This is a genomic window from Pseudomonas sp. m6p (assembly GCF_055760375.1).
Map to the genome: position 1 here is coordinate 4,601,566 of NZ_CM147084.1, position 55,895 is coordinate 4,657,460.

At 59.7% G+C, this 55,895-nt stretch carries 52 protein-coding genes, 1 other RNA gene, 1 pseudogene and 1 riboswitch (1 of these 55 running past the window's edge); of the genes and pseudogenes, 19 read left to right on the top strand and 35 right to left on the bottom strand.

Translation table 11 applies throughout. The features are described from left to right. From ACYZUM_RS20865 to rsmI, 6 genes are all read right to left on the bottom strand, one after another. A protein-coding gene (locus tag ACYZUM_RS20865) for a peptidoglycan D,D-transpeptidase FtsI family protein (RefSeq protein ID WP_174376919.1) crosses the window boundary here: on the bottom strand, positions 1-1,679 show its 5' portion. 61 nt of this gene lie to the left of the window's left edge; only the first 1,679 of its 1,740 coding nucleotides appear in the window; its start codon is at positions 1,677-1,679; the stop codon falls past the left edge of the window. Continuing rightward, complete coding sequence (ftsL, locus tag ACYZUM_RS20870; RefSeq protein WP_041073157.1) at positions 1,679-1,972, bottom strand: cell division protein FtsL; 294 nt, start codon at positions 1,970-1,972, stop codon at positions 1,679-1,681. The genes ACYZUM_RS20865 and ftsL overlap by 1 nt, the downstream gene beginning before the upstream one ends. Further along, positions 1,969-2,916, bottom strand: a complete 948-nt coding sequence (rsmH, locus tag ACYZUM_RS20875) for a 16S rRNA (cytosine(1402)-N(4))-methyltransferase RsmH (RefSeq protein ID WP_430292253.1) — start codon at positions 2,914-2,916, stop codon at positions 1,969-1,971. Before rsmH ends, ftsL begins: the two co-directional genes overlap by 4 nt. Continuing rightward, a complete protein-coding gene (gene mraZ / locus ACYZUM_RS20880) occupies positions 2,913-3,368 on the bottom strand; it encodes a division/cell wall cluster transcriptional repressor MraZ (RefSeq protein ID WP_003228026.1) in 456 nt (151 codons plus the stop codon). The genes rsmH and mraZ overlap by 4 nt, the downstream gene beginning before the upstream one ends. 401 nt (positions 3,369-3,769) lie before the next feature. Beyond that, positions 3,770-4,123, bottom strand: an RNA gene (gene rnpB / locus ACYZUM_RS20885) — RNase P RNA component class A. Between the two features lie 73 nt (positions 4,124-4,196). After that, positions 4,197-5,102, bottom strand: coding sequence for a 16S rRNA (cytidine(1402)-2'-O)-methyltransferase (gene rsmI, locus ACYZUM_RS20890; RefSeq protein WP_086791633.1), 906 nt, complete (start codon positions 5,100-5,102; stop codon positions 4,197-4,199). Between the two features lie 177 nt (positions 5,103-5,279). Between rsmI and ACYZUM_RS20895 the strand changes: the two genes are divergently transcribed. From ACYZUM_RS20895 to ACYZUM_RS20910, 4 genes are all read left to right on the top strand, one after another. After that, the gene (locus tag ACYZUM_RS20895) at positions 5,280-7,091 is read left to right on the top strand and encodes a penicillin-binding protein activator (protein WP_041073162.1); all 1,812 of its coding nucleotides are present in this window, start codon (positions 5,280-5,282) and stop codon (positions 7,089-7,091) included. Next, positions 7,091-7,453 (top strand): YraN family protein, encoded by a 363-nt coding sequence (locus ACYZUM_RS20900; protein ID WP_041073170.1) that lies wholly within the window; start codon positions 7,091-7,093, stop codon positions 7,451-7,453. Before ACYZUM_RS20895 ends, ACYZUM_RS20900 begins: the two co-directional genes overlap by 1 nt. Positions 7,454-7,557: 104 nt before the next feature. Then, positions 7,558-8,151, top strand: coding sequence for a phosphoheptose isomerase (locus tag ACYZUM_RS20905; protein WP_025109297.1), 594 nt, complete (start codon positions 7,558-7,560; stop codon positions 8,149-8,151). Beyond that, positions 8,148-8,726 (top strand): BON domain-containing protein, encoded by a 579-nt coding sequence (locus ACYZUM_RS20910; protein WP_041073173.1) that lies wholly within the window; start codon positions 8,148-8,150, stop codon positions 8,724-8,726. The genes ACYZUM_RS20905 and ACYZUM_RS20910 overlap by 4 nt, the downstream gene beginning before the upstream one ends. A gap of 148 nt (positions 8,727-8,874) precedes the next feature. On the opposite strand, the gene ACYZUM_RS20915 is transcribed toward ACYZUM_RS20910, so the two are convergent. The 7 genes from ACYZUM_RS20915 to rplM form a co-directional block, all read right to left on the bottom strand. Next, positions 8,875-9,288, bottom strand: a complete 414-nt coding sequence (locus ACYZUM_RS20915; RefSeq protein ID WP_473061168.1) for a ClpXP protease specificity-enhancing factor — start codon at positions 9,286-9,288, stop codon at positions 8,875-8,877. Between the two features lie 16 nt (positions 9,289-9,304). Next, complete coding sequence (locus ACYZUM_RS20920) at positions 9,305-9,922, bottom strand: glutathione S-transferase N-terminal domain-containing protein (RefSeq protein ID WP_003228048.1); 618 nt, start codon at positions 9,920-9,922, stop codon at positions 9,305-9,307. A 146-nt stretch (positions 9,923-10,068) separates the two neighbouring features. Continuing rightward, the gene (locus tag ACYZUM_RS20925; protein WP_222018424.1) at positions 10,069-10,851 is read right to left on the bottom strand and encodes a cytochrome c1; all 783 of its coding nucleotides are present in this window, start codon (positions 10,849-10,851) and stop codon (positions 10,069-10,071) included. Then, positions 10,851-12,062, bottom strand: a complete 1,212-nt coding sequence (locus ACYZUM_RS20930; protein WP_041073175.1) for a cytochrome b — start codon at positions 12,060-12,062, stop codon at positions 10,851-10,853. Before ACYZUM_RS20930 ends, ACYZUM_RS20925 begins: the two co-directional genes overlap by 1 nt. Further along, positions 12,062-12,655 carry a ubiquinol-cytochrome c reductase iron-sulfur subunit gene (petA, locus tag ACYZUM_RS20935; RefSeq protein ID WP_003228055.1) on the bottom strand — a complete coding sequence of 198 codons (594 nt, stop codon included), beginning with the start codon at positions 12,653-12,655 and terminating at the stop codon, positions 12,062-12,064. Before petA ends, ACYZUM_RS20930 begins: the two co-directional genes overlap by 1 nt. Before the next feature lie 269 nt (positions 12,656-12,924). Next, positions 12,925-13,317 carry a 30S ribosomal protein S9 gene (rpsI, locus tag ACYZUM_RS20940; protein WP_007961615.1) on the bottom strand — a complete coding sequence of 131 codons (393 nt, stop codon included), beginning with the start codon at positions 13,315-13,317 and terminating at the stop codon, positions 12,925-12,927. A gap of 14 nt (positions 13,318-13,331) precedes the next feature. Then, positions 13,332-13,760, bottom strand: coding sequence for a 50S ribosomal protein L13 (gene rplM / locus ACYZUM_RS20945; RefSeq protein ID WP_003228062.1), 429 nt, complete (start codon positions 13,758-13,760; stop codon positions 13,332-13,334). 244 nt (positions 13,761-14,004) lie between these two features. Between rplM and ACYZUM_RS20950 the strand changes: the two genes are divergently transcribed. Further along, positions 14,005-15,045, top strand: a complete 1,041-nt coding sequence (locus ACYZUM_RS20950) for an NADP(H)-dependent aldo-keto reductase (RefSeq protein WP_041073179.1) — start codon at positions 14,005-14,007, stop codon at positions 15,043-15,045. A 104-nt stretch (positions 15,046-15,149) separates the two neighbouring features. Here the strand turns inward: ACYZUM_RS20950 and ACYZUM_RS20955 are convergent, their stop codons facing one another. Then, positions 15,150-16,286 carry an acyl-CoA dehydrogenase family protein gene (locus ACYZUM_RS20955; RefSeq protein ID WP_108183751.1) on the bottom strand — a complete coding sequence of 379 codons (1,137 nt, stop codon included), beginning with the start codon at positions 16,284-16,286 and terminating at the stop codon, positions 15,150-15,152. 250 nt (positions 16,287-16,536) lie between these two features. Here ACYZUM_RS20955 and ACYZUM_RS20960 point away from each other — a divergent pair, with 250 nt between their 5' ends. After that, a complete protein-coding gene (locus tag ACYZUM_RS20960) occupies positions 16,537-17,433 on the top strand; it encodes a GlxA family transcriptional regulator (protein WP_174376918.1) in 897 nt (298 codons plus the stop codon). A gap of 180 nt (positions 17,434-17,613) precedes the next feature. On the opposite strand, the gene zapE is transcribed toward ACYZUM_RS20960, so the two are convergent. From zapE to ACYZUM_RS20975, 3 genes are all read right to left on the bottom strand, one after another. Continuing rightward, positions 17,614-18,708: a cell division protein ZapE gene (gene zapE, locus ACYZUM_RS20965; protein ID WP_041074841.1), complete on the bottom strand. Its 1,095-nt coding sequence runs from the start codon at positions 18,706-18,708 to the stop codon at positions 17,614-17,616. Between the two features lie 90 nt (positions 18,709-18,798). Next, positions 18,799-20,154, bottom strand: coding sequence for a tryptophan--tRNA ligase (locus tag ACYZUM_RS20970; RefSeq protein ID WP_473061169.1), 1,356 nt, complete (start codon positions 20,152-20,154; stop codon positions 18,799-18,801). Between the two features lie 24 nt (positions 20,155-20,178). Continuing rightward, positions 20,179-20,808 (bottom strand): alpha/beta hydrolase, encoded by a 630-nt coding sequence (locus ACYZUM_RS20975; protein WP_473061170.1) that lies wholly within the window; start codon positions 20,806-20,808, stop codon positions 20,179-20,181. A gap of 144 nt (positions 20,809-20,952) precedes the next feature. On the opposite strand from ACYZUM_RS20975, the gene ACYZUM_RS20980 reads away from it, so the two are divergent. Then, positions 20,953-21,387, top strand: a complete 435-nt coding sequence (locus tag ACYZUM_RS20980; protein WP_007961596.1) for a Z-ring associated ZapG family protein — start codon at positions 20,953-20,955, stop codon at positions 21,385-21,387. 262 nt (positions 21,388-21,649) lie between these two features. On the opposite strand, the gene ACYZUM_RS20985 is transcribed toward ACYZUM_RS20980, so the two are convergent. Both ACYZUM_RS20985 and ACYZUM_RS20990 read right to left on the bottom strand, forming a co-directional pair. Beyond that, positions 21,650-22,384, bottom strand: a complete 735-nt coding sequence (locus ACYZUM_RS20985; RefSeq protein ID WP_007961595.1) for a YiaD family glycine zipper/OmpA-like lipoprotein — start codon at positions 22,382-22,384, stop codon at positions 21,650-21,652. Positions 22,385-22,500: 116 nt separating this feature from the next. Beyond that, a complete protein-coding gene (locus ACYZUM_RS20990) occupies positions 22,501-23,145 on the bottom strand; it encodes an MBL fold metallo-hydrolase (RefSeq protein WP_473061171.1) in 645 nt (214 codons plus the stop codon). 204 nt (positions 23,146-23,349) lie between these two features. Here ACYZUM_RS20990 and ACYZUM_RS20995 point away from each other — a divergent pair, with 204 nt between their 5' ends. Then, positions 23,350-27,651, top strand: coding sequence for a M10 family metallopeptidase C-terminal domain-containing protein (locus tag ACYZUM_RS20995; protein ID WP_473061172.1), 4,302 nt, complete (start codon positions 23,350-23,352; stop codon positions 27,649-27,651). Positions 27,652-27,748: 97 nt separating this feature from the next. Here ACYZUM_RS20995 and ACYZUM_RS21000 read toward each other — a convergent pair whose 3' ends face one another. The 5 genes from ACYZUM_RS21000 to ACYZUM_RS21020 all read right to left on the bottom strand — a co-directional run bounded on the left by ACYZUM_RS21000 (position 27,749) and on the right by ACYZUM_RS21020 (position 36,874). Further along, entirely contained in the window at positions 27,749-30,481 is a 2,733-nt protein-coding gene (locus ACYZUM_RS21000; protein ID WP_473061173.1) for a winged helix-turn-helix domain-containing protein, read from the bottom strand. A 203-nt stretch (positions 30,482-30,684) separates the two neighbouring features. Beyond that, complete coding sequence (locus ACYZUM_RS21005; RefSeq protein ID WP_047296448.1) at positions 30,685-32,049, bottom strand: DUF1329 domain-containing protein; 1,365 nt, start codon at positions 32,047-32,049, stop codon at positions 30,685-30,687. A gap of 28 nt (positions 32,050-32,077) precedes the next feature. Next, entirely contained in the window at positions 32,078-33,967 is a 1,890-nt protein-coding gene (locus ACYZUM_RS21010; protein ID WP_473061174.1) for a DUF1302 domain-containing protein, read from the bottom strand. A gap of 338 nt (positions 33,968-34,305) precedes the next feature. Continuing rightward, positions 34,306-35,988, bottom strand: coding sequence for a fatty acid--CoA ligase (locus tag ACYZUM_RS21015; RefSeq protein WP_430292240.1), 1,683 nt, complete (start codon positions 35,986-35,988; stop codon positions 34,306-34,308). 256 nt (positions 35,989-36,244) lie between these two features. Next, complete coding sequence (locus tag ACYZUM_RS21020) at positions 36,245-36,874, bottom strand: LysE family translocator (RefSeq protein WP_027612203.1); 630 nt, start codon at positions 36,872-36,874, stop codon at positions 36,245-36,247. Between the two features lie 271 nt (positions 36,875-37,145). Between ACYZUM_RS21020 and ACYZUM_RS21025 the strand changes: the two genes are divergently transcribed. From ACYZUM_RS21025 to ACYZUM_RS21035, 3 genes are all read left to right on the top strand, one after another. Continuing rightward, positions 37,146-38,111 (top strand): 2-hydroxyacid dehydrogenase, encoded by a 966-nt coding sequence (locus tag ACYZUM_RS21025; protein WP_473061175.1) that lies wholly within the window; start codon positions 37,146-37,148, stop codon positions 38,109-38,111. A 33-nt stretch (positions 38,112-38,144) separates the two neighbouring features. After that, positions 38,145-39,143, top strand: coding sequence for a class I SAM-dependent methyltransferase (locus ACYZUM_RS21030; protein ID WP_003228088.1), 999 nt, complete (start codon positions 38,145-38,147; stop codon positions 39,141-39,143). A 39-nt stretch (positions 39,144-39,182) separates the two neighbouring features. Beyond that, a riboswitch (yybP-ykoY riboswitch) is annotated at positions 39,183-39,322 on the top strand. A gap of 72 nt (positions 39,323-39,394) precedes the next feature. Beyond that, positions 39,395-39,979, top strand: a complete 585-nt coding sequence (locus ACYZUM_RS21035) for a TMEM165/GDT1 family protein (protein ID WP_473061176.1) — start codon at positions 39,395-39,397, stop codon at positions 39,977-39,979. Between the two features lie 123 nt (positions 39,980-40,102). Here ACYZUM_RS21035 and ACYZUM_RS21040 read toward each other — a convergent pair whose 3' ends face one another. Next, positions 40,103-40,921: a M48 family metallopeptidase gene (locus ACYZUM_RS21040; protein ID WP_025109318.1), complete on the bottom strand. Its 819-nt coding sequence runs from the start codon at positions 40,919-40,921 to the stop codon at positions 40,103-40,105. A gap of 1,352 nt (positions 40,922-42,273) precedes the next feature. On the opposite strand from ACYZUM_RS21040, the pseudogene ACYZUM_RS21045 reads away from it, so the two are divergent. Beyond that, positions 42,274-42,471 (top strand): annotated as a pseudogene (locus ACYZUM_RS21045) (HAMP domain-containing protein); the annotation flags it as partial. A gap of 111 nt (positions 42,472-42,582) precedes the next feature. Continuing rightward, positions 42,583-43,326, top strand: a complete 744-nt coding sequence (locus ACYZUM_RS21050) for a methyl-accepting chemotaxis protein (protein ID WP_371260437.1) — start codon at positions 42,583-42,585, stop codon at positions 43,324-43,326. Positions 43,327-43,413: 87 nt separating this feature from the next. Here ACYZUM_RS21050 and ACYZUM_RS21055 read toward each other — a convergent pair whose 3' ends face one another. The 3 genes from ACYZUM_RS21055 to ACYZUM_RS21065 are packed head-to-tail and all read right to left on the bottom strand — an operon-like array spanning position 43,414 to position 44,526. After that, complete coding sequence (locus ACYZUM_RS21055) at positions 43,414-44,037, bottom strand: SOS response-associated peptidase (RefSeq protein ID WP_473061177.1); 624 nt, start codon at positions 44,035-44,037, stop codon at positions 43,414-43,416. Positions 44,038-44,073: 36 nt separating this feature from the next. Then, on the bottom strand, positions 44,074-44,334 hold the full coding sequence (locus ACYZUM_RS21060; RefSeq protein ID WP_473061178.1) for a putative signal transducing protein: 261 nt from the start codon (positions 44,332-44,334) through the stop codon (positions 44,074-44,076). A gap of 9 nt (positions 44,335-44,343) precedes the next feature. Further along, complete coding sequence (locus ACYZUM_RS21065; protein WP_020799766.1) at positions 44,344-44,526, bottom strand: CPXCG motif-containing cysteine-rich protein; 183 nt, start codon at positions 44,524-44,526, stop codon at positions 44,344-44,346. Between the two features lie 142 nt (positions 44,527-44,668). Between ACYZUM_RS21065 and ACYZUM_RS21070 the strand changes: the two genes are divergently transcribed. Beyond that, complete coding sequence (locus ACYZUM_RS21070) at positions 44,669-45,832, top strand: 1-acyl-sn-glycerol-3-phosphate acyltransferase (protein ID WP_179294961.1); 1,164 nt, start codon at positions 44,669-44,671, stop codon at positions 45,830-45,832. A 92-nt stretch (positions 45,833-45,924) separates the two neighbouring features. Here ACYZUM_RS21070 and ACYZUM_RS21075 read toward each other — a convergent pair whose 3' ends face one another. Then, a complete protein-coding gene (locus ACYZUM_RS21075) occupies positions 45,925-46,203 on the bottom strand; it encodes a hypothetical protein (RefSeq protein ID WP_007967709.1) in 279 nt (92 codons plus the stop codon). A 194-nt stretch (positions 46,204-46,397) separates the two neighbouring features. Here ACYZUM_RS21075 and ACYZUM_RS21080 point away from each other — a divergent pair, with 194 nt between their 5' ends. Next, on the top strand, positions 46,398-46,604 hold the full coding sequence (locus ACYZUM_RS21080) for a hypothetical protein (protein ID WP_027612213.1): 207 nt from the start codon (positions 46,398-46,400) through the stop codon (positions 46,602-46,604). Between the two features lie 179 nt (positions 46,605-46,783). Here ACYZUM_RS21080 and ACYZUM_RS21085 read toward each other — a convergent pair whose 3' ends face one another. Next, the gene (locus ACYZUM_RS21085) at positions 46,784-47,368 is read right to left on the bottom strand and encodes a YajG family lipoprotein (RefSeq protein WP_025109324.1); all 585 of its coding nucleotides are present in this window, start codon (positions 47,366-47,368) and stop codon (positions 46,784-46,786) included. A gap of 203 nt (positions 47,369-47,571) precedes the next feature. Between ACYZUM_RS21085 and ACYZUM_RS21090 the strand changes: the two genes are divergently transcribed. After that, the gene (locus ACYZUM_RS21090) at positions 47,572-47,805 is read left to right on the top strand and encodes a hypothetical protein (protein ID WP_041072422.1); all 234 of its coding nucleotides are present in this window, start codon (positions 47,572-47,574) and stop codon (positions 47,803-47,805) included. 708 nt (positions 47,806-48,513) lie between these two features. Beyond that, a complete protein-coding gene (gene mqo / locus ACYZUM_RS21095) occupies positions 48,514-50,022 on the top strand; it encodes a malate dehydrogenase (quinone) (RefSeq protein WP_041072424.1) in 1,509 nt (502 codons plus the stop codon). A gap of 161 nt (positions 50,023-50,183) precedes the next feature. On the opposite strand, the gene ACYZUM_RS21100 is transcribed toward mqo, so the two are convergent. The 3 genes from ACYZUM_RS21100 to ACYZUM_RS21110 form a co-directional block, all read right to left on the bottom strand. Next, positions 50,184-50,471, bottom strand: coding sequence for a PA4642 family protein (locus tag ACYZUM_RS21100; RefSeq protein WP_222018409.1), 288 nt, complete (start codon positions 50,469-50,471; stop codon positions 50,184-50,186). 63 nt (positions 50,472-50,534) lie between these two features. Further along, entirely contained in the window at positions 50,535-51,020 is a 486-nt protein-coding gene (locus tag ACYZUM_RS21105; RefSeq protein ID WP_473061179.1) for a hypothetical protein, read from the bottom strand. Between the two features lie 135 nt (positions 51,021-51,155). Beyond that, positions 51,156-51,713, bottom strand: a complete 558-nt coding sequence (locus ACYZUM_RS21110) for a hypoxanthine-guanine phosphoribosyltransferase (RefSeq protein ID WP_041072430.1) — start codon at positions 51,711-51,713, stop codon at positions 51,156-51,158. A gap of 162 nt (positions 51,714-51,875) precedes the next feature. On the opposite strand from ACYZUM_RS21110, the gene upp reads away from it, so the two are divergent. After that, on the top strand, positions 51,876-52,514 hold the full coding sequence (gene upp, locus ACYZUM_RS21115) for a uracil phosphoribosyltransferase (protein WP_041072432.1): 639 nt from the start codon (positions 51,876-51,878) through the stop codon (positions 52,512-52,514). A gap of 2 nt (positions 52,515-52,516) precedes the next feature. After that, positions 52,517-53,791, top strand: coding sequence for a uracil-xanthine permease family protein (locus ACYZUM_RS21120; RefSeq protein WP_007951684.1), 1,275 nt, complete (start codon positions 52,517-52,519; stop codon positions 53,789-53,791). Positions 53,792-53,902: 111 nt separating this feature from the next. Here the strand turns inward: ACYZUM_RS21120 and hemH are convergent, their stop codons facing one another. After that, positions 53,903-54,928 (bottom strand): ferrochelatase, encoded by a 1,026-nt coding sequence (hemH, locus tag ACYZUM_RS21125; protein ID WP_473061180.1) that lies wholly within the window; start codon positions 54,926-54,928, stop codon positions 53,903-53,905. 13 nt (positions 54,929-54,941) lie between these two features. Further along, entirely contained in the window at positions 54,942-55,844 is a 903-nt protein-coding gene (locus ACYZUM_RS21130; protein WP_086791607.1) for a TIGR01777 family oxidoreductase, read from the bottom strand. Positions 55,845-55,895: the final 51 nt, after the last annotated feature.

The following is a 55,895-nucleotide window of genomic DNA, read 5'->3' on the forward strand; positions in this document are numbered from 1 at the left end:
GTCGGCAGGTTGTCCGGGGTTACGTTCATCAGGCGCAGGGTGCCGGACATCACACGGCTGAACACCGGCGCCGACACCAGACCACCGAAGTAACCGGCCTTGGACGGTTCATCGATCACCACCACGATGGCGTAACGCGGATCGCTCATCGGGCCGAAACCGGCGAACAGCGAGCGGTAGGAGTTTTCGGCGTAACCCTTGGTGCCCACCGACGTTTTACGCGCAGTACCCGACTTGCCGGCCACGTGATACGCCGGCACCTGCGCACGGAACACGCCGCGCGGTGCTTCGATCACTTGCTGCAGCATGCCTTGCATGGTTTTCGCGACCGCTTCCGGCAATACCTGAGTGGTCTGCGGCGGCTTGTCGGTTTTGATCAGGGTCAGCGGCGCCAGACGCCCGTTGTTGGCCAGCGCCGAGAATGCGTGCACCAGCTGGATTGCGGTCACGGAAATACCGTAGCCATAAGACAGTGTCGCGGTTTCGGCTTTGCGCCAGTCGCGGTAGTTCGGCAGGTTGCCGACGCGCTCGCCCGGAAAGCCCAGGCCGGTGTCCTGTCCGAGTCCGACTTTCTGTGCGAGACGGTAAATGGTTTCACCGCCGATATCGAACGCGACCTTACTCATGCCGACGTTACTGGAGTTGATCAGAATCCCGGTCATGTCCAGCACCGGGCCTTCGGTCTTCGAAACGTCCTTGATCGTGTACTTGCCGATCTGCAGCGAGCCCGGATACACCTCGACGGTGTCGGTCGGTTTCCAGCGACCGGACTCGATGGCGGCGCTCATCGAGATCGCTTTCATGGTCGAACCCGGTTCGAACACGTCGATCATCGCGCGGTTACGCATCATCGCCGGCTGCAGGTTGCGACGGTTGTTCGGGTTATAGGTCGGCTGGTTGACCATGGCGAGAATCTCGCCGGTCTTCACGTCCATGATCACCAGACTGCCAGCCTTGGCGCCGTTCTCGATGATCGCGTTGCGCAGCTCGCGGTTCGCCAGGTATTGCAGACGCAGGTCAATCGACAACGCCAAGGGCTTGCCGGCCTTGGCGTTCTTGGTGACCTGGACATCCTTGATCAGCCGACCGCGCCGATCCTTGATGACCTGCCGCTTGCCCGGCACCCCGGCCAGCCACTCGTCGTAGGCCAGCTCGACGCCTTCACGCCCGTGATCGTCAATGTCGGTAAAGCCGACCATGTGCGCGGTGACTTCACCGGCCGGGTAGAAGCGGCGGAATTCTTCGATGCCGTAAACGCCCGGCACTTTCAGGTCGAGCACAGCCTGGCCCTGCTCGGGGGTCAGCCCGCGCACCAGGTAAATGAATTCTTTGTTGGCCTGAGCTTCGAGACGTTCGGCCAGGGCTTTCGGATCCTGCCCCAGCGCCGCGGCCAGTGCCGGCCACTTCTCTTTGGCCGTCTGCATTTCCTTAGCGTTGGCCCACAGCGTCGTCACCGGGGTACTCACGGCCAACGGCTCGCCGTTACGGTCGGTGATCAGACCACGGTGAGCAGGAATCGGGATGTGACGGAGACTGCGCGCGTCGCCCTGCCCCTTGAGGAAGTCACGGTCAACCACTTGCAGGTCGATGATGCGCCAGCAGATCGCCGCGACCATCACGCCGAGCAGAGCCACCATCAGGCGGAAGCGCCACGGGAAGAGTGCGCCTTCGAGTTTCATCATGGCGCCACCATCTTCACGTCAGCCGCGCCCGGAATGTGCATTTTCAATTGTTCAGTGGCCAGCACTTCGATGCGGCTGTGCGCTGTCCAGGTGCTTTGCTCGAGAATCAGACGCCCCCACTCGGCCTGCGCCTTGTCGCGCACGCTGAGTTCGTTGTAAAGGGTGTTAAGCAACTGCCGGTTCCAGTGCGCGCTGTAGGACACGCCGATGGCCGACACGAGCACGCCGACAAACAGCAGCAGCATGATAAAGCTGCCGCCCGGCAGGGGCTTGGCGAAAAGCTTGCTCACCGCAACTTCTCCGCAACACGCATGACAGCGCTACGGGAACGTGGGTTGGCTTTGAGTTCGGCGTCGGAGGCCGTCTGCGCTTTGCCATGGATTTTGATTTTCGGTTCGAACGCCACGTGGCGCACGGGCAGGTTGCGCGGCAGGTTGTCGGCTTCGCCTTTGACCAGCTTGCGCATGAACAGTTTGACGATGCGGTCTTCCAGCGAGTGAAAGCTGATGACCACCAGGCGGCCGCCAATTTCAAGCGCATCCAGGGCGGCTTCGAGGCCGGCCTCCAGATCGCCCAGTTCGTTGTTGACGTGAATGCGCAAGCCCTGGAACGCGCGGGTCGCCGGGTTCTTGCCCTTCTCCCACGCTGGGTTGGCGACTTTCAAGACTTCGGCCAGATCGGCGGTGCGCTCGAACGGCTTGATGTCGCGGCGCTCGGCCACGGCACGGGCCATGCGCCCGGAGAAACGTTCTTCGCCATATTCCTTGAACACCCGGGCGATTTCTTCCACCGGCGCAGTGTTGACGAACTCGGCGGCGCTGATGCCACGGGACGGATCCATGCGCATGTCCAGCGGGCCGTCATTGAGGAAACTGAAGCCGCGCTCGGCGTCATCCAGTTGCGGCGACGACACGCCGAGATCGAGCAGGATACCGCTGACCTTGCCGCTCAGCCCTTGTTCGGCGACCACCGAACCCAGTTCGGCAAAGCTGCGCTGCACAACGACAAAGCGGCCGTCTTCGGCCGCTAGCGTTTGCCCGGTGGCAATCGCTTGAGGATCCTTGTCGAATCCGATCAGTCGGCCGTCCGGCCCGAGCTGGCTGAGGATCAGCCGACTATGCCCGCCGCGCCCGAACGTACCGTCCAGATAGCAGCCATCAGGGCGTACGGCGAGAGCCTCGACGGCTTCGTCAAGCAGTACGGTGATGTGGTTAAAGCCGCTATCAATAGTCACAGGATCAAATCACGCAGTTCGTCAGGCATGGCGCCCGGTTGTTGAATAGCAGCAAGGTCAGCGGCAGATACCGCGTTCCATGCATCCTCGTCCCACAATTGGAACTTGTTCAGTTGGCCCACCAGCATCGCTTTCTTATCAAGCTTGGCGTATTCGCGCAGACGCGGTGGAACCAGAAAACGACCACTGCCGTCGAGCTCGAGGTCGACGGCATTACCAATCAATAAACGCTGCAGGCGACGGTTCTCTTCGCGCAGCGAAGGGAGTGCACGCAACTTGGTTTCAATAATTTCCCACTCGTCGAGCGGGTAGACACACAGGCACGGATCAACGGCATCAATGGTCACGATCAACTGGCCGGAACTACGCGAAACGAGCTCGTCACGGTACCGGCTCGGCATGGCGAGACGGCCCTTAGCATCGAGACTGATAGCGTTAGCTCCGCGAAACACGTCAGCGTTTCTCCAATTTTTATCGTTTTGAGCTCAAAAAACCCACTTCATGCCACTTTCCGCCACTTGCGCACACTATAGGAATGCGCCCACCACACCGTCAAGGCGCGGATTAAAGGAAAACCCTTACAGAACGGAGATTTAGGAGCTTAAAAGGAGGGGCAACGACAATTTGGCGGATACTTTTGACCAATAACTTGATGCAGCACTGAAAGCTGCGCTCGGAAGTTAAAGTAATTTGTTAAGAGTAAGATTTTTTCGGTATTACAAAAGCGCTTCTGCTGTTGATTGAAGCAAGGTGGGAAATGGCTATTACTGCATTTGCCGCTGCCGGACTTTAGCGCAGGCCTGCCGATAATAACCAGCCCTGATGCCATTGATTCAAGCAGGGAAAGAAAAAGGTGGAGAGTCGATCTGTAAGCCGGGTTCTGTCTTGAACAGTCATTCGTCTACGATGGCCATCACTGGACATCTTTAGCAACCTACCCGGTCCCAGCGCGGGCCACGCCTTGGGACCCTATTTGGTCTTGCTCCAAGTGGGGTTTACCTAGCCACGAACTGTTGCCAGACGTGCGGTGCGCTCTTACCGCACCTTTTCACCCTTACCGGCGCCGAAGCGCTTAGGCGGTTATTTTCTGTGGCACTTTCCGTAGGCTCACGCCTCCCAGGCATTACCTGGCACTTCGCCCTATGGAGCCCGGACTTTCCTCCCCCCTCTAATTTTCATAGAGGGCAGCGACTGTCCGATCGACTCTCCGCCGCGCAGGTTAACGGCAGAGCGCCCGAAGAACAAGCGCTAATAGCCGTGAAACCCGCCTGCGCGACGGGTTACTCGCCCTTCTGCTGTTCCAGTGCGACCTGATACAGCACGTTTTTGCGCTCGCCGGTGATTTGCGCGGCCAGAGCGGCGGCTCGCTTGAGCGGCATCTCTTCGAGCAGCAGGTTGAGCACGCGCATCGCTTCGCTGCTGACGGCGTCTTCGGACTGCGGCGCAGACCAGCCCGCGACCAGCACCACGCACTCGCCGCGCTGCTGATTGCTGTCGGACTCGACAAACGCCCGCAACTCAGCCAGCGGCAAGCCTTTGAGCGTCTCGAAGGTCTTGGTGATTTCCCGGGCCAGCAACGCCTGACGCTCGCCACCGAACACCGCTTCCATGTCCTGCAGGCACTCGAGAATGCGATGCGGGGCCTCGTAGAAAATCAGCGTGCGTGGCTCTTCCTTTACCGATTCCAGGCGCGCCTTGCGCCCCGCCGACTTGGCCGGCAGGAAGCCTTCAAAAATGAACCGGTCGGAGGGCAGCCCCGCCGCCGACAGCGCTGCGATCAACGCACAGGCACCCGGCACCGGCACCACATTGATGCCCGCCGCCCGCGCCTGACGCACGAGGTGATAACCCGGATCGGAAATCAGCGGTGTCCCGGCATCAGATATCAGCGCGACGTTATCGCCTGCCAGCAAACGGGTAATAAAGCGGCTACCTTCATCACGTTCGTTATGTTCATGGCACGCGGCCAGCGGCGTGGCAATACCGAAGTGCTGCATCAAGCGCGCCGAGTGCCGCGTGTCTTCGGCGGCGATCAATGCCACTTCGCGGAGGATTTTCAGAGCCCGGGCGCTGATGTCGTCCAGGTTGCCGATGGGCGTCGCCACCACATAAAGCGAGCCAGCAGCGGAATTCAAAGGACCTGGAGCAGTCAAAGCGCACACCTCATGATCGGTAAAAGCCGGCATTGTAACGCGTCACGAGGCTTGCGATGCGTTCCGGCCGACGCCGGTTTTGCGCGCCTTTGTGCGATGCCGCAACATTTGCTTCAGCTAAATTGACGGTTTCACGCCAGTAACATCGCGCCCCGGCCAGCGCTTGGGTACAATTCCACGCTAATTTGATCGAGTATCAGGAACACTTACATGATCGCTTGCCTGCGGCTGTTCACTGCCCTCTGCCTCGCTGCCTTATTGGCGGCCTGCGCCAGCTCCCCTTCCTCCAGCCTTGGCGAACTTCCACGGACTCCGGATGCCAGCATCGAGCAACTGCTCGAACAGGCTACCCAGGCCAAGACGCCGGAAAAAGCCGCGTTGTTGCGCTTGAGCGCGGCAGACCTCGCTTATCGCCAGGGCAATGCCGGCCAGTCCGCGCAGATCCTGCAACAAGTGCCGATGGAGCAGTTGAAGCCAGGCCAGCAGATCTTTGCCAGCACCTTGTCCGCTGAGCTGGCAATGACGCGTAATCAGCCGAAAGCTGCGCTGACCGCTCTGAGCCATCCGAGCCTGCAGCACCTGAGCGAAATGCCGGAAGATCAGCAAGTTCGCACCGGCACCGTGCACGCCCGCGCACTGGAAGCCGACGGCCAGACCCTGGCAGCCGCTCGTGAGCGCATCTTCATCGCTCCAATGCTCAAAGGCGAAGCCGCGAGCAAGAACCACGAAGCCATCTGGACTTTGATCGCTTCGCTGCCGACCGATCAACTGCAACCCAACACCGCCGACGATCTCGGCGGCTGGATGGGCCTGGCCCTGGCTGTGAAAACCGCCGGCACCCTTGAACAGCAGCAAGCGGCGATCGATGCCTGGCGCGCACAGAATCCAAAGCACCCAGCAGCAATCAACCTGCCGCTGCCACTGACCAAACTCAAGGAACTGGCCAGCCAGCCCCTGAGCAAGATTGCCCTGCTGCTGCCGCAAGACGGCCCACTGGCCTCAGTCGGTAAAGCGCTGCGTGAAGGTTTCATGGCGGCGCACTATCAAGCACAACAGGCCGGTCAGAAGCCGCCCGCCATCGAGTTTTACGACAGCTCCAAACTGACCTCGATGGACGAGTTCTACCGCAAGGCCCAGGCCGATGGCGTGCAACTGGTGGTCGGCCCGCTGGAAAAACCGCTGGTCAAGCAATTGAGCACCCGTCCGCAACTGCCAATCACCACCCTCGCGCTGAATTACAGCGAAGGCGATCAAGGTCCGGCGCAACTGTTCCAGTTCGGTCTGGCGGCTGAAGATGAAGCTCGCGAAGTTTCGCGTCGCGCCCGCGCCGACGGCCTGCATCGCGCGGCGATCATGGTGCCGAAAGGCGAATGGGGCGACCGCGTATTGCGTGCGTTCAGCCAGGACTGGCAGGCCAATGGCGGCAGCATCGTTGCCACCGAACGCGTTGATCAGCCAGTGCAACTGGCCCAGCAGATCGCTGACATGTTCCAGCTGCGTCAAAGCGAAGCCCGCGCCAAGAGCCTGCAAAACGCTGCTGGCACCAATGTCGCCGCTCAGCCGTCGCGTCGCCAGGACATCGAGTTCATCTTCCTGGCAGCCACCCCGCAGCAAGCGCAGCAGATCAAGCCGACCCTGAACTTCCAGTACGCGGGTGATGTTCCTGTGTACGCAACCTCCCACGTGTACAGCGCCAGCGGCGATGTGAACCAGTACAACGACATGAACGGCGTGCGCTTCTGCGAAACCCCATGGTTGCTGGAAGCCAATGACCCGCTGCGTCAGCAAGTCACCGCGCAATGGCCGCAAGCGGCCGGCAGCCTGGGTCGCCTTTACGCCATGGGCGTCGACGCCTACCGTCTGGCGCCGCGCCTGGGTCAGCTGAAGGCGCTGCCGGACAGCCGCATCGAAGGTCAGTCGGGTAGCCTGGGCATGACCCAGACCCAACGCGTAGTGCGTCAGTTGCCATGGGCACAGTTCGTCAACGGTCAGGTTCAACGCCTGCCGGACACCCCGCGCTGATGCCCGACGGCTCGCACCTGCAAAGCGGTAAAGATGCCGAGCGCCAGGCGCTCGAGCATCTGCAACACCAGGGTCTGCGCCTGCTGGCGCAGAACTGGTCATGCAAACGGGGCGAGCTTGATCTGGTCATGCTTGATGGCGATACAGTAGTATTCGTCGAAGTCCGCTACAGAAAAAACACTCAATGGGGTGGCGCGCTCGCTAGCATCGATGAGCGCAAACGGCAGAAGCTGATTTTCGCCGCACAGCATTTCCTTCAGCGCGAGTCACGCTGGGCCGATTCCCCTTGCCGCTTCGACGTGGTGGCCATCGACAGGCACCCGGATCAGTTGAACTGGTTGCAGAATGCGTTCGATGGTTGATTCTCTGCACACCACCCCGGACACTTTCACCGACAATTTTTGCTCTTTGCTTTGCGGGCTGCACATTCACGTGCCGAACAGCCGCGCTACTTAAGGTCACACAGATGGACATGCAATCCCGAATTCGCCAGCTTTTCCAGGCCAGTATCGACACCAAGCAACAGGCGATGGACGTACTTGCACCGCACATCGAGCAAGCCAGCCAGATCATGGTCAACGCCCTGCTCAACGAAGGCAAAATGCTTTCGTGCGGCAACGGCGGCTCTGCCGGCGACGCCCAGCACTTCTCCTCCGAGCTGCTCAACCGCTTCGAGCGTGAACGCCCGAGCCTGCCGGCCATCGCTCTGACCACCGACAGCTCGACCATCACCTCGATCGCCAACGACTATAGCTACAACGAAGTGTTCTCCAAGCAGATCCGCGCACTGGGTCAACCCGGCGACGTATTGCTGGCGATTTCGACCAGCGGCAACTCCGCAAACATTATTCAAGCGATCCAGGCCGCACATGATCGCGAAATGGTTGTCGTAGCTTTGACTGGCCGCGATGGCGGCGGCATGGCTTCACTGCTGCTGCCTGAAGATGTCGAGATTCGCGTACCGGCCCATGTCACTGCACGTATTCAGGAAGTCCATCTGCTGGCGATCCATTGCCTCTGCGATCTGATCGACAGCCAACTGTTCGGGAGTGAAGAATGACCCCTAATCGCCTTGGCCTTCTGGCCTTGACCCTGTGCCTCGGCATCAGCGGCTGCACCTCGGTGGTGAATGCCAGCCGTGAAGCGCCGATTGAAGACGACCGCGGCACCCGAACCTTCGGCAGTAAAATCGACGACTCGCTGATCGAAACCAAAGTCGGCGTCAACGTGGCCAAGGCCGACCCAGGCCTGGACAAGGATTCACATATCGTCGTCACCAGCTTCAACGGCGTGGTCCTGCTTGCCGGCCAGACGCCGCGCGAAGACCTCAAGGCCAAGGCCGAACAGGCCGCCGCCAACGTGCAGCGCGTGAAGAAAGTGCACAACGAACTGCAAGTGATTGCACCTTCAAGCTTCCTCGCTCGCCAGAACGACGCCTGGCTGACCACCAAGATCAAGACCCAGATGCTGACCGACGCCAGCATTCCCGGCTCGCGCATCAAGGTCGTGACCGAGAACGGTATCGTTTACCTGCTGGGCCTGCTGACCAAACAGGAAGCACAACAGGCGACCAATCTGGTGCAAGGCGTTGCCGGCGTGCAGAAGATCGTGAAGCTGTTCGAATACATCGATTGATCTGCACTTCTGTAGGAGCTGCCGAGTGAAACGAGGCTGCGATCTTTTGATCGTCAAAAACAAGATCAAAAGATCGTCCGAACGCGGCCCGAGCCTTCGGTAGCTCCTACGTAATAAAAAAGGCGACCCTCTCGGGTCGCCTTTTTTATTACTTCACCACTTTCAAACTTGGCCGGCCACTTGGGCGCGGCGGCTCGCTGTCGGGTGGCGGCAAATCGTCATCAGGCTCGACATCGTCTTCGTCATCCATCGGCGACTCGAGATCGAACACCATGCCCTGACCGTTTTCCCGGGCATAAATACCCAGAATTGCACTGATCGGCACATAGAGACTGTGCGGAACGCCACCGAAGCGACCCTCGAAGGTCACCACGTCGTTGTCCATGTGCAAGTGCCGCACGGCACTGGGCGAAATGTTCAGGACAATCTGCCCGTCGCTGGCGAAACCTTGCGGCACCTGCACTGCCGGGTATTCGGAATTGACCAGCATGTGCGGGGTGCAATCGTTATCCACAATCCACTCGTAGAGCGCGCGGACCAGATAAGGTCGACTGGAGTTCATAGCGGCTCCTTAAGCCTTAGCGCATATCGCGTTCGACGCCAGACAGACTCGCCTGGAAAGCCTCACGCGCAAACTGGCGCTCCATATAATCAAGCAGCGGCTTGGCCGGCCGCGGCAGTTCAATACCCAGAATCGGCAAACGCCAGAGTATTGGCAATAGGCAGCAATCCACCAGACTTTGTTCCTCACTGAGGAAAAACGGCTTGTCGGCAAACAGTGGCGACACGCCCGTCAGGCTTTCACGCAATTCCTTGCGCGCCACGACACGCGCGGCTTCCTTGGTTTTCGGATCCAGGATCAGATCCACCAGACCACACCAGTCGCGCTGAATACGGTGAATCAGCAGACGGCTGTTGGCACGCGCCACCGGGTAAACCGGCATCAGTGGCGGATGCGGGTAACGCTCATCCAGATATTCCATCACCACGGTCGACTCCCACAACGCCAGGTCGCGATCGACCAGTGTCGGGAGACTGCCGTAAGGGTTCACCTCAATCAGTTTAGGCGGCTGGCGGCCAGCTTCCACGTAAATGATTTCGGCGCTGACACCCTTCTCTGCAAGCACGATGCGCACTCGGTGGGAATAGTGGTCGGCGGGGTCGGAGTAACAGGCCAACCGATTGGTCACGCCCATGGCGATCCTCCTCGCTTGTTGAAATGATTGGAACCGGAAAAACGCGCGCGCCCAGAGGGCGCCTCCCGCAATGCCTGGCGAACCAGACATTGCGTTATCGGAGGCACCCTTGGGCGCGCGCGATTAACAGCAATGCTTGAAGCGTATCAGTGCACGTCTTTCCAGTATTCACGCTTGAGCAGGTAGGCGAACACAAAGAAGAACGCCAGGTACAGCAAGACGTATGTACCGATGCGCTGATGTTGCAGCTTAACCGGGTTAGCCGAGTAAGCCAGGAAGGTTACCAGATTCTTGACCTTCTCATCGAACTGCTCTTCGTTCAGAGCACCGGTTTTCGGCACGATGGTCAACTGATCGCACGCTTCATGGGTCAGCGGCGTACCGGTCAGCGGATCGTATTGCTTCTTGCCGTCCTCGACGATTTGCACTTGCTTGCAGCCCACCACCTGACGACCTTGCAGGCCGACCAGCACGTTAGGCATGCCGACGTTCGGGAAGACCTTGTTGTTCACGCCCCAAGGGCGCGCCGGATCTTCGTAGAACGAGCGCAGATAACCGTAGAGCCAGTCGGTGCCACGCACACGCGCCACCAGGGTCAGGTCCGGCGGTGCCGCACCGAACCAGGTCTTGGCGTCTGCCGGCTGCATGCCGATGCTCATGTGGTCGCCGATCTTGGCGCCAGTAAACACCAGCTTCTCGAGCATCATGTCGTGGGGAATGCCGAGATCATCGGCCACCCGTTCGTAACGCTGGAACTTGGCACTGTGGCAACCCATGCAATAGTTGGCAAAGGTGCGCGCACCGTCCTGCAGGGCAGCTTTATCGGACACGTCGATGTCGACTTTTTCCAGCTCCGGACCACCGTGTTCGGCGGCGAAAGACAGCACAGGCAGCGCAGCAAAAATCAGAGCAAAAAATAACTTTTTCATCAGCCAGTCACCCTTTCCGGAACCGGTTTGGTCTTCTCGAGCCTGGTGTAGAACGGCATCAGAATGAAGTAGGCGAAGTACAGGAAGGTGCAGATCTGCGACACCAGCGTGCGCTCGGGCGTCGGGGCCAGTACGCCCAGAATGCCGAGGATCACGAAGGAAATGCAGAACACCAGCAGCCAGATTTTGCTCATCCAGCCCTTGTAGCGCATCGATTTGACCGGACTGCGGTCCAGCCACGGCAGCACGAACAGCATGGCAATCGAGGCCCCCATGGCGATCACGCCCATGAGCTTGTCCGGGATCGCACGCAAGATCGCGTAGAACGGCGTGAAGTACCAGACCGGCGCAATGTGCTCAGGCGTCTTGAACGGGTTGGCTTGCTCAAAGTTCGGCTTTTCGAGGAAGTAACCGCCCATTTCCGGGAAGAAGAACACGATAAAGCAGAAGATGAACAGGAACACCACCACGCCGACGATGTCTTTCACGGTGTAGTACGGGTGGAAGGCAATGCCGTCCAGCGGGACACCGTTTTCGTCTTTGTGCTTCTTGATGTCGACGCCATCCGGGTTGTTCGAACCGACTTCGTGCAGCGCCAGAATGTGCAACACCACCAGACCGAGAATCACGATCGGCAGCGCCACGACGTGCAGTGCGAAGAAGCGGTTCAGAGTGATTCCGGAGATCAGGTAGTCACCACGAATCCACTGGGTCAGGTCGTTGCCGATGACCGGAATCGCACCGAACAGCGAGATGATCACCTGGGCACCCCAGTAGGACATCTGCCCCCAAGGCAGCAGATAACCCATGAAGGCCTCAGCCATCAGCGCCAGGTAGATCAGCATGCCGAACACCCAGACGAGCTCACGAGGTTTCTGGTACGAACCGTAGAGCAGGCCCCGGAACATGTGCAGATAAACCACAATGAAGAACGCCGAAGCGCCGGTGGAGTGCAGCAGACGCAGGATCGAGCCGTACTCGACGTCGCGCATGATGTACTCGACGGAAGCGAACGCCTCTTCTGCCGACGGGGTGTAGCTCATCGTCAGCCAGACACCGGTGACGATCTGGTTGACCAGCACCAACAGTGCCAGCGAGCCGAAGAAATAGAAGAAGTTGAAGTTTTTTGGCGCGTAATACTTGCTGAGATGGTCTTCCCACATTTTGGTCGCCGGGAAGCGCGCATCCACCCAATCCATGAACTTGCTCATCACGCTTTCTCCGTATCGACGCCAATGACAATCAGGTCATCGGTCTCATAGGAATGCGGGGGAACTGGCAGGTTCAAAGGCGCGGGTTGCGACTTGTAGACGCGGCCAGCCAGATCGTAGTGGGAACCGTGGCAAGGGCAGAAATAGCCGCCGACCCAGTCTTTACCCAAGTCCGCAGGCGCCACTTCGGGACGGAAGGTGGGAGAGCAACCCAGGTGAGTGCAGATCCCGATCAGCAGCAGGATTTCCGGCTTGATCGAGCGCACTTCAGGATCGACATAAGTAGGTTGCGTGGAGTTTTTGGAAGTCGGATCGGAGAGCTGGCCCTCGATCTTCTTGAGATTCCCCAGGATTTCCGCAGTACGGCGGACAATGAACACCGGCTGGCCGCGCCATTCGGCAATCATCTGCTGTCCTGGCTCGATCTTGCTGACATTCACTTTCACCGGTGCACCGGCGGCTTTCGCCTTGGCACTGGGAAACCATGACCCCACGAACGGGACCGCAGCCCCCACCGCTCCTGCAGCACCCACCACGGATGTGGCTGCTACCAAGAAGCGACGCCGGCCTGCATTCACGCCGTCATTGCTCATTCAGTCCTCTCCCATCAGCTTTGTGGCCTGTTAAATCAGGCATCTACTAAATAAATCAATGTTACTTATAAAAATTTTGCCGAGATGGTAATGAAAAGCCCCAATTCTGACAAGGGAATTACCCGGGGCTCCCACCCTCAAGCCTTGTAGTATAGGGGGTCTACGAATGTGGCAAGTTGTCACAGCGCAATTCTTTAATAAATCGCAGGCATAAAAAAACGCCCGGTTCCGCGAGGAATCGGGCGTTCTTTTTTGAACGTGGAAACGAATTAACGCTTCGAGTACTGCGGACGCTTACGCGCTTTACGCAGACCAACTTTCTTACGTTCAACTTCACGGGCGTCGCGAGTAACGAAGCCAGCTTTGCGCAGAGCGCTACGCAGGGTTTCGTCGTAGTCCATCAGAGCGCGAGTGATGCCGTGGCGGATTGCGCCAGCCTGACCACTTACACCACCACCAATGACAGTGACGTAGATGTCGAACTTCTCGACAGTCTCGGTCAGTTCCAGCGGCTGACGAACTACCATGCGGGCAGTTTCGCGGCCGAAGAACGAGTCCAGGGAGCGGTTGTTGATGGAGATGTTACCAGTACCCGGACGCAGGAAAACGCGTGCGGTTGCGGTCTTGCGACGGCCAGTGCCGTAATTTTGAGTCGCCGACATAATGAACTATTCCGTTAAATCTTCAGTTCTTGGGGCTGCTGAGCAGTATGAGGGTGTGCAGCGCCCGCATAGACTTTCAGCTTACGGTACATGTCACGACCCAGCGGGTTCTTAGGCAGCATGCCTTTAACCGCGGTCTCGATCACGCGCTCAGGGGCCTTGGCGATCAGCTTTTCAAAGTTGATCGACTTGATGCCGCCCGGGAAACCGGAGTGGGAGTAGTACATTTTGTCAGTGGTTTTAGCGCCGGTTACACGGATCTGCTCGGCGTTGATTACGACGATGTAGTCGCCGGTGTCAACGTGAGGAGTGTACTCAGGCTTGTGCTTGCCACGCAGACGGCTCGCGATTTCGGTGGCCAGACGACCCAGGGTCTGACCAGCAGCGTCGACGACAAACCAGTCGCGCTTTACTGTTTCCGGTTTAGCAGTAAAAGTTTTCATTCTTTATAGCCTCAGGGGCCGCCTGTAAATAAGACGGCGGATCTTACTGAATAGTGCGTACTTTGACAAGTCAAAGGCAGCCGGATACAGACGCTTTCGGGGGCTCGGGTCGGCGCGTCCGTTCAACGGCAAGATTCTTCGGCGGCGGCGCATCACTTCCACTGCAGAAAGAGGTCGGCAATTATGCAGATTGCGAAAAAAATTTCAACCTGCTTTTATGCTTGTTTTGCCCAAGGAGCACCCGATGGACTATCGCCAGCTAGGCCGTACCGACCTGAACGTGAGTGCAATCTGCCTCGGCACCATGACCTGGGGCGAGCAAAACACTGAAGCTGAAGCCTTCGCCCAGATCGAGCGGGCCAAGGAAGCCGGGATCAATTTCATCGACACCGCCGAGATGTACCCGGTGCCGCCGAAAGCCGAAACCTACGCCACCACCGAGCGCTACATCGGCAATTATTTCAAAAGCCGTGGTGATCGTGCCGACTGGATCCTCGCCAGCAAGATCGCCGGCCCCGGCAACACCATCGACTACATCCGCGACAAAAACCTGCGCCACAACCGCCAGCACATCACTGAAGCGGTGGATGCCAGCCTCAAGCGCCTGCAGACCGATTACATCGACCTCTACCAGTTGCACTGGCCGGAGCGCAGCACCAACTTTTTCGGACAACTGGGCTACAAACACAAGATCGAAGCCAACCTGACGCCGCTTGAAGACACCCTCGAAGCCCTCGATGAGCAAGTGAAGGCCGGCAAGATCCGCCACATCGGCCTGTCCAACGAGACGCCGTGGGGCACCATGCGCTTCCTTGCCCTGGCCGAAGCCCGGGGCTGGCCGCGCGCGGTGTCGATCCAGAATCCGTATAACCTGCTCAACCGCAGCTTTGAAATCGGCCTGGCGGAAATCGCCATCCGCGAACAGTGCGGCCTGCTCGCCTACTCGCCGCTGGCATTCGGTTTCCTGTCCGGCAAGTACGAAGGCGGCGCGCGTCCGCCGAAAGGTCGCCTGAGCCTCTACAGCCGCTTCAGCCGCTATTTCAACGCGCAATCGGAAGCGGCCTGCAGCCGTTACGTGGCCCTGGCCCGTGAACACGGTCTTGATCCGGCGCAGATGGCCCTTGCATTCGTCACCCAGCAACCGTTCGTCACCAGCAACATCATTGGCGCCACGACGCTGGAGCAACTGGACAGCAACATTGCCAGTTTTGATCTGAAGCTTTCCGATGAGGTGCTGGCGGGGATTGAGGCGATCCACAAGGATCATCCGAACCCGGCGCCTTGATCGGCCGTTAAAAGCTTCGCGAGCAGGCTCGCTCCCACAGGTACAGCGTGATCCTTGTGGGAGCGAGCCTGCTCGCGAAGGGGCCCGTCAATTCACTGCAGAACTCACAGCGACCGCGCAATGATCTCCTTCATGATTTCATTGGTACCGGCATAGATCCGCTGCACCCGTGCATCCGCCCACGCCCGAGCCACCGGGTACTCCCACATGAAGCCGTAGCCGCCATGCAACTGCACGCACTCGTCGAGCACCTTGCATTGCAGGTCCGTGCCCCAGTATTTGGCCATCGCAGCCGTCGGCACATCGAGCTTGCCCTGCAGATGCAGTTCCAGGCACTTGTCGACAAATACTCGGCCGATCTGAATCTCGGTAGCCATTTCCGCCAGTTTGAAGCGGGTGTTCTGGAAGTCGGCAATCGCCTTGCCGAACGCCTTGCGATCACGGGTGTAATCCAGCGTCCATTGCAGTGCCGCTTCGGCTGAGGCCAGACCACCAATCGCCACGGTCAGACGCTCCTGCGGCAATTCCTGCATCAAATAGGCAAACCCCGCTCCGGCCTGACCCAGCAGATTTTCCTTGGGGACACGTACGTCCTGGAAGAACAATTCCGACGTGTCCTGCGCCTTCATTCCGACCTTCTCCAGGCGTTTGCCCTTCTCGAAGCCCGGCGTATTCGCCTCTACCACAAACAGGCTGGTGCCTTTGGCGCCGGCCTTGGGATCGGTTTTGGCGACCACGATCACCAAATCAGCGAGAAAGCCGTTGGTGATGAAGGTCTTGGAGCCGTTGATCACGTACTCGTCGCCGTCCAGCACTGCGGTGGTCTTGACCCCTTGCAGGTCGGAACCGGCACCCGGCTCGGTCATCGCAATCGCGCTGACCATCTCGCCCGAGACCAGTTTCGGCAGGTATTTTTGCTTCAGCGCTTCACTGCCGTAATGCAGGATGTATGGCGCAACGATGTCCGAATGCAACGAGAAACCGATCCCGGTCAGACCCAGACGACCGACCTCTTCGATTACCACTGCGCTGTACAGAAAGTCCGCGCCCAGGCCGCCGTACTCTTCCGGAAGGTGCGAGCAGAGCATCCCCGCCTCCCCCGCCTTGTTCCACAGTTTGCGGTCGATGTGGCCTTGTTTCTCCCATTGCGCATGGAACGGCACGGCCTCTTTTTCGAGGAAGGTTCGTACGCTGTCGCGGAACAATTCGTGCTCGGAGCTGAACAAGGTTCTGGGGATCATGCGGCACCTTTCATTGTTGTTGGAGGAATATGGCCTTCAGAGACTAAGCCTCACCTCCGACACAGGACACTGGACACATCCGACAAAAAATAAGACGATCCAGCCGTCTGGTGACCACTTTCCCTTATAAAAACAAAACAAAAGTTGAATTATGTCCAAGCAAGTCTCCACGCCCTTGCGGCGCGTCAGCATCCTGGCAATCGACCGGGTTTTCGCATCCACTCTCATGCAGGCCAAGGATTTCTTTCATTTGGCCAGCCTGCGTTACGGCAAACAACTGGGCCACGGCCTGACACCGGCGTTTGAAACCCGCTTGGTCAGCCCCGACGGCAAACCAGTGAACAGTTTCAGTGACGTGATGATGCCGGTGGACGGCGGCCTGGAAAACGCCGACGTCATCATCCTCCCGGCGTTCTGGGACGATTTCGATACGCTGTGCAGCCGTTATCCACAGATCCTGCCGTGGCTGCGCGAGCAGCACGCCCGTGGCGCCGTGCTCTGCGGCGAAGCCACCGGGGTATTCTGGCTGGCCGAGGCCGGGCTGCTCAACGGTAAGGAAGCGACCACTTACTGGCGCTTCTTCAATGCCTTTGCCGAGCGCTTTCCCAAGGTGTACCTCAATCAGGACAAGCACCTGACCGACGCCGACAACCTGTATTGCGCCGGCGGTACCACTTCGGCCTGCGACCTGTATATCTACCTGATCGAACGCTTCTGCGGCGCCAACGTGGCGCAAGCCGTGGCCCGCGACATTCTGTATGAAGTGCAGCGCAGTTATTCGCCGGGACGTATCGGTTTCGGCGGGCAGAAACTGCACCAGGACGTGATCATCCTGCAGATCCAGCACTGGCTCGAAGAGCATTTCGCCGACAAGTTCCGCTTCGAAGACGTGGCCCGCGAGCACGGCATGAGCATCCGCAACTTCATGCGCCGCTTCCAGACCGCGACTGGCGACAAGCCGCTGCACTACCTGCAACGCCTGCGCATCGAGACTGCCAAAGGTCTGTTGTCGGGCAGCCGCAAGAGCATCAAGACCATCAGTTATGAGGTCGGCTACGACGATGCGAGCTTCTTTGCGCGGCTGTTCCGCCAGCACACCGAGTTGTCGCCGAACCAGTATCGGCAGCAGTTTCAGCAGGCTGCATAGCTTTTGAACGACACAAGGCCTCCTGTGGGAGCGAGCTTGCTCGCGAAGGCGGTGCGTCAGCCAGTGTTTGTATTGCTGACACACCGCTTTCGCGAGCAAGCTCGCTCCCACAGGGTTCGAGGTGAATTTCGATACAAAAAGGGCCTGCAATTGCAGGCCCTTTTTGTATGCCGAATCTGTTTAAGGCTTGTGCGCCCGGGACAGGAATTCGTGCGATTGCATCTCCAGCAGACGGCTCAGCGTACGCTGAAATTCGAACGTCAGGCGCCCGCCGGTGTACAGGTCTTTCAGCTCGACTTCGGCAGAAATGATCAGCTTGACGTTACGGTCGTAGAATTCGTCGACCATGTTGATGAAGCGTCGGGCGATGTCGTCAGTGGTGACGCTCATCTGTTCGACGCCACTGAGCAGCACCGCGTGGAAGATCTTGCCCAGCTCGATGTAGTCGTTCTGGCTGCGCGGGCCGTCGCACAGTTCACGGAAGTCGAACCAGGCCACGTCGTCACAGGTGCGCAGGGCACGGATTTCGCGGTTCTCAATGATCAGCACATCGTTTTCCACCGCCGCCGTGCATTCCGGCGTCAACGCCTTGAAGCTCTTGCGCAGGCTTTCGTGCGCCGCTTCGTCCAGCGGATAGTGGAACAGCTCCGCTTGTTCGAGATGGCGCAGTCGATAGTCAACGCCGCTGTCGACGTTGACGATTTCGGTGTTCTGCTTGATCAGCGCAATGGCCGGCAAGAAACGCGCGCGCTGCAGGCCGTCCTTGTACAGGCCGTCCGGAACGATGTTCGAGGTCGCGACCAGGGTCACGCCGTTCTTGAACAGCTCTTCCATCAGCGTGCCGAGGATCATCGCGTCGGTGATGTCCGAGACGAAGAATTCATCGAAGCAGATCACTCGCGACTCGGTCGCAAAGCGCTTGGCGATGATGGTCAGCGGGTTTTTCTCGCCGCCGAGGGTTTTCATCTCTTCGTGCACGCGCTTCATGAAGCGGTGGAAGTGAGTGCGGGTCTTTTCCTTGAACGGCAGCGCTTCGAAGAAGGTGTCGACCAGGTAAGTCTTGCCGCGCCCCACGCCGCCCCAGAAGTACAGGCCCTTGACCGGCGTCTGATCCTTCTTGCCAAACAGCTTGCCCAGCAAACCCGGCTTGTTCTGCTCGGCCGCGATCAGATCGTCGTACAGGCGCTGCAGATGACGCACGGCAGTTTCCTGCGCGGCGTCATGGAAGAAGTCCGGGCGTTTCAGATCAGCTTGGTATCGTTCTAGGGGCGTCATAATTCGTTAGCAAGGCAACAAAAACGGGCCGTCACTGTAGCGACGGCCCGTAGGAATGGCAATCAGCCCTTGGTCGGGCCGCACCGTTGTTTAGTCCTGAACCGGGGTCAGCGCTACGCGCAAAGCTTCGATCGCGGCGTCCCGCGCAGCAGCATCAGCGAACGCCGGGCTGTCACCCACGCACTCGCCTTCCAGCCACACACTGAAGCTCAGGTCTTGATTGCGGATGTCCAGCGCCTGACCGGTTTGCAGTTGCTTGGTCACCTGGCCGGCGGTTTTGCCGTCGGCAAAGTTGCGCGACAGCAGCAGTTGCTCGCCATCGGCCGCCAGCAGACGGAAACGGAAGCTGCCGTCGTCTTCACGGAAGCTGACGAAACGTGCAGCTTTCACGGCTTTCTTCTTGGTGGTCGCCGCGACTTGCACCTGATTGACGAACGAACGCAGGCCGACCGCTTCACGCAGTTCGTTGAGGAACGGCGTCGCCACCGCACGGGCCTTTTTCGCGCCGTGTTGCAGGATGTCTTCCAGATCCGCCGGACGCTCGATCAGATGGTGATAGCGTTCGCGGGACTCGCCCAGTTCATTGTCGAGCAACTGGAACAGACGATTCTTCGCCTCGCCCCAACCCAGACCGCCGAGCAGTTCGCTGCGGAATTCGTCAGCCTGCGTCGGTGTGGCGAACGCCTGGAACAGGGTGAACAGGTGCGAGTTGTCCGGATCTTTGGCTTCGCCCGGCGCTTTGGAGTCGGTGACGATCCGCGAGATCGCGTCCTTCATCTCTTTGGCGCTGGAGAACAGCGGGATGGTGTTGTCGTAGCTCTTCGACATCTTGCGCCCGTCGAGGCCTGGCAACGTCGCCACGCTTTCCTCGATCAGCGCTTCAGGCATGGTGAAGAACTCTTTGCCCTGGCCGAACAGGTGGTTGAAGCGCTGGCCGATGTCGCGGGCCATTTCCACGTGCTGGATCTGGTCACGACCGACCGGGACCTTGTGCGCGTTGAACATCAGAATGTCCGCCGCCATCAGCACCGGGTAGCTGTAGAGGCCCATGGTGATGCCGGCATCCGGGTCTTCACCGCTCTCGACATTCTTGTCCACCGAAGCCTTGTAGGCGTGCGCACGGTTGAGCAGGCCCTTGGCGGCGACGCAGGTCAGCAGCCAGGTCAGCTCGGGAATTTCCGGAATGTCGGACTGGCGATAGAAGGTCACACGGTCGACATCCAGGCCGCCGGCCAGCCAGGTCGCGGCGATTTCCAGACGCGAGCGCTGGATGCGCAGCGGGTCATCGCATTTGATCAGGGCGTGGTAGTCGGCCAGGAAGTAGAACGAATCGGCATTGCTGTCGCGGCTGGCGAGGATCGCCGGGCGGATGGCGCCGGCGTAGTTGCCCAGGTGCGGCGTGCCGGTGGTGGTGATGCCGGTAAGGATACGGGTACGGTTCGTCATGGGTAATCGCTTGTCAGACTGCAATCAATTCGAGAGACGCGGCAGGATCAGATCCTTGAGATCGGTCAGCTTGCCATGAAAAAAGTGTCCGCATTCTGCCACTTTCAGCAGCTCATGGGGGCGCTGGAGTTTTTCCGACCAGTCGTAGACCAACTGCGGATCGATCACTTCGTCGGTTTCCGGCTGGATCACGGTCAGCTCGCCGTGCTGTGGCAGTTGATCCTGATCGCCCAGGCGCATAACTGCCGGCGCGACCATGAACAGCTGCTTGAGCTGCACGCCTTGGGCTTCGAGACGACCGCCGAGACTTGCTGCAACAAATCCGCCGAAGGAGAAACCGAACAGGGTCAGCGGCAGCTCCGGATGCTTTTCCAGTAGCCATGCTGCGGCAGCCTGAGCGTCGTCGACTTCACCGCTGCCCATATCGTGGGAGCCTTCGCTGGCACCGACGCCGCGATAGTTGAAGCGCAAAGTAATCAGGCCGGCGTCGCGCGCAGTGCGCTGCAGGGTCGAGACGACCTTGTTGAGCATGGTGCCGCCCTGCACCGGGTTCGGATGGCAGATCAGCGCGATGCCGATTGGCTGCTCGTTATCGAGGTACAGCGCTTCAATTTGGCCGACTGGGCCATCAATCACTACAGGGGTTTCACGCATCAGCAAGGAAGGAACTCCGTGACCTCGAATCGGGTCGACTCGTCTAGCAAATTGTCTGTGCCAATCTATTGCGAGTGAATCGCGGTATACAGCGCAGGTTCGAGCCGTTAACGTAAAGCAAAGCCGTTTATAGAGGAAGGACTCGTGGAACACTCGCTCTTAGTTTGGTTGTTACCGACTCTTGCCCTGGTTGTGGGTGTCGCCATTGGATTCCTGATCGCTCGCGTCGCACCGAATGCCGCGCCGAGCCGCACGCAGCGTCAACTGGATGATATCCAGGAGCGTTTCGACAGCTATCAAAACGAGGTGGTCACCCACTTCAACAGCACCGCGATGCTGGTCAAGAAGCTGACCCAAAGCTATCAGGAAGTGCAGGATCATCTCGCCGAGGGCGCCAACCGCCTGGCCCTGGACGAGCAGACCCGTCAACGCCTGATCGCCGCTTTGCACGCCGATGCCGCACAGGCACCGCGCGAACGTCTGACGCCGCCGCGCGATCAGGAGCCTCCGCGTGATTACGCGCCAAAAGCCCCGAACTCACCGGGTATGCTTGATGAGCATTATGGCTTGAAGAAGTAACCCGCTTCGCGCCCAACAAAAAGCCCCCGGACAATTCGGTTGTCCGGGGGCTTTTTTGTATCTGTTGAGTTTGGGGTGCCTGCACGGGCCCAGTAACCCTGTAGGAGCTGTCGAGTGAAACGAGGCTGCGATCTTTTTGATCTTGTTGTTGAAAGCTGAAGATCAAAAGATCGCAGCGTGCCGCAGCTCCTACAGGGCGACTGCGTTCGGGCAAAAAAATGCCCGGTCACAAGACCGGGCATTTCTTCACTCAAGCATTCAGTTACGGATACTGCTGAACCGTACCCGGCTGTTGCTGCTGACCACCATACTGCTGACCCGGAATCGCCTTCAGGTTGACCTCGACGCGGCGGTTCTGCGCGCGGCCATTGACGTCACCGTTGCTGGCAATCGGGTTATCCGGGCCGGCGCCACGGGCCGACAGGTTGGCACCGCTGACACCTTGCGAGGTCAGGTAGGTGGCCACGCTCTGTGCACGACGCTGGGACAAATCCATGTTGTGCTGGCGACTGCCGGTGCTGTCGGTGTAGCCGACGATTTCGATCTGGTTCTGGTTGAACTCCTTCAGCGAGTTCGCCAGATTGTTCAGCGGCTGGTAGAAACTTGGGGCGATGTTCGCCGAATCGGTGGCGAAGGTGATGTTGCCCGGCATGATCAGTTTGATCTGATCGCCTTGGCGCTGCACTTCAACCCCGGTGTTGGCCATGCTGGCGCGCAGCTTTTTCTCTTGCTGGTCGGCGTAGTAACCGTAACCGGCCGCCGACGCACCGACCACCGCCGCGCCAATCAGGGCGCCCTTGCCACGGTTGTTGTGATCGATGGCGGCACCCGCCAGGGCGCCGGCCAGAGCGCCGAGGCCACCGTACTTGGCGGTTTTGCTCATGCCTTGCGAGCCACCGTCGGCCTGCCCCTGATTGTCATACGGGTTGGGTGAGGCGCAGCCGGCCAACATGGCCACAGCGGTAGCAACAATAATCAAACGAGGCGTGGTGAACATGAAGAGCTCCTGGTTTTTTCGCATTCTGTGTGGCAGCGGCCCTAGGCAATAGACCTGTGCGGGCGTTGGATCATGACAATGCCGAAAAATTCCGCCGCACACTCGTGACAAAATGTTTAGGCGCGCACGAACGGGTTTTCGCGCATTTCATCCCCGAGACGCGTGTCCGGACCATGCCCGGCAACCACGACTGCGTCTTCGTCGAGCGTGTACAGCCGCTGCTTGATCGATCGCACGATGGTCGCCTGATCGCCGCCCCACAAATCCGTGCGCCCTACCCCGCGACGAAACAGCGTGTCGCCGGCAATCAACAGCTTAGCCTCGGAAAACCAAAAGCTCATGGAACCGGGCGTATGTCCCGGCGTATGCAGCGCGACACCACAGCCGCAAGCCAGTTCTTCATCGTCGCTCAACCAGCGATCCGGCGACGGCACCGGTGTGTACGGCACACCAAACATCTGGCATTGCATCTCAAGGTTGTCCCACAGGAACTGGTCTTCCTTGTGCAGATGCAAGGTTGCGCCGGTTTTCTCTTTCATCTGCCCGGAAGCGAGGAAGTGATCGAGGTGCGCGTGGGTGTGGATGATGCTGACGACTTGCAGACCATGGGCATCAAGGCGCGCCATGATCAGGTCAGGATTGCCGCCCGGGTCAACGACGATGGCTTTTTTAGTGATCGGGTCGCCGATGATCGTGCAGTTGCACTGGAGCGGGCCGACGGGAAAGGTTTCGCGGATGAGCGCAGGGCTGGGAGCAGTCATGGGAAATCCTGGACGGACGGGAGTGGTCTTGTTTCAGAATTCTACTTCACAAGCCGATACAGATCGCCCGGTCAGTTATTTGACGCCACTAATCAGAAAAATAGTGGCCCAATGATGTCAACGAGCCTGCTTCTGGTGCAGAATCGCATTTTTTTGTAGCGGTCGCATTCAGGAAGGGCCGCAGCGCACTCAGGAAATTCCCCCATGCCAACGCCCAGTTCTTTCTCTCCATCCCTCCCGTCTTCACTGACCGGCGTCGCTGTCGTCGACAGTCTCCTTTCCGGCACTTACTGGTTAGGTTCGAACTGGACCCCGGGTGGACCGACCAATCTGAGCTATAGCTTCATGGCGCCGAATACGTCGTACTTCGTCACCAACTACAGCCCTGATAACGAATACAACGCACTGTATGCCCTGACTGTGGGCCAACAAAATGCCGCGATCGCTGCGCTGGGTGCATGGAGCGCGGTCGCCAACATCAACTTCACGCTGACCAGCGACAACCTCACAAACGTGGGTGACTTGCGCTTCGGCGCCTATCGGTTGATGGATGACAAGACCGCCGCCTGGGCCTATTTCCCTGCCAACAGCCCGGTAGCCGGCGACGTGTGGATCGGTCCGCAGACCAATGATCCCAATCCATCCAAAGGCACTTACGACTACCTGACATTCGTGCATGAAATTGGTCATGCGCTGGGTCTCAAACACCCATTCGATACCAGCAACACAAACAAGACCCTGCTCGACCCGAAACTGGACGATGTCCATCTCACGGTCATGAGCTACAACAGCAACTATTCCTATCAGCCAACGACACCTATGGTGCTCGACATCTTGGCGATCCAGAGCCTTTATGGTGCCAATACTGCCTGGCAGACCGGCGACAATGTCTACAAATGGGCGCCAGATCAGTCAATTTTCGAAACGATCTGGGATGCCGGTGGCAACGACACGATCGATGCCAGCAACCAGCTCGCCTCCGTCACCATTAATCTCAATGAAGGCAGCTACAGCAACATCGGTAAAGCCTTCGTCGATCTCACGTCCCAAACCGCGATCAACGATGGGCTGGCTATCGCTTATGGCGCCAAGATAGAAAATGCCATCGGTTCGAACTTCAATGATGTGCTGATCGGCAATGCCCTGAATAACGTACTCAACGGTGCTGGCGGTGTTGACGTGATGGCCGGCGGTGCAGGCAACGACACTTACATCCTCGACAATGCGGCGGAGCTGGCGTTGATTTACGAGGACACCGATCCGGGTCGCGACCTGCTGACAATTACCTACGCCGCCGCCCCCCTTACCAACCTCGTCGACCTGAACCAGGCAAACCTGGTCAACGTAGAAAGCGTTCGGATCACTGGTGCCGGCTCCTTCGCCCTGCAGGGCAACGCACTGGACAACAAGCTGTTCGGTAACACCGGCAATGACTGGCTTGACGGTGGCGCTGGTGCCGACACCCTCACCGGTGGTGCCGGTGACGACACATACGTGGTCGACAACTATGGCGATGTCGTCGTCGAACTCGCTGGCGAAGGCCGCGACAAGGTCATGACCACGCTCACCTACGGTCTTGGCGCGAATATCGAAGATGGCCAATTGATGGGTAACGCCGCCCTCAACCTGAGCGGCAACGAACTCGACAACGTGCTGATCGGCAACGCCGGCAATAACATCCTCAATGGTGGCGCCGGGGTCGACACCATGATCGGCGGCGCCGGCAATGACACTTACAACCTGGATCAAGCGGCTGAACTCGCTCTCGTGCAAGAAGGTAATGATCCGGGTCGCGATCTGCTGCTGATCAACTACGCCGCAGACCCATCGACCAATGTCGTCGATCTGAATCAGGCAAACCTGATCAACGTGGAAAGCGTGAGGATCAACGGTAATGGTGCGTTTTCCATGCTGGGCAACGCTCTCGACAACAAACTGTTCGGCAATGCCGGCAATGACTGGCTCGACGGTGGTGGCGGCGTCGACACCCTCACTGGCGGTGCCGGCGATGACACCTATGTGGTGGACAACTACGGTGACATCGTCGTCGAGCTTGCTGGTGAAGGTCGCGACAAAGTCATGGCCTCGATCAACTACACCCTGGGAGCCAACATTGAAGACGGGCAACTGCTGGGTGATGCCGCACTCAACCTGACCGGTAATGATCTCAATAACGCGCTGATCGGCAACGCCGGCAATAACATTCTCAATGGCGGGGACGGCGTCGACACTATGATCGGCGGGGCCGGCAACGACACCTACAACCTGGATCAGGCTGCCGAGCTGGCGCTCGTGCAAGAAGATGCCGATTCAGGCCGCGACCTGCTGAACATCTACTACGATGCAACACAAAACAGCGTCATTGACCTGAACCAGAGCAACCTGCAGAACTTCGAAAGCGTTCGCATCAATAGCTCGGGCGCCTTTACCCTGTTGGGCAACGCACTGGACAACAAATTGTTCGGCAATGCCCAGGCCAACTATCTGGATGGCGGTGCGGGCAGCGACACCCTCACTGGTGGCGCAGGCGATGACACTTACGTGGTCGACAACATCGCAGATGTCGTCGTCGAGCTGGCGGGCGAAGGCTATGACAAGGTCAAATCCTCAATCAGCTACACGCTGGGTGCCAACCTCGAGGAAGGTCAACTGCTGGGCAGCGCCGCAATCAACTTGACCGGCAACGAGCTGAACAACGTGCTGACCGGGAACGACGGCAACAACACCCTCATCGGTGGTGCAGGCAATGACACGCTCAATGGCGGAGCCGGCATCGACACCATGATCGGTGGCAGCGGCAATGACACCTATATCCTCGATCAAGCGGAAGAACTGGCACTGATCCAGGAAGCGGACGAGACCGGTCGGGACCTGCTGGACATCCAGTACAACGCGGCCCAGAACGCCGTGGTCAATCTGTCCCAGAGCAACTTGCAATACGTCGAGAGCGTGCGTCTTACCGGTGCGGGCGCGTTTACCGTGACCGGCAATGCCCTGGACAACAAACTGTTCGGCAACGCCGATGCCAACGTTCTGGACGGCGGCGCAGGCGTCGACACCCTGACGGGGGGCGCCGGTGATGACATCTACGTGATCGACAACATCGGTGACACCATCGTCGAGCTGGCGGACGAAGGTCGAGACCAGGTCAAATCGTTGATCAGCTACACCTTGGGGGTTAACCTCGAAGACGCGCAACTGCTCGGCAGTGCAGCGCTCAACCTGACGGGCAACGCACTGGATAACGTGCTGATCGGCAACGATGGCGACAACATTCTCAATGGTGGGGCCGGCATCGACACCATGATCGGTGGTGCGGGCAATGACTCCTACTTCCTTGATGACTCCTCGGAGCTGTCGCGAATCCAGGAAAATGTCGATGGCGGGCGAGACCTGCTGACAATCGAATATTCGACTGACAGAAACAGCAGCGTGATCAACCTCAACGTGTCCAATCTGCAAAATGTGGAAAGTGTGCGGGTCTTGGGTGCCGGAGTATTCTGGGTGATGGGTAACGCCTTGGACAACAAGCTGTTCGGCAATGCCTACGACAACACCCTGGACGGCGGGGCCGGCAACGATGTGCTGGACGGCGGTGCCGGTGCCGACAGAATGAACGGTGGCTCTGGCGATGACATTTACATTGTCGACAACGTCAACGACACCATTCAGGAAACCCCGTGGGATGGTCACGATCTGATCAAGACCTCCGTGAGTTACACACTGTCCTACAGTGTCGAAGACGGCCTGTTGTTGGGAAGTGACGCGCTCAATCTGACCGGCAACGATCTGGACAACGTGTTGACCGGCAACAGCGGCAACAACGTGCTGGATGGTGGCACCGGCATCGACACCATGATCGGCGGCGCGGGTAATGACACCTACATTCTGGATCAGGCTGCCGAGCTCGCCTTGATCCAGGAAGGTAATGATCCTGGCCGCGACTTGTTGAGCATTCAGTACAACGCGAAACAGAACAGTGTGGTCGATCTGAACCTGAGCAATCTGCTGAACGTGGAAAGCGTACGGATCAACGGCACTGGCGGTTTCAGTGTGCTCGGCAACGGCCAGGACAACAAATTGTTCGGCAACGCCGATGCCAACTATCTGAGTGGCGGTGCAGGCAATGACCAGCTCGATGGCGGGGCCGGCAATGATATTCTGCTCGGCGGTGGCGGCAAGGACACCCTGATCGGTGGTGCCGGCAGCGATCAGTTTGTCTTCAGCAACTTGAACGAAGTGGGAACCGGAAGCCTGAGTGACGTCATCAATGACTTCAACAGTCTGGAGGGCGACAAGATCGACTTGAGGATGTTTGACGCCAACCTGTTGCAAGACGGCCTCAATGCGTTCTCCTTCATCGGCTCTGCCGACTTCACCGGCGCCGGCCAACTGCGTTTCGTCGATCATGTGCTGTCGGGCAACGTCACCGGGCACGCCGGTGCGGACTTCGAGATCCAGTTGGTGGGTGTGAACAGCTTCAGCGCCAATGACCTGATGGCCTGATTCCTCCCCGCCGCACCTGCTTGCAGGTCAGGCAATAAACAAAACGCCCCGATTTGATCGGGGCGTTTTTGTTTGTTTCGGTGTAGAGCTTCAAGGCTCAGGTCAACACCCCCATTTCCTTGGCCCGCGCCACCGCCTGCGTACGCCGCTCGACCCCTAGCTTGCTGTTGATATGGCTCGCATGGGTTTTCACGGTATGCAGTGAAATGAACAGCTGTTCGCTGATTTCCTGATTGGAACAACCCTGGGCAATCAAACGCAGCACCGCCAGCTCACGGCTGCTGAGTTGTTCGGTAGCGGTGGACTCGGCCACTGGACGAGTAGCCACCAGCGGAAAATGCGCCAATAACTGCTGTCCGGCCAGCGCAAGTGAAGCATGCAATTGGCTGCGCAACCAGTCTGGATATTCTCGGATCAGTGCGTCAAACGGCTGTATCACGCCCCCCGCCGCCGCTTCCAGCGCCTGACTCAATACTTTGCGTGCTTCCGCTTCGCGGCCAGTGCCCAGCAATAAGGCGACCTTCTGCGCCAGCGCCATTACACACAGCAACTGTCGACCGGTTTGCTGGCCGTTTTCCAGCAACACATTCAAGCGGCCTTCGGCGAGCATCGGCTGCCCTTGAATCACATCGAGCAGCGCCCGTTGAAGTTCCACGTGCAGTGGCAGCTGTGGATGGAATTCCGGTGGTGCGGCAGCGTGTTCGCCGGTGTAGGTTTGACCCAGTCGCGCCAGCCAGGCTTCGGCGAGATCGATGCGCCCTTGGGCCAACCACAGTTCGCATTTGACCAGGGTGATCATCGCCAGGTAGTAGATCGGCGGGACGTCCCAGATATGCATCAGGCGCTCGGCTTCAGCGAGTTCGGCAAAGGCCTTGGCAAACTCACCTGAGCTGCCGTCCAGACGTGCGATCACGCAATGTCCGATCAACACGCTGATATCGCGACAGGCCCGCGCTTCCGCCAGACCGCTCAGCAATCGAGCCCGGGCCTGCTGTGGTTGCAAGCGCATGGACAACAGAAAACCTTCGTAGAGCGTCAGCCGCGCACGTACCGCATACAGACGTTGCGGGGACAGTCCACGCAATCGTTCCAGGCCCTGATGCACTTCATCCAGCGCACGCAGTATCTCGCCACGGGCCTGCAACACCCGCGCCCGGTCGTAATGCGCCAGCGCCTCAAACAACGGGTTGCCGACCCGCTGCGCCAGCTCGAGGGACTCACGGTTCAAACCCCGGGCGCGCCACAGGTCGCCGTCGGCGATCGCCAGATTGGACAAGGTCGACAGGCACATCAGACGTTGCCCGTAACGTTTTACCGGCAGGCTTTCCAGCGCTTCGCTGCAATAGCGGTGAGTCAGTTCACGCTGGCCACGGCCCCGGGCGATGATCCCGCTGAGCGCCAGCCATTGTGCAAGCATCGACTTCTGCGCAGAGGCCGAAGGCGCCGGCAGAAACCGGCTCAAATGGCTGGCCAGCTCTTCGGCCGCGTCGAGCTGACAGGCCAGCCCCAGCGCCCAGCTGTACAGCACGATCAAGCGTGGCGTGCTGATCAGCAGACTGTCGGGCAAGTCCATCTTCCAGCGCAGCAGCATGCCCACGTTCTGCTCGGCCAGCAGTTGTTCCTCGGACAGGTTCTGCACCAGATTCGCCGCCACATCCAGGTGGCCGGCGCGCAAGGCTTGCTCCACCGCTTCGTCGAGCAGCCCTTGAGCATTGAACCAGCGGCAGGCGCGCAGATGCAGGGTCGCCGCCGGCACCAGCGTCTGGGTCACGGGCCGGCTGCGCAGCAGATCGGAAAACAAATGGTGATAGCGATACCAGTGACCGTGCTCGTCCAGCGGCACCAGGAACACCTGATGCGCCAGCAGAAACCGCAGGATTTCGGCGCTGTCGTGGGCTTCACGCACCGCGTCGCACAGCTCGCTGCAGAAGCGTTCCTGAGGCGCGGTGTCGTAGAGAAATGCCTGGACCTCGGCGGGCAGGCAATCGATGACTTCCTCCAGCAGATAGTCGCGAATCAACCCCTCCCCGCCGTTCAGCGCTTGCGGTAACGCGGCCTCGCTGCCGGCTTCAGATGCCGCCAGCAACCAGAAACGCAGCCCGGCCACCCAGCCTTCGCTGCGCTGGATCAGATTTTCCAGGGCTTCACCGCGCAATGAACTGCTGTGTCGATCAAGCAGGGTCAGTGCTTCGTCATGGGTCAGACGCAGATCCTGCTCGTGCAGTTCCAGCAGTTGTCGCGACAGGCGCAGGCGCGCCAGATGCCAGTCCGGACGCTGCCGACTGGTGACCATGACCAGCAAGCCATCGGGCAAGTGATTGAGGAAAAACTGCAGGCAGCGGTCGAGCACCGGACCTTGGGCGAGATGGTAATCATCGAGCACCAGCAGCAGTGGCGCCGTTGGCTGCAGTTGCAGCGCCAGCTCATCGAGCAAGCCGTCGAGCCATTCTTCGAAGGCAAACGGCTGATGGCGCTGGCGCATCTTCAACAGGCCCAGCGCGCGACTGCCCAGATTCGGAAAGTAGTCCTGCAGTCCTTCCAGCAAGCGCTCGAGAAAACGTCCCGGATCGTTATCCCGCGGGCTCAGGCCCAACCAGAGACTTCGCCAGTGCGCCGGCAGACTCTGACAAAATTCCACCGCCAGCGAGCTCTTGCCGAAGCCTGCTGGCGCACAGACCAGCAACAGGCGCCCCGCAAGCCCCGCGCTCAGGCGCTCACACAGACGCGGTCGCAACACATGGCCGTCGGGCAACGGCGGGCGAAAAAAACGCCCGTCCAGCGTCGCAACGGCAGCGCTTGCAGGATCCGGAAGCGGGGACAGATCAGTCATGGCCGGCTCTTGTTTGAATGGCGGTTGGCGGCGTAGCAGATGTCCGCAGACTAGCGGTAAACGTAGAGGGTTTGAAGGTTATTGCTACAAATGGCTACAAAAAGACTACGAGCCAGCAGGCGCTCGTGCGTAAAAGCGCGACGAAAAAAAACGCCCCGAACCAGTCGGGGCGTTTTTTCGAGGATGCGGCCTCGGGTCAAAGCTTAGCGGATACCGTCCTGGCCCAGGTTGCCCGGCTGGAATTCGCTCTTGGTGGCAGAGAAGCCGAAGTCATACGCTGATTTCTCTTCGTTCTTCATGCCCAGTGCCAGGTAACGGCCCGATTGCAGGTCGTACAGGGCTTCCAGCGCGTACCACGGCACTTGCTTGTCGTAGTAATCCTCGGCATGCGCCTCGGCCACACGCCACAGCTGACCGCGACCGTCGTAATGGTCGATGACCGCTGCCTGCCAGGTGTCTTCGTCGATGTAGAAGTCACGTTTGGCGTAGATATGGCGCTGACCCGGTTTCAGGGTCGCCACCACGTGCCAGACCCGACGCAGCTCGTAACGGGTCAGATCCTGATTGATGTGGCCAGCCTTGATGATGTCGGCGTACTTGAGGGTCGGCGAGTCGATCTTGTAGCTGTTGGAGGCGATGTACATCTCTTTCTTGCCTTCCAGCGCCCAGTCGTAGCGATCCGGCGCACCGTTGTACATGTCGAGGTTGTCGGAAGTGCGCAGACCATCCGCGGCAGTACCCGGCCCGTCATAGGACACTTGCGGTGCCTGACGTACACGGCGCTGGCCAGTGGCGTAAACCCAGGCCTTGCGCGGTTCCTTCACCTGGTCGAGGGTTTCGTGCACCAGCAGCACGGTACCGGCCAGACGTGCCGGCGCGGTCACTTTCTGCTTGAAGTAGAACAGGATGTTGCCCGGGTTGGCCGGATCGTAATCCTTCATCTTGTCGCGGAACACGAACTGGTCCTGGAAATACACCAGGCTGAACGAGCCGTTGGTTTGCGGCGTGGCCTGGGTGACCAGACGGGTCACGCTGCCACCGCGATAGCGGGTGATGTGGTTCCAGATCACCTCCAGACCGCTTTTCGGAATCGGGAACGGCACGGCGGTGTCGAAGTTTTCCAGACCGTTACCGCCGGCAACCAGATTGGTGGTGGTGGCGTTCTTCTTGATCGCGGCAAACACGTCATCCGGCACGGTCGAACCGCGATGGGACGGGTACACCGGCATCTTGAAGGTATCCGGGTAGCGCTTGAACATCGCGTACTGGCCCGGAGCGAGCTTGGCCTTGTACTGCTCGACGTTCTGCGCGGTGATGGTGAACAGCGGTTTTTCACTGCCGAACGGGTCGGACAGGAAACCCTTGCTGTCGACGGTACCGGCATTTTTCGGCAGCGGTTTCCAGGCCGGAATCGAACCGTCGGCGTTACCAGCCATTTCAGCGCCCATCGGCGTCAGGCTCTTGCCCAGTTTGTCGGCTTCGGCGGCGGGAACGGCCGCCATGACGCTGGTCGCCAGCAGCGACAGCCCCAGAACACCGGCTTGGAACAGACTCTTTGTTATTTTCATATGTGTGTTCGTCCTGAAAAAACTGTGCTTAGAAGTTCACGCCAACACTGAGGGCAACGAAGTCACGATCGTCCACGGTCGTGTAGTCGCCGCCAAAGAAGTTGGTGTAGGCCAGGCTCGCCGTGTAGGTGTTCTGGTATTCGGCATCCAGACCGAGGCTGATCGCCTTGCGACCTTCCTCGAAGTTGCCGCCTGGGCCTGGCGAGTAGCCTTTCACGTCATGCGACCAGGCCACGTTCGGCTTGAGGTTCACACCGGCGAACACGTCGCTGTAATCCCAGATCGCACGAGCGCGATAGCCCCACGAGGTCGAGGTGGTGAAACCGTCGTTGTTGCAGTTGCTGGACACGTTATCGCGCGACGCCCCCGGACCGGCACCGTTGATGGTCGAGGTGTTGAGGATCTGCGAGCAGGTGTTCAGACCGCCAGTGGCAGGCAATTCACCCGGGCCGAACACCGGGTCGCGGCCGTAACGGGCTTCGGACTTGCTTTCCAGACCACCGACGTGGGTCACGCCGACTTCACCCACCAGGGTCAGACGGTTGGCGCCCATCACCTGATCGAAGAAGTGCGTCAGAGTGGTTTGCAGTTGGGTGATCTCTTTGCGGTTGTAACCGTGCAGATCCTGGCCCGGCACGCCGTTAAGGACCGACGCATTGGTCAACGCGCCACCCAGCGGACGCACACCGGCAAACAGGATGTCGGTGGAGTTCAACTGTACCGGCGCATTCGGCCGGTAGCTGACCTCACCGCTCCACGCCGTACCGGTAGGCAAGGTGGTGGAGAAGCTCAGACCGTAGAGGCGAATGTCTTCAGGGTATTCGATGAAGTATTCCGAGTTGCCCGCGACCACCAGTGGCCCCAGCGCCCGGAATGGCCCCGGCAATGCTGCCACGCCGTTATAGATCGACTGTGGCGCGCCGGTGGCGCTGAAGATCGGCGCGCGGCTGTGATAGTTCATGAAATAGGCACCGAACTCGGTGGCCAGCGGGTCGAACATGTATTTGGCGGAAACGCCCCACTGTCCGCTGTCACGCGCATTGCGGTTAGGCGCACGGCGTACCAGCACACCCTCTTCGTTGACATCGACACCGGCGTTGGCCAACGGCCCGAGCGCAATCCCCGGAATGGTCGAGCGCTTGTTCAATACCCGCAGGTTGTCGTCGCAACCGGTGGTGACGATGTCCGGCTGCGAGAAGAACGTGCCGCAGTTGTCGGTTACGGTCTTCTGCCAGTCGATCTGATAGAAACCTTCGGCCGAAAGGTTTTCAGTAAGGCTCTGCGACACATAGAACATGTTGACCGGGATCAGACCTTCCTTGATCTCGGCACCCGGACGACGAAACGCGGACACGTCGATCGGGTTGATCGAGTTGATGCCACCGCCGATGAAGGTACTTTCGCCCCAGTTCACTACCTGCTTGCCCAGGCGCACCGAACCTGGCTCATCGGCAATCGAGTAGTTGTGGTAAACGAAGGCGTCGAGGATCTGCCCGCCGGAAGAACGCGCCGCCACATCGCGGTTGTGGTTGCTGACGTCCTTGTATTCCAGGTCCTGGTTCTGCAGCGCGAAGTCGTACCAGTATTTGCCCCGAACGAAGACTCCGGTGTCGCCGTATTTCAATTCGAGATCATGGATGCCTTTGAAGATCTTCGAGAAGGCTTGCCCGCTCTTGAAGTTCAGGTGGCCGTTGTCGGAGGTCTGGAACAGGCCCTTGCCGCCGTTGTTGACACCAATAAGGTCCTTGTTCGGCTGCTGAGTCGAGATACTCATGCCCAGGGAGAGCGAAGAGTCGAACTGACCTTCGATTTCACCGACGTTGAAACTGACGCCGAATGCGGGCCCGGCGAGCGTAGAGGCAAGACTGACGGCCAGAGGCAGTTTAGCCCGGCGCCAGAACTGGTTTACTGATGTCATCGACGCTACTCCATGTGCATTATTGTTATGGCATTGAGTACTTTTAAAAACGCCTGGAAGACCGGGAGCCAGTAGCTGCCCGACGTCACTCCAAAGTTGCATCGCCCCGTGTCGTGCGTGTGCCCCGTTCTTAAAAATCCTTGAGCGGACTATAGCCAGCAGGCGGGTATCGCTTGATCCCTCTAAAGTGTGATTTGCAGCTGCCGGCCACTCTGGAACAGTCCTTTCGCCAGTCCGACAGATGTCGGCTCGGCAAGGATGGCTGATTTTTTCGATTTAACAAGCCAAGCGCTTGCTTGGTGGGTCTGGCGCGCCGTTTTCGGCGCGCCAGCAGACACTTAAAGTGTCGAGAGGAAGGTGCTGTTGTTGGCCTGCCATTCGGTGATGTCGAGGCGGATGCGCTTCTTGTCGAGCTTGCCGACACTGGTCTTGGGAATTTCCGTAACAAGGGCGATCTGGCTCGGAATCGCCCACTTGCTCAAGTGCCCCAATTCCACGAACGGCTTGAGGTGTTCCTTGAGCTCGCGCGCGCCGATCTCGTGCCCTTCGCGGATCACCAGCAGCGCAAAAGGCCGTTCGCCCCACTGCGGATCGGCGATGCCCACCACTGCTACTTCACGTACCGCCACATGACGGCTGATCAGGTCTTCGAGGTCCAGCGAAGAGATCCACTCGCCGCCGGTCTTGATCACGTCCTTGATGCGGTCGCGGATGTCGATCACGCCCATGCTGTCGAGCGTTGCCACATCGCCGGTGTGCAGCCAGCCGCCGGCCCACAGTTCGGCGCCTTTCTGCGGCTCGTTGAAATAGCCTTCGGTCAGCCACGGTGCGCGCAACACCAGCTCGCCCTGGGTTTCGCCATCGGCGGGGAGGAAGTTGCCCTCGGCGTCGACGATCGCCGCTTCCACCAGCGGCCCGGGCACACCGGCCTTGATCCGGTAAGTGGTGCGCTCGTCTTCGGTGCCGGCCATCAGTTCGTCGTTGAGGTGCGCACACGAGACCAGCGGCCCGGTCTCCGACATGCCGTACGCAGCCGTCAACTGAATGCCCCGGGCCTTGGCGGTTTCATACAGCGTGCGATTGAGCGCACTGCCGCCGATGACGATTTTCCAGCCGCCGAAATCGGTGCCCTGCGCGCCTTTGGCGTTGAGCAGCATTTGCAGGATGGTCGGCACGCAATGGGAGAACGTGACCTTCTCCTTGCGCCACAGCTCGACCAGGAACTCCGGGTCGTAACGCCCCGGATAAACCTGCTTGAGCCCGAGCATCGTCGCCACGTACGGCAAACCCCAGGCATGCACATGGAACATCGGCGTGATTGGCATGTACACGTCGTTGGTGCCGAGCAGGCGCACGCTGTCGATCGCGCCCATGATCGTCGACACGCCCATGGTGTGCAGCACCAGTTGCCGATGGGTGAAATACACGCCCTTCGGATTGCCGGTGGTGCCGGTGGTGTAGAACGTGGTGGCGACGGAGTTCTCGTCGAAATCCTGAAAGTCGTAGTGCGCACTGGCGGCGGCCAGCAGTTGCTCGTACTCGCCGACCAGATTCGGCAGCTCGGCGGTCTTTTCCGGCAGATCGGTCAGCAGCAGGGTGTTCTCCACCGTGGTCAGATGCGGCGCGATGGCCTGATACAGTCCGACGAACTCACTGTTGACCAGCACGAAGCGGTCCTCGGCGTGGTTCATGGTGTAGAGGATCTGCTCCGGCGACAGGCGTACGTTGATGGTGTGAATCACCGCGCCGATCATCGGGATGGCGAACATGCACTCCAGGTAGCGATGGCTGTCCCAGTCCATCACCGCCACGGTGTCACCCGCCTTCACCCCGGCCGCCGTCAACACGTTGGCCAGCCGCGCAACCCGCTCGATCAGGGTCGGATAGCTGTAGCGCAACTGGTCTCGGTAGATGATCTCGCGGGTTTTCTCGTAACGGGCGCCGGACATCAGCAACCGCTTGATCAGCAATGGATACTGGTAGGCCCCATCGGCCGGGGGAATGACGCGAGTCTGCAACATATGAATCCCTTTTCTGGCTGCACGGTGTTGGCGTAGAGAGCATTACTCTAGAGCCGTTATACCCCAGCCAAATCAGCCGAAGGAATGATTTGCACAGCCGTACAAATGCTAGCTTTGCGCCAGCATTTGCCGGTATTCAGCGCCGATCAGGCCGCTTGCTCTTCTGTAGGAGCTGCCGCAGGCTGCGATCTTTTGATCTTCTAAAAGCAACATCAAAAGATCGCAGCCTGCGACAGCTCCTACAGGTGAGTATTGATCAATGCATCTCGGTGAACGCGATTTTCACGCCGAGAGCGATCAGTACCGCGCCCATGGTGCGGTCGAACCAATGGCCCATGCGGGCAAAACCGGCACGTACACGTTGCTGACTGAACAGCATCGCCACCAGGCAGAACCAGAACGCGGTCGCAACGGCCAGGTAAACCCCGTAACCCGCCTGCACCGCCAGTGGCGTGTGCGGGTTGATCACCACGGTGAACAGCGACAGGAAAAACAGCGTGGCTTTCGGGTTCAGGCCATTGGTGACGAAGCCTGAAGTGAAGGCGCCGCGCGCGGTACGCACGCCAGCTTCCTTGTGCAGGTCATCGGTAACGGTTTTCGCCGGCTGCGCGCGCAAGGCTTTGAAGCCGATGTACAGCAGGTAAGCGGCGGCGGCCCATTTCAAGGCGTTGAACAGCACGATCGACTGCGACACGATCAGGCCGATGCCCAGCAGCGAATAACCCACATGCAGGAAAATCGCCGTGCCCACACCCAGCGCGGTCCAGGTGCCGGCGCGACGACCATGGGTCACGCTCTCGCGCACCACCACGGCAAAGTCCGGGCCGGGGCTGGCCACTGCCAGCAGGTGGATCAGGGCAACGGTCAAGAACTCGGTCCAGTACATGGGGGCTCCTCTTTAATGAGTAAAAACAATTCATCAACTGGCTCAAACCCTGTGGCGAGGGCGCTTGCTCCCGCTCGGCTGCGCAGCAGCCGTAACCTGAAACACCGGTGTGCCTGACACAGTACGGTGAATGGGTTTGGGTCTGCTTCGCAGCCCAGCGGGAGCAAGCTCCCTCGCCACAGGGTATTGCGGGTGCTGTGCGTAACCAATTGTTTCATCTGGTAGGCTCGGCAGATTACGCCTTCCGTTCCAAGCACAAAAGGTACAGTTGATGACGAACCCGCGCCGCGCCGTATTCCTCGATCACCCGTCACTGGATCTCGGCGATCTTGACCTCAGCCCGTTGCGCGCCTGCTTCAGCGACCTGCAACTGTTCGCCCAGACCGCACCGGAACAAGTCGCCGAACGCCTGCACGGTGCCCGCGTGGCGATCACCAACAAGATCCGCATCGACGCCGCCGCGATGGCCGCCAATCCGGATCTGCAACTGATCCTGATCACCGCCACCGGCACCAACAACGTTGATCTGGACGCGGCCCGCGCCCACGGCATCACCGTGTGCAACTGTCAGGGTTACGGCACGCCGTCGGTGGCGCAGCACACGATCATGTTGCTGCTCAACCTCGCCACCCGCTTGGCCGATTATCAAAAAGCCGTCGGCGATGGTCGCTGGCAGCAAGCCAGACAGTTCTGCCTGCTGGACTACCCGATTGTCGAACTGGAGGGCAAAACCCTTGGCCTGCTTGGTCACGGTGAGCTCGGCGGCGCGGTCGCAAGGCTGGCCGAAGCGTTTGGCATGCGTGTGTTGCTCGGGCAGATTCCCGGCCGCCCGGCGCGGCCGGACCGTCTGCCGCTGAACGAATTGCTGCCGCAGATCGACGCCCTGACCCTGCACTGTCCGCTCAACGAACACACCCGGCACTTCATCGGCGCCCGCGAGCTGGCGGCGATGAACCCCGGCGCCTTTGTGGTCAACACCGCTCGCGGTGGTTTGATCGACGAGCAAGCCTTGGCCGATGCCCTGCGCAACGGTCACCTCGGCGGTGCGGCGACCGATGTGCTCAGCGTCGAACCGCCGGTCAACGGCAATCCGCTGCTGGCCGCCGACATTCCACGGCTGATCGTCACTCCGCACAACGCCTGGGGCAGTCGCGAAGCGCGGCAACGCATCGTCGGCCAATTGACCGAAAACGCCCAGGCATTCTTCAGCGGTAAAGCGCTGCGGGTCGTCAGTTGATAAACTGCGGCACTTTTTTTCCAAGGAGCAGTTATGGATCCGCGCAGTGAAGTACTGCTTCGTCAGGCCGAGTTATTCCAGGGTTCGCTGTTGTTGGCCGGTTTGCCTGCCGACGATCTGCTCGGGCGCCTGCCCAATGCGTTCGGCTGGTGCTGGCATGCCGGCGATCAGGCCGCTCTCGATGCGCGCTTCGAAGGTCGCAGCCATTTCGGCGTAAACGTGCCGGAGCGCGAGTTCGACAGCGCCGTGGTGTTTTTGCCCAAGTCCAAGGACCTGACCGATTACATCCTCAACGCGGTGGCCGCACGTCTGCCCGGGCGCGAGGTGTTTCTGGTCGGGGAAAAACGCAGCGGCATCGAGGGTGCGTCCAAGCAACTCAACCCGTTCGGCAAACCGCGCAAACTCGACAGCGCCCGTCACTGCCAACTGTGGCAAGTGACCGTGGCCAATGCGCCGGAAGCCAAATCGCTGGAAAGCCTGGCGCAGACTTACGAGCTGCCACTGGCCGAAGGCCCGCTTAAAGTCATCAGCCTGCCGGGCGTGTTCAGTCATGGCCGACTGGATCGTGGCAGCGCGCTGCTGCTGGAGCACCTGGACAAACTGCCGAGTGGTCATCTGCTGGATTTTGGTTGTGGCGCCGGGGTTTTGGGCGCGGCGGTCAAACGGCGTTATCCGCACAATCAGGTGACCCTGCTCGACGTCGATGCCTTCGCCGCCGCCAGCAGTCGTCTTACTTTGGCGGCCAACGGTCTGGAAGCCGAAGTGCTGACCGGTGACGGCATCGATGCTGCTCCCATGGGTTTGAACGCGATTCTGAGCAACCCGCCGTTCCATGTCGGGGTGCATACGGACTATTTCGCTACCGAGAACTTGCTGCGAAAAGCAGCCAAACATCTGAAAAATGGCGGCGAACTGCGCTTGGTTGCGAACAGCTTCCTGAAGTATCAGCCACTGATCGAAGAGCATCTGGGCGTGTGCGCGATCAAGGCCGAAGGCAATGGTTTCCGGATTTACCGGGCCAAGCGCGGCTGAAAATTAGCACTTGCCGAATGGATTCTGCCTAGGCAGAATCCGCTCCGTCCTAGGGGAGTAGTCTCCCACGAGCGCCACGCTCGTCCGGCATACGTCAACATACTTGATCCTCAGATCATGGCGTATGCGACCTCAGCGTCCGCATCAGACGGATCGCAGGGTTTGACAAGACCTATGACACGCACACCTTACCCGGGGCGGGAAGGCTGTACGTGTCATAGCCGTGTCGACCCGCCCCTTAGGAAATCCTGATGCTGGACTCGTTACTCGTTCCCACCGCAATCGTTGCCTTGGCCGAAATCGGCGACAAGACGCAACTGCTCGCGCTGATTCTCGCCGCTCGCTTTCGCAAACCCTGGCCGATCATTGCCGGTATCGTCGCCGCGACCCTGGCCAACCACGCGGCAGCCGGTGCGGTCGGCGCCTGGTTCGGCAGCTTCTTCTCCGATTCGGTACTGCACTGGATTCTTGCCGCGAGCTTCGCCGCCACTGCACTGTGGACGCTGGTCCCGGACAAGATGGATGACGATGAAGCCGGCACCGCGCGCAAGTTCGGGCCCTTCCTGACCACGCTGATCGCGTTCTTCCTGGCGGAAATCGGTGACAAGACCCAGATCGCCACCGTGATGCTGGCGGCGCAATACCCTGAGCTGTGGCTGGTGATTATCGGCACCACGGCAGGCATGCTGATTGCCAACGTGCCAGTGGTATTGGCGGGTAATTTTGCTGCGGAGAAATTGCCACTGACGTTGATCCGTCGCCTGGCGGCTTCGGCGTTCTTCATTCTGGCGATCGTTGCGGTGTACAAGGCGATGCAGAGCAGTGGCTGGATTTAAACCCGTAAGTCGGTAGACCGAGTTATCGTTCTTCGCGAGCAGGCTCGCTCCCACAGTGGAATGCATTCCAAAGGTGGGAGCGAGCCTGCTCGCGAAGGGGCCATCAGCCTTGCGGCAAAACCATCAGGATTTAGGGGCTTTTTCGTACAGCGGCATGACTTTTGGAATCGCCGCCTGCAACGAAGCGATCCGGCTGGACGAGGCCGGGTGAGTGCTCATGAATTCCGGCGGTGCGCCTTCCGAGGCTTTGCTCATCTTGTTCCACAAGGTGATCGCGGCATTCGGGTTATAGCCGGCGCGCGCGGCCAGTTCGAGGCCAATCAGATCGGCTTCGTTTTCATTGGCGCGGCTGTTGGGCAAGGTCATGCCGTAGTTGGCCACGGTGTCGGCCAGCGCCAGGCTGTCCTGGCCCAGACCGAACAGCGCACCGGCACCCTGCTTGGCCATTTCAATGCCATAAGCCTTGGACATCGCTTCACGACCGTGCTCGCGCAGGGCGTGGGCGATTTCGTGGCCCATGACGGCGGCGATTTCATCGTCGGTCAGCTTCAGGCTGTCGATCAGCCCGGTGTAGAAAATGATCTTGCCGCCGGGGCCGCAGTTGGCGTTGAGCTCATCGCTCTTGATCAGATTGACTTCCCATTGCCACTGCGCGGCATCCGGGCGGAAATTCGGTGCCTGGGCGATCAGCCGGTTGGCAATCGCCTGAACCCGCTTGGCCTCCGGGCTGGTCTTGTCCAGCACGCCTTTGCTCGACGCCTCGCCGACGGTCTTCTGATAGGACTGGGCATACATCTGGTCGACCTCTTGCGAGGACAGCATGCTGAACATGTACTGCTTGCGCTCCACGCCCACGGCTCCGCCGCTGGTGGTGTTGACCGACTGACAACCGGCCAGCAACAACGCTGCGCTCAGTGCACTTACAACCAATGTCTTGTTCATTCAAAAGCTCCCTGAAAACCTGCCGCGTATCCTAGGGGGTGAATTGTATCGGCGCCAGATACAACAGACGTGTTGCAGCGTCTTTCGGAAATTTCCCACGACTGCTGTCGTAAAAAATTCACAGCAACCGCCCAGCCTGCTGCCGCTGCGTCGTGCACCGATCCATTTGCGACATCATCCGCCGAATGTTCCGCTCGCCACTCATGGCGCAATGCCTGCTGCCGATACAACAGCGCAGACGTCCTCTTGCGTGCGGAGCTCCCATGAAGTTCAAGTCGATCCAGTTTTCCGTCGCCGCCCTGGCCGGCGCCATCGTCCTCAGCGTGGTCGCCGCGCTGGTGCTGTACGCGCTGTTTTCCGGCGCCCGCACTCAAGACATGGTGCAACAGCGCACCCAGGTGCAGTTTGAGCAGGTCATCGAACAGCGCCTGACCTCGCTGGCGCAGACCCAGGTCAGCCAGATCCAGCGCGAACTCGAAGCGCCGCTGCTGATTGCCGGCGGACTGGTGCGGGTCAATGCGCTGCTCGGTACACCGGGCGCCGACGGCCAGCCGCGACTGAGCATCAGCCGCGAGCAATTGATCAGCCTGATCAAGGAAAACGTCGAGCAGAACCCGAAGATTCTCGGTACCTACATCGGTTGGGAAAAGAACGCACTGGATCACAATGACGCGGCCTACGTCGGCAGCGCCGTGATCGGTATCGACCCTGCCAACGGACGCTTCCTGCCGTGGTGGTTCCGCAATACCGACGGCAGTCTGGGCGTGGACAAACTGGCCGATGTCGACGATCAGAAAACCCTGTCCACCGGGGTACGCGCCAGTGAGTACTACCTCTGCTCCAAGGAGACGAAAAAGCCCTGCGTGATCGATCCGGCGCCGTACAAGGTCGGCGACAAGGTCGTGATGCTCGCCTCGTTCATTGAACCGATCATGCTCAACGGCGCATTCCAGGGCATCGTCGGCGCCGACCTGTCGGTGAACTTCATTCAGGACATGCTTCTCGCCGCCAACCAGAAGCTGTACAGCGGCGCCGGGCAAATGGCCCTGATCGGCGGCAACGGCCGGATCGTGGCCTACACCCAGGACCCGAGCAAATTCGGTGAAAAGGTCAGCGACATTCTCGACGCCGAACAAATTGCCAACATGGCCAATCTCAAACGCGGCGAAGTCACCTACTCCGTCAACAAGGACAAGGGCCGTATCGAGTTGTACCTGCCATTCGGCATCGGCCAGACCGACGCGCGCTGGACCCTGATGCTGCAACTGCCGCTGAATGCGGTAATGGCCGATCTGCAGAAACTTCAGGCTGACCTCGATGCCCAGCGCAAATCCGACACCTTCGGCATGGCCATGGTCGGTCTGATCATCGCCGGCATCGGCCTGCTGGTGATCTGGCTGGTGGGCCACGGCATCGCCCGCCCCCTGAAGCAGATGGTCGCCATGCTCGATGACATTGCCAAAGGTGAAGGCGATCTGACCCGCCGTCTGAGCAGTGATCGCAGCGATGAACTCGGCTCGATTGCCAAAGGCTTCAACACCTTCCTCGCCAAGTTGCAGGCGATGATCACGCAGGTGGTGACCTCGGTGCAGAGCGTCAGCGATTCCTCCGAACACACGGCCGACATCGCCATTCGCACCAACATCGGCATTCAGAAACAAATGGCCGAGATCGATCAGGTCGCCACTGCCGTGCAGGAAATGACCGCCACTGCGCAAGACGTGGCGCGCAACGCCACCCAGGCGGCGCAAGCCGCCAGCCATGCGGATCAGGCCGCTGGCCAGGGCATGCAGATCGTCCGTGATACCTCGAATTCGATTGGTGCGCTGGCGCTGGAAATCGGCAAAGCCGTGGGCGTGGTGCAGACCCTGGCCAAGGACAGTGAAAACATCAACGCGATCCTGACGGCCATTCGCGGGATCGCCGAGCAGACCAACCTGCTGGCGCTGAACGCCGCGATCGAAGCGGCGCGTGCCGGTGAACAGGGGCGCGGCTTTGCCGTGGTGGCGGACGAGGTGCGCAATCTGGCGCAGAAGACCCAGAAGGCCACCGAAGAAATCCAGAGCATGATCCAGCAACTGCAACAGGGCACCCGCGACGTGGTGCGGGTCATGGAGGACAGCCAGAACCGCACCGACGAAAGTGTGCAGCACGCGGCGAAAGCCGCCGAGGCGCTGGAGACGATTACTCAGGCGGTGTCGGTGATCAACGACATGAACACGCAGATCGCCAGTGCCGCTGAAGAGCAAAGCGCCGTCGCGGATGACATCAACCGCAATGTGATCAATATCGGTCAGGTAGCGAATGAAGTGGCGGGCGGTGCGGATGAGTCGAGTTCGGCGAGTGCCGGCCTGACCAAACTGGCAGAGCAGCAGCGGCGCTTGATCAATCAGTTCAAGGTTTAACAGCAAGGTCAAAAGATCGCAGCCTGCGGCAGCTCCTACAGGATCGATGCAGGAGCTGCCGCAGGCTGCGATCTTTTCGCTTTCACATCAACCCGGGGTCAGACACTCCGGTCCATTGAGCTTCGGATCATTCACCAGATTCGCCAGCACCCGCTCGCGCAATGCCGCCGGCTCACTGGCGAGCAAGCCCTGCAGCACATGCAGCGGCGTCGCAGGATCGAGCCAGGCCGCCTGCCCCGACTCATCGAGAATCAACGGTCGGCGCTGACTGGCCGCCGGCTGCGTGATGACGGCGGTGCTCAGCCACACCTGCTCCTGCACCGGATACGCCTCCCAGATCGCCGCGAAAAACAGCGATGAACCCTCACCCGGCGTCAGCCAGTACGGGCGCTTGCGCAGATTACCGCGCCATTCGTAGAAACCGTTGGCCGGCAGCAGGCAACGACGCAGGCGCAGCGCTTCACGGAACATCGGTTGTTCGGCGACGGTTTCCGCCCGGGCATGCGCCGGGGTCTTCGACAGATCGGTCAGCCACGGCGGCGTCAGCCCCCAACGGGCGCGGGCCAGCGTGCGTTGGCCGTCGGCCTCGGCGCGCAGCATCAACACCGAATCATTGGGAGAAATATTCCACTGCGCCTGCTGATCGGCGGGAAATCCGGGCAGGGCCGCGAAGTCGCGGTTCCAGCGAAACAGGGCATAACGTCCACACATGGGGCAACACGACTCAGCAATAAAACGAACGTCAGCCTAACAGACCAGCGTCCAGGGGAAGCTCTCCGGCTCATCGCCGGGCAGCGGCAGCGCGGCATTGTACGCGGTGATCAGCTCGCGGGCGTATTCGGCCTGATCGTTATCGACCGACAACCCCAGCAGGCCAAAAATCGGCAACTCCCCCGTGCCGCCGAGCAGATCCCGGCCCACCAGGTGCGCCTCGATGCCCTCGCTGGCGAGCATGCCCTTGAGCATCTCGCCTTCCATCAGGTTTTCCGGCTCGTAGATTCGCTGCATGGGCGCCCCTCATTCGTTTTCACTGAACACTTCCAGAAACCAGTCCTCGCCATGCACCTGCAAGACAAACGTAATCGGTCGACAACACACCTGACAGTCCTCGATGTAGGTCTGATCGCCGCCGGACAAGTCCACTGTCGTCTCTACCTCTTCACCACAATACGGACATTCATACAGTGCGCTTTCCAGCATCGCGGTCTCCCAGGTGACTTGTGCGTATAATCGCCGGTCTATTTGCAGGGCTATTTTTGTCTGGCTACTTTTTCAGACCGTGCCCCGTTGGTTTTCGATCAAAACCTTTACTTACCCTAGCCGTTTCCAACAAGAGAGCATGATGGGCGAATTCGATGCCATCCGACCTTACGACGACAGCGAAGTACCTGTGGTACTGGCAAGACTGCTCGGCGACAAGGCGTTTCTAGATATCCTCACCCACTTCCGCTTCCCGCGTTTTGCCGGTGCCTTCGGCTGGATGCTCAAACCACTTATAGCCCATCGGCTGCGTCGTGAGTTCGCCAGCGTGACCTCGGTGGCGACGTTGCAGGACAAGATCGAGTCCTACGTCGACCACACCATCGAGCGCGCCACCGACGGCGTGACCTACACGGGTGTCGAGCAATTCAAGTCCGGCAGCGCTTATCTGTTTATCGCCAACCACCGCGATATCGTGATGGACCCGGCCTTCGTCAACTATGCGGTGTACCACGCCGGCCTGCCGACGCCGCGCATCGCAATCGGCGACAACCTGCTGCAAAAGCCTTTTGTCAGCGATCTGATGCGCCTGAACAAGAGCTTCATCGTGCACCGTTCGATCACCGGGCGCCGCGAGAAGATGGCGGCGTATCAATTACTGTCAGCGTACATCAACCACTCGATCCGCAACGATTGCGCCTCGATCTGGATCGCGCAGGCCGAAGGCCGGGCCAAGGACGGCGACGACCGTACCGAGTCGGCGATCCTCAAGATGTTCCACATGAGCCGCAAGGACGAGCCGTTCGGCGAAGTGATCCAGTCGCTGAACCTGACTCCGGTGTCGATCAGTTACGAATACGACCCGTGCGACCAGGCCAAGGCCCGCGAGCTGTACATCCGCGCTACCACCGGCACCTACGCCAAGGCGCCGGGCGAGGATGACGTGAGCATTGCCAAGGGCATTACGGGCTACAAGGGCCGGGTGCACGTGAACTTCGCCGCGCCAATCACCGAGCTGTTCGAAGACACCAAGCAATTGGCGGTCGAGATGGACAAGCAGATTCTCGGCGGTTATCGCCTGTTCCCGGTGCATTACCTGGCATACGCGCAGTGGGCCGATGCCGATCCGCAACTGAACGTGCCGAAGGCTGCCGAGCTGTTCCCCGCCGACGAACTGGCCAAGGCGCAGGAAGAATGGCAGAGCCGTCTGGACGCCTGCCCTGAGGAGCACCGTCCGTATCTGGTGCTGCAATATGCGACGCCGGTGCGTAATCAGTACCGGGTGAAGGCCGGGTTACCGTTGTAACGGCAAGATCAAAAGATCGCAGCCTGCGGCAGCTCCTACAGGGGAATGATATACACCCTGTAGGAGCTGCCGCAGGCTGCGATCTTTTGCTTTCAGAAGCGCGTGCTGATCCAGGAGACGATCAGGGCCAGGCCGAGGCAGGCAAAACCGAAGCGGTAGAAAAAGCGGTTCATGCGCAAGGTCGCCCAATCCAGAATCGGTTCGGCATTCGGTTGAGCCTGGCGTTGCGCGGCGATGCTGGCCATGGCGCGTTGTTCACGACGGCGAGTCGCATGCAGCAGCCAACTGCCCGGGAAAGCCAGAGCCAACGCCAGCAGGTTGATCAATTTGGCGGGATGGGCGGTAAACAGCGTCATCAAGTGCAGCGACATCACAGACCTCGGAACTGAATCGGTGTGGCAGGCGCCCGATCGACGACTGCGGCGCGGATTCTACCGAAACACTCCGCCACCGCCCTACCCTTTGCGACAAATAACCTGACAATCGACCGATGGCTGCCCTGTGTCACGGCATCGTCATTTACATCGGCCACCATGCGCGCCTCGAAACACACATGGAACGCGACATGCTGCACGCCGAAAACCAGGATCGCCTGTACCTCATCACCCCGACCGACGAACAACAAAGCCTCGTCGGCAGCCTCGCCTTCAATGTTCAGGATCGCCACTGGCTGGTGTATTGCGCCCTCGGCGGGCATCAGCATGCGGATTTGCCGGAGACTGACCTGCTGACCGGAGTGAGCGTTCTCGACTTCTACTCCCAGGCCGCCTGAACACCATCGCCCCCCTGTAGGAGCTGCCGCAGGCTGCGATCTTTTGATGTTGTTTTAAAAATCAAAGTCAAAAGATCGCAGCCTTCGGCAGCTCCTACAGGGGATTAGCGTCTTCCTGCAGGCATGAAAAAGCCCGGCGCCATCACTGGCACCGGGCTTTTTCACATCAGCCGAACAGCTTACTCGGCGAGGATCTGACCCACGGTCGGGTCCTTGAACAGGCGAGTCAAGGCGTCGCTCAACACGTCGCTGACCAGCTTGGTGTTGGTTTCCTGGTTCGGCGCCATGCCGAAACGCTGGTCCAGCGAAGCACCGTAGCGGCCGCTGTAACGACGGTTGCCGCTCTGCACGTCGGAACGGAAGGTCGCGCCGATGGTGGCCTCGGTCACGTACATGCCTTCTTTCGGCGACTGGTACTTGAGCTCGGTCAGGGTCACAGTCAGTTGCGGCGCATTCATCGCGTTGCTGGTCGGGGTAAAGCCCAGCAGACGCACGGCGGCTTCAGCCTGGGCCTGCAACTTCGGCAGGATCTGCTCGCGCTGTACAGTAATGGCGCTGGTTTCCGGGTACAGGCCGCCACGGGTGCCGAGGGTTGGCGACGGACGACCGTCAACCACGCGCACCACCACTTGCTGGCCATGGCCGACCGGGGCCAACTGCGTGGTCAGCTTCGGTTCCGGGCTCAGTTGTTGCGGGCTGTGGGCGCAGCCAACCAGGGTCAAACTGGTCACAGTGATCAAACCGAACAACAGGCGTTGCAACATGCTCTTTTCTCCAGAATCAGGCACAAACAGGCCGGCAGTATAGCGGTGGGCCACTGCGGGTCACCAGCACTCGACGGTGAATACTCAAATGTCTGACCCAGCCGAGAGAATGCGGTTCCTGTCACAGATTATTCACCGCCCATACACCTTGGCGTCACGGCCGCCTGGCAAGCTTCAAACCAGTCCCCAACAAGGTACTTGCCATGCGTTATCTGATCTCGTTGTTCGCTCCACGTCCGCTGCACCGCAGCTTCGCCCTGCTGGATCGCAACGGCCACTGCCAGGCCTTCAAACAGTGCAGCCTCAAGCCAATGGGCGACGGCTGGGTGGAAATCGAAGAAATCCGCCTCAACTGGTTGCACCAGCCGCTGCCCGCCAGCGCCCGGGTCATCGAGCAACAGCCTCGCGCACGTGCCCAGGCGATGTTGAGCATCTGACCGGATGCCTAATAAAAGTCATTAAACTCGACCAACTGCCCGCATTTCTTCGATACAATCTCCCCCCGATTATAAGGACGTCTCCTGATCGGGCCCCGCAACACCGGCAATGCCCTGCATTCGCCATCAAAATCGCCCACAGAGAGCCGCCCACACAGATCGAGTGAAGTTGGCGCGCTTGCCTGTTCTTCCGGCAAAACCCCCGCTTTTCGCGAATCTGCAGAGCTGTCATACGCTCGGCCACCGCGTTGTTTTGCCTTTGCGGGCACGGTGCCAGGCCTGGACAGCCCTTTTTTGAGGTTCACGTCTTCAAAAGAGCGTGAAAAAAACGGGTTTTCACAACTTCACAAGAGTGTGGCGAGCAAATGAATAGTTTTGCGTCTGAACATGCACCATTAGCGTCTGTAACAGCCCAACGACACAGGACCGGGGAAACCTCGAACATCGGAGCCTGAAGCCTGTCCGCTACGGATTTGGTTGCACAAAACGGATGTCTCGACCATAAGTCGAATTGCCAGCCGCGTGCTGAAATGAGTTCATGCAACTCTTGAAGCCAGGCCGCATGCATCCGTCGAAGTTGCGAAAAATTGCGAAGATTCGGACATGACGAACCTGACCATGGGTTATCCGGGGCTTAACTGACCTGCCCCGCCACTCCCTGGCAGCCATGCCGACAATTTGGTGCTGCAGATTTTGGAGACGCGTTAAATGGCGCATAACGAAGCAGTCGACGTAGTTCTGGTTGGGGCCGGCATCATGAGTGCCACCCTGGCAGTACTGCTCAAAGAACTCGACCCGACGATCAAGCTGGAAGTCGTCGAGTTGATGGATTCCGGGGCCGCGGAGAGTTCCAACCCGTGGAACAACGCCGGTACCGGCCACGCCGGTCTGTGCGAGCTGAACTACACGCCGCAGGCCGCCGACGGCAGCGTCGACATCAAGAAAGCCGTGCACATCAACACCCAGTTCGAAGTGTCCAAGCAGTTCTGGTCGTACCTGACCAAAAAAGGCACCTTCGGCTCGTGCAAGTCCTTCATCAGCCCGGTGCCGCACCTGAGCTTCGTCCAGGGTGACAAAGGCGTGTCGTTCCTCAAGGAACGCTTCAACGTGCTGCACAAGCACCACGCCTTCGCCGACATGGAATACACCGAAGACAAGGCCAAGATGGCCGAGTGGATGCCGCTGATGATGCCGGGCCGTTCGCCGGACGAAGTCCTGGCCGCGACCCGCGTGATGAACGGCACCGACGTCAACTTCGGCGCCCTGACCAATCAGTTGCTCAAGCACCTGACCAGCGCACCGGACACCCAGGTCAAATACTGCAAGCGCGTGACCGGCCTCAAGCGTAACGGCGCCGGCTGGACCGTCAGCATCAAGGACGTCAACAGCGGCAACAGCCGTGAAGTCGATGCCAAATTCGTCTTCCTCGGCGCCGGTGGCGCGGCCCTGCCGCTGCTGCAGGCTTCGGGCATCGAGGAAAGCAAAGGCTTCGGCGGCTTCCCGATCAGTGGCCAGTGGCTGCGTTGCGATAACCCGGAAGTGGTCAAACACCACCAGGCCAAGGTCTACAGCCAGGCCGCGGTGGGTTCGCCACCCATGTCCGTGCCGCACCTGGACACCCGCGTGGTCGACGGCAAGAAATCCCTGCTGTTCGGGCCATACGCCGGTTTCACCACCAAGTTCCTCAAGCACGGCTCCTTCATGGACCTGCCACTGTCGGTTCGCGCCGGCAACATCGGGCCGATGCTGGCAGTGGCGAAAAACAACATGGACCTGACCAAGTACCTGGTCAGCGAAGTGATGCAATCGATGGAGCAGCGTCTGGACTCCCTGCGCCGCTTCTACCCGGAGGCGAAAGCCGAGGACTGGCGCCTGGAAGTGGCCGGCCAACGGGTACAGATCATCAAGAAAGACCCGAAAAAGGGCGGCATCCTGCAATTCGGTACCGAGCTGGTCGCGGCCAAGGACGGCTCCCTCGCCGCCCTGCTCGGCGCTTCGCCAGGCGCTTCGGTGACCGTTTCGATCATGCTCGAGCTGATCGAGAAATGCTTCCCGGCCAAGGCCAAGGGTGAGTGGGCAGCCAAACTGGCGGAAATCTTCCCGGCCCGTGAAAAGGTTCTGGAAACCGATGCTGCGCTGTATCGCAAGATCAACACGCAGAACAACATCGCCCTGGAACTGGTTGAAGAAAGCAGCGAGACCCCAAGCTTCGCTTGATCTTGCGGCATGAAAAACGCCCCGTACTCAGTGAGTGCGGGGCGTTTTTTATTGACCCTGAAAAGCAAAAGATCGCAGCCTGCGGCAGCTCCTACAGGGTAAACACAAATCCAGTGTAGGAGCTGCCGAAGGCTGCGATCTTTTGATCTTGTCTTTTGATCTTAACCGCGAGCCTTGTCGATCAGCTCGATGTACTCGGCCGCGTTACGCTGGTCCTTGATCAAATCAACAAACGTCTGACCGTGCTCGTCCTTGCCATCCACGTCATAACCGGCAGCCACGAAGAACGTCAGGAAACGCTCGAAATCGTCGATGCGCAGGCCACGGTAGGCCTTGATCAGTTTGTGCAGCGACGGCGAAGTGGCGTCGACCGGCTCAAAATCGAGGAACAGCTTGATCTGCTCATCGCCGATCTCGTCACCAATCACCTGTTTCTTATCTTTACGCATTGCCGACTCCAGCTCGCAGACATTACACGGGGCGGGCAGTTTACCCCTGCCCAGCCACAAGGCTCAACGCGCACGAACGGCCCCGGTGTGCAGATCGGCCCAGATGTGGCCGTTGGCGTAACTGAGGAACTGTACATACACGGTGTCGTTGCGCAGCAGATCGACCACCACCCGGTATTGGGCCAGCGGGTAGAACAGGGTCAGGGTCTTGCTCTTGTCGTCATAAACCGGTTTTTTCAGGCTTTTGCTTTCGCCATCGAAATTGACCAGCACCTGGGTGATGGTCGCGCCCTTGTTCAGCGACTTGCCCTTGAGGCGGATCATCAGCGGTGAGGTCACCGGAATCGGCTGCTGATTGGACTGGCGTTGCGCACCGATCACCACCGAATAATCGGTGACCTGCAGCAGTTGTTGCTGCTCGGGTTCGGCATCACGCAGGGTCAGGTCGTCCGGAGGTAGAAACTGACTGTGCATCGGCGCCGGGGCGGCGGCCAGAGGCAGGCTGAGGGTCAGCAACAGGGCGGCAAAGCTGCGGATCAGAAGGCTCATGACAGGCTCCGGGGGCGAGGCCGAGCACTCTAGCATGGGATTAAAAGCAAAAGATCGCAGCCTTCGGCAGCTCCTACAGGGTGTACATCAATCCCCCTGTAGGAGCCGCCGAAGGCTGCGATCTTTTGATCTTGCTTACATGCCTTTAACGGCAAAGATCCCGTTGGCGTTGCGCCAGTAGCCTTTGTAGTCCATGCCGTAACCGAAGATGTAGCGGTCAACGCACGGCAGGCCGACGAAGTCTGCCTTCAGGTCAGGACGCGCCTTGCGGTCGTGGTCCTTGTCGATCAGCACGGCGGTGTGCACTTTGCGCGCGCCGGCGTGTTTGCAGAAGTCGATGATCGCGCCCAGGGTGTGACCTTCGTCGAGGATGTCGTCGATGATCAGCACGTCGCGGTCGATGAACGAGACTTCCGGCTTGGCTTTCCAGAACAGGTCGCCCCCGCTGGTTTCGTTGCGATAACGAGTGGCGTGCAGGTAGGAGGCTTCCAGCGGGAACTGCAGATGAGTCAGCAGTTTGCCGGAGAAGATCAGGCCGCCGTTCATCACGCAGAACACCACCGGGTTGCTGTCGGCCAGTTGTTCGTTGATGTGTGCACCGACGCGGGCGATGGCGGCCTCGACTTCAGCTTCGGTGTACAGGCAGTCAGCCTCTCGCATGATTTGACGGATATGCTCGAGATCAGCGGACATGGCGCTCTCCAGGGGTGGCGGAATTGGAAAAGCGGGCAAAGGTACGCATCCCGCGAGGTCGAATCAAGCGTTAATGGACTAACGTACTCAATGTCCTATAGGACATCACCCTCGGATAGATTAATCTAGGCCGGTTTTTTTGCCCGCCGCCGGAGTTTTTCCATGCCCATCCTCGAGATCCGCCATCCGCTGATCCGCCATAAACTCGGCCTGATGCGCCGCGCTGACATCAGCACCAAGAATTTCCGTGAGCTTGCTCAGGAAGTCGGCGCCCTGTTGACCTATGAAGCTACCAAAGACCTGCCCCTGGAAACCTACGATATTCCAGGTTGGTGCGGCACCGTGTCGGTGGAGAAAATCGCCGGCAAGAAGATCACCGTCGTGCCGATCCTGCGCGCCGGCATCGGCATGCTCGAAGGCGTGCTGAGTCTGATCCCGGGCGCCAAGGTTTCCGCAGTGGGCGTCGCCCGCAACGAAGAAACCCTGCAAGCGCACACCTACCTGGAAAAACTGGTTCCGGAAATCGACGAACGGCTGGCGATGATCATCGACCCGATGCTCGCCACCGGCAGCTCCATGGTCGCGACCATCGACCTGCTGAAGAAAGCCGGCTGCAAGGACATCCGCGCAATGGTGCTGGTCGCCGCGCCGGAAGGCATTGCTGCCGTAGAAAAGGCTCACCCGGACGTGACCATCTACACCGCGTCCATCGATGAGCGCTTGAACGAGCACGGTTACATCATCCCTGGGCTTGGCGACGCCGGTGACAAGATCTTCGGCACCAAGCAGAAGGACGCGTAAACATGCAGCAAGAGTTCAACGATCCGCTCTGGCGCACGGTGCTGTCCGGTGCCCAGATGCTGTTCGTGGCTTTCGGCGCCCTGGTGCTGATGCCGCTGATCACGGGTCTTGACCCGAACGTGGCACTGTTTACCGCAGGTCTGGGGACGATCCTGTTCCAGATCGTCACCGGGCGTCAGGTGCCGGTGTTCCTCGCGTCGAGCTTTGCCTTCATCACTCCGATCATTCTCGCCAAGGGCCAGTTCGGCCTCGCCGCGACCATGGGCGGCGTGATGGCGGCCGGTTTCGTCTATACCTTCCTCGGCCTTGCCGTGAAGATCAAAGGCACCGGTTTCATTGACCGTCTGCTGCCACCGGTAGTGATTGGTCCGGTGATCATTTCCATCGGCCTGGCGATGGCGCCGATTGCCGCGAACATGGCAATGGGCAAGGCGGGTGACGGTTCCGAGCTGATCCATTACCAGACCGCGATGATGATCTCGATGCCGGCGCTGCTGACCACGTTGATCGTGGCGGTGTTCGGCAAAGGCATTTTCCGCCTGGTGCCGATCATTTCCGGGGTGCTGGTCGGTTTTGCCATGTCGTTCTATTTCGGCGTGGTCGATACCGCGAAGATTGCTGCCGCGCCATGGTTCGCCCTGCCGCACTTCACGGCACCCGAGTTCAACTGGCAGGCGATCCTGTTCATCGTTCCGGTGGCGCTGGCGCCGGCCATCGAGCACATCGGCGGCGTCATTGCCGTGGGCAGCGTGACCGGTCGTGACTACCTGAAGAAGCCGGGCCTGCATCGCACCTTGCTGGGTGACGGCATCGCCACCACGGCCGCCGGCCTGTTTGGCGGCCCACCGAACACCACCTATGCCGAAGTGACCGGCGCGGTGATGCTGACCAAGAACTACAACCCGAAAATCATGACCTGGGCGGCGATCTTCGCCATCACGCTGGCGTTCATCGGCAAGTTCGGCGCGCTGCTGCAAAGCATTCCAGTGCCGGTGATGGGCGGAATTCTGTGCCTGCTGTTCGGCTCGATTGCCGCAGTGGGGATGAACACCCTGATCCGTCACAAGATCGACCTCGGTGAGGCACGCAATCTGGTGATCGTCTCGGTGACCCTGGTGTTCGGCATCGGCGGTGTGCTGGTCGGCACCGGCACTGGCCCGGACGACTTCGGCCTCAAAGGCATCGCGTTGTGCGCGGTGGTGGCGATTGCGCTGAACCTGATCCTGCCGGGCAATGACAGCTGGAAGCACAAGAAGGCGGATGAGCCGCTGATCTAAGGCTTTAGATCTTTATTGTCTGACAGATAGCTTTCGCGAGCAGGCTCGCTCCCACATTGATCTTCGGTGCGCTGAAGATCCCCTGTGGGAGCGAGCCTGCTCGCGATGCTTTCAGAGGGCCAACGGCGCTCTTTCACACAGGATTGCCAACGCCTTCGCCCATTGCGGGTCGTCATTCAGGCACGGCACCAGCACCAGCTCCTCGCCCCCCGCCTCACGGAACTGTTCCTGGCCGCGATCCCCGATCTCTTCCAGCGTCTCGATGCAATCGGCGACAAACGCCGGGCACATCACCAGCATCTTTTTCACGCCGCTTTTCGCCAACTCATCCAGCCGCGCTTCAGTGTAGGGTTCGATCCACTTCGCCCGCCCCAGACGCGACTGAAACGACACCGACCATTTGCCATCGGCAATGCCCGCACGCCTGGCGAACTCGGCGGCGGTGCGTAGGCACTGGGCGCGGTAACAGGTGGCCAGTACAGCCGGCGAGGCATTCTTGCAGCAGTCTTCGTTTTTGAGGCAGTGATTGCCCGTCGGATCGAGCTTGGTCAGGTGCCGCTCTGGCAAGCCATGGAAGCTCAGCAGCAAGTGATCGTAATCCTGCTGCAAGTGCGGTTGGGCACTGGCGACCAGTGCATCGAGGTATTCCGGCTGATCGTAAAACGGTTGCAGCACCGACAGTTTCACGTCGAGTCTGTTCTCGCGAATCACCCGCTTGGCTTCTTCGATCACCGTGGTGGTGGTGCTGTCGGCGAACTGTGGATAAAGCGGCGCCAGCGTAATGCGCTTGTGCCCGGCGGCGACCAGTTGCAGCAATTTCGTTTCAATCGACGGCTCGCCGTAACGCATGGCCAGATCCACCGGGCCATGGGTCCACCGGGTGGTCATCTGCTGCTGCAGACGACGGCTGAGCACCACCAGCGGCGAGCCCTCCTCCCACCAGATCGACGCGTAGGCATGGGCCGATTGTTCGGGGCGCTTGATCAGGATCAGCGACACCAACAGCCGCCGCACCGGCCACGGCAGGTCGATCACGTACGGGTCCATCAGAAATTGATTGAGGTAGCTGCGTACATCGGCCACCGAAGTGGAGGCCGGGGAGCCCAGGTTGACCAGAAGCAAGGCGTGATCGGTCATGCATCGTCCTATTTCAAAGGCGGCCGGAGAGATCATCCAGAGCCGCGCGCAAATCCGTGAACTGGAAAGTGAAACCCGCTTCCAGCAAGCGTGCCGGCATGGCCCGTTGGCCACCCAGCAACAGCAAAGACATTTCGCCAAGCCCGACCTTCAGCGCCAGGGCCGGCATCGGCATGAACGCCGGACGATGCAGCACGCTGCCCAGCGTCTTGGCAAACTCGCGATTGCGCACCGGTTTCGGTGCGCAGGCATTATAAGGACCGCTCGCCTGATCGCGGTGCAGAAGAAAATCAATCAGGGCGATTTGATCATCAATATGAATCCATGGCATCCACTGCCGACCATTGCCCAAAGGCCCGCCCAGCCCAAGCTTGAACGGCAGCAACAGCCGCGATAAAAAGCCGCCCTCGGCTGATAGCACCAGCCCGGTTCGTACCAGCACCACGCGCACGCCCAACGCTTCGGCACGCTGCGCGGTTTCCTCCCAGGCAATGCACAACTGGCTGGCAAAATCGTCGATCACCGGCGGTGAATCCTCGGTCAGCTCGCGCTCACCGCCGTCACCGTACCAACCGACTGCAGAACCGGAAATCAACAACGCCGGTTTCTGTTGTCGTGTTTCCAGCCAGGCCAGCAGGGTTTCAGTCAGGGTGATGCGGCTGCTCCACAACAACGCTTTGCGCCGATGGGTCCATGGCCGATCCGCGATCGGTGCTCCAGCCAGATTGACGATTGCGTCCAGTGGCTCGTTGCCGAAGTCTTCGAGACGGGCAATACCACGCACCTGCGCACCGCAGATCTGCGCGACTTTCTCCGGACGCCGACTCCACACCGTCAGTTGATGGCCTTGCCTGGACCAATACTGACAGAGCTGACGTCCGATCAAACCAGTACCGCCGGTCAGCAATATGCGCATGACATCTTCCTCGCGTGGCGTTTTACCCGGATCACTAGTCTATTTTTATAA

What these genes read in the sequence shown, in the direction of transcription:
- ACYZUM_RS21020 (WP_027612203.1), bottom strand. Translation starts at nt 36,874, where the DNA reads ATGTACTGGACCGAGTTCTTGACCGTTGCCCTGATCCACCTGCTGGCA.
- petA (WP_003228055.1), bottom strand. Translation starts at nt 12,655, where the DNA reads ATGAGCAATGACGGCGTGAATGCAGGCCGGCGTCGCTTCTTGGTAGCA.
- ACYZUM_RS21035 (WP_473061176.1), top strand. Translation starts at nt 39,395, where the DNA reads ATGCTGGACTCGTTACTCGTTCCCACCGCAATCGTTGCCTTGGCCGAA.
- upp (WP_041072432.1), top strand. Translation starts at nt 51,876, where the DNA reads ATGCCCATCCTCGAGATCCGCCATCCGCTGATCCGCCATAAACTCGGC.
- ACYZUM_RS20920 (WP_003228048.1), bottom strand. Translation starts at nt 9,922, where the DNA reads ATGGGCGTGACCAATCGGTTGGCCTGTTACTCCGACCCCGCCGACCAC.
- ACYZUM_RS20905 (WP_025109297.1), top strand. Translation starts at nt 7,558, where the DNA reads ATGGACATGCAATCCCGAATTCGCCAGCTTTTCCAGGCCAGTATCGAC.
- ACYZUM_RS21100 (WP_222018409.1), bottom strand. Translation starts at nt 50,471, where the DNA reads ATGCGTAAAGATAAGAAACAGGTGATTGGTGACGAGATCGGCGATGAG.
- zapE (WP_041074841.1), bottom strand. Translation starts at nt 18,708, where the DNA reads ATGACGCCCCTAGAACGATACCAAGCTGATCTGAAACGCCCGGACTTC.
- ACYZUM_RS21075 (WP_007967709.1), bottom strand. Translation starts at nt 46,203, where the DNA reads ATGTCGCTGCACTTGATGACGCTGTTTACCGCCCATCCCGCCAAATTG.
- ACYZUM_RS20950 (WP_041073179.1), top strand. Translation starts at nt 14,005, where the DNA reads ATGGACTATCGCCAGCTAGGCCGTACCGACCTGAACGTGAGTGCAATC.
- ACYZUM_RS20915 (WP_473061168.1), bottom strand. Translation starts at nt 9,288, where the DNA reads ATGAACTCCAGTCGACCTTATCTGGTCCGCGCGCTCTACGAGTGGATT.
- ACYZUM_RS21080 (WP_027612213.1), top strand. Translation starts at nt 46,398, where the DNA reads ATGCTGCACGCCGAAAACCAGGATCGCCTGTACCTCATCACCCCGACC.
- ACYZUM_RS21060 (WP_473061178.1), bottom strand. Translation starts at nt 44,334, where the DNA reads ATGCAGCGAATCTACGAGCCGGAAAACCTGATGGAAGGCGAGATGCTC.
- ACYZUM_RS20900 (WP_041073170.1), top strand. Translation starts at nt 7,091, where the DNA reads ATGCCCGACGGCTCGCACCTGCAAAGCGGTAAAGATGCCGAGCGCCAG.
- ACYZUM_RS20925 (WP_222018424.1), bottom strand. Translation starts at nt 10,851, where the DNA reads ATGAAAAAGTTATTTTTTGCTCTGATTTTTGCTGCGCTGCCTGTGCTG.
- ACYZUM_RS21025 (WP_473061175.1), top strand. Translation starts at nt 37,146, where the DNA reads ATGACGAACCCGCGCCGCGCCGTATTCCTCGATCACCCGTCACTGGAT.
- ACYZUM_RS21110 (WP_041072430.1), bottom strand. Translation starts at nt 51,713, where the DNA reads ATGTCCGCTGATCTCGAGCATATCCGTCAAATCATGCGAGAGGCTGAC.
- mqo (WP_041072424.1), top strand. Translation starts at nt 48,514, where the DNA reads ATGGCGCATAACGAAGCAGTCGACGTAGTTCTGGTTGGGGCCGGCATC.
- ACYZUM_RS21070 (WP_179294961.1), top strand. Translation starts at nt 44,669, where the DNA reads ATGGGCGAATTCGATGCCATCCGACCTTACGACGACAGCGAAGTACCT.
- ACYZUM_RS21085 (WP_025109324.1), bottom strand. Translation starts at nt 47,368, where the DNA reads ATGTTGCAACGCCTGTTGTTCGGTTTGATCACTGTGACCAGTTTGACC.
- rplM (WP_003228062.1), bottom strand. Translation starts at nt 13,760, where the DNA reads ATGAAAACTTTTACTGCTAAACCGGAAACAGTAAAGCGCGACTGGTTT.
- ACYZUM_RS20990 (WP_473061171.1), bottom strand. Translation starts at nt 23,145, where the DNA reads ATGACTGCTCCCAGCCCTGCGCTCATCCGCGAAACCTTTCCCGTCGGC.
- ACYZUM_RS20910 (WP_041073173.1), top strand. Translation starts at nt 8,148, where the DNA reads ATGACCCCTAATCGCCTTGGCCTTCTGGCCTTGACCCTGTGCCTCGGC.
- ACYZUM_RS21105 (WP_473061179.1), bottom strand. Translation starts at nt 51,020, where the DNA reads ATGAGCCTTCTGATCCGCAGCTTTGCCGCCCTGTTGCTGACCCTCAGC.
- ACYZUM_RS20895 (WP_041073162.1), top strand. Translation starts at nt 5,280, where the DNA reads ATGATCGCTTGCCTGCGGCTGTTCACTGCCCTCTGCCTCGCTGCCTTA.
- ACYZUM_RS20955 (WP_108183751.1), bottom strand. Translation starts at nt 16,286, where the DNA reads ATGATCCCCAGAACCTTGTTCAGCTCCGAGCACGAATTGTTCCGCGAC.
- ACYZUM_RS20970 (WP_473061169.1), bottom strand. Translation starts at nt 20,154, where the DNA reads ATGACGAACCGTACCCGTATCCTTACCGGCATCACCACCACCGGCACG.
- ACYZUM_RS21130 (WP_086791607.1), bottom strand. Translation starts at nt 55,844, where the DNA reads ATGCGCATATTGCTGACCGGCGGTACTGGTTTGATCGGACGTCAGCTC.
- rpsI (WP_007961615.1), bottom strand. Translation starts at nt 13,317, where the DNA reads ATGTCGGCGACTCAAAATTACGGCACTGGCCGTCGCAAGACCGCAACC.
- ACYZUM_RS20985 (WP_007961595.1), bottom strand. Translation starts at nt 22,384, where the DNA reads ATGTTCACCACGCCTCGTTTGATTATTGTTGCTACCGCTGTGGCCATG.
- ACYZUM_RS21040 (WP_025109318.1), bottom strand. Translation starts at nt 40,921, where the DNA reads ATGAACAAGACATTGGTTGTAAGTGCACTGAGCGCAGCGTTGTTGCTG.
- ACYZUM_RS20975 (WP_473061170.1), bottom strand. Translation starts at nt 20,808, where the DNA reads ATGCGTGAAACCCCTGTAGTGATTGATGGCCCAGTCGGCCAAATTGAA.
- ACYZUM_RS21010 (WP_473061174.1), bottom strand. Translation starts at nt 33,967, where the DNA reads ATGACATCAGTAAACCAGTTCTGGCGCCGGGCTAAACTGCCTCTGGCC.
- ACYZUM_RS21055 (WP_473061177.1), bottom strand. Translation starts at nt 44,037, where the DNA reads ATGTGTGGACGTTATGCCCTGTTTCGCTGGAACCGCGACTTCGCGGCC.
- ACYZUM_RS21030 (WP_003228088.1), top strand. Translation starts at nt 38,145, where the DNA reads ATGGATCCGCGCAGTGAAGTACTGCTTCGTCAGGCCGAGTTATTCCAG.
- ACYZUM_RS21065 (WP_020799766.1), bottom strand. Translation starts at nt 44,526, where the DNA reads ATGCTGGAAAGCGCACTGTATGAATGTCCGTATTGTGGTGAAGAGGTA.
- hemH (WP_473061180.1), bottom strand. Translation starts at nt 54,928, where the DNA reads ATGACCGATCACGCCTTGCTTCTGGTCAACCTGGGCTCCCCGGCCTCC.
- ACYZUM_RS20995 (WP_473061172.1), top strand. Translation starts at nt 23,350, where the DNA reads ATGCCAACGCCCAGTTCTTTCTCTCCATCCCTCCCGTCTTCACTGACC.
- rsmI (WP_086791633.1), bottom strand. Translation starts at nt 5,102, where the DNA reads ATGCCGGCTTTTACCGATCATGAGGTGTGCGCTTTGACTGCTCCAGGT.
- ACYZUM_RS21015 (WP_430292240.1), bottom strand. Translation starts at nt 35,988, where the DNA reads ATGTTGCAGACTCGCGTCATTCCCCCGGCCGATGGGGCCTACCAGTAT.
- ACYZUM_RS21050 (WP_371260437.1), top strand. Translation starts at nt 42,583, where the DNA reads ATGGCCGAGATCGATCAGGTCGCCACTGCCGTGCAGGAAATGACCGCC.
- ACYZUM_RS21000 (WP_473061173.1), bottom strand. Translation starts at nt 30,481, where the DNA reads ATGACTGATCTGTCCCCGCTTCCGGATCCTGCAAGCGCTGCCGTTGCG.
- ACYZUM_RS21005 (WP_047296448.1), bottom strand. Translation starts at nt 32,049, where the DNA reads ATGAAAATAACAAAGAGTCTGTTCCAAGCCGGTGTTCTGGGGCTGTCG.
- ACYZUM_RS21090 (WP_041072422.1), top strand. Translation starts at nt 47,572, where the DNA reads ATGCGTTATCTGATCTCGTTGTTCGCTCCACGTCCGCTGCACCGCAGC.
- ACYZUM_RS20930 (WP_041073175.1), bottom strand. Translation starts at nt 12,062, where the DNA reads ATGAGCAAGTTCATGGATTGGGTGGATGCGCGCTTCCCGGCGACCAAA.
- ACYZUM_RS21120 (WP_007951684.1), top strand. Translation starts at nt 52,517, where the DNA reads ATGCAGCAAGAGTTCAACGATCCGCTCTGGCGCACGGTGCTGTCCGGT.